Genomic DNA, 56148 nt, shown 5'->3' with positions numbered 1-56148 from the left:
TAGAAGAACGCGCCGATCACCGCGCCGGCGACGATCGTACTGACGGACAGGATCAGCATCGGCACGAAGAAGCTGTGGTCCAGGAGCTTCGTGCCGAGCTTGGTGGAGCCGGTGAGGTCGAAGTTCGCGGCCGCGATCTGCGGGCCGTTGGCTGGCAGCGTGTAGACACCGCCGAGCGCGCCCGCCCACATGCCGGTCACCACCCCGGCGGGCAGCCCCGCCGCGAGCCCGATCGGCACGATGGTCCGCGTCGCGGTCGACTGGCTGGTGGTCATCGCGGCGACCAGGAACACCGCCACCGCGAACAGGAACCGCCAGTCCGTGACCCACGCGCCCACCGTCGACACGATGTACTCCTCGTGCGCCGCGATGAACGTGGCGGTCAGCCACGCGATCCCGAACAGCGCGATCGCGGCGACCATGCCGGCCTTGAACACCGACTGGTCCGGTACCGACGCGACCTTCGGCCGCCCCACCAGGATGATCGCCGCGCTCACCACGAACATCACCAGCACGATCGTGTTGGTCATGTCGATCCGCACCGTCTCACCGTCGACCAAGTAGGACGGGCGCAGGTTCTCGAAGATGCCGAACAGCACGATCGCCGCGACCCCGATGAGGAACATGATCGCCGAGTTGCGGCCCCGTGCCGTGTAGGTGAGACGGGACGATGCGGTGCCCCCGGCATCGTCCCGCGGCGCCTCGAGCGCGCCGGCGGCGATGCGTGCCTGGATCTCCGGGTCGTCGTCCATGTCCTTCCACATGCGGTTGACCACGAGGGCGGTGACGACGATGCCGATCACGCACGCCGGGAACGTGATCGCGAGGATCTGCGCGAGCCCCAGGTTGTAGGGCGCGACGTCGGTGAGCGTGAGCATCGCCGCCATCGCGGCGGAGACGGGGGAGGCCGCGAGCGCGATGCCCGACTGCACGACGGTCACCGTGAGCGGCCGCGCCGGCCGGATCCCGTTCTTCACGGACAGGTCGTAGACCACCGGCAGCAGCGGGTACACGACGTTGCCGGTGCCGGCCCCCGCGCACAGCAGGAACGCCGTCAGCGGCGCGATGAGGGTGATCTGCCTGGGGCGTTTCTCGATCACCTTCGCCGCCATGGCGACCATCCAGTCGATGCCGCCGGCGGCCTGCATGAGCGCGGCCGCGGTCACGACGCCGAGGATGATCGCGATGGCCGCTGCCGGAGCCTCGCCGGGCGCCTCGCCGAACACGAAGATGAGGATGAACGTGCCGACGCCGCCCCACACGCCGACGCCCACGCCGCCGGCACGCGTGCCCAGCACGATGCACGCGAGCACCACGACGGCCTCGAGCACGAAGCTGACGGTCATGAAGCGGGCCCTCCTCGGTCGACCCGGGCCCTCGTCGGCCCCCCACTCGCTGACACTACGCGCGCGCTCCGACAGCCGCCTGGCGAGGGACGATGCGCCGCTCGCCGGCCTCGCCGCGGCACCCGGGCGCGTGCGTGCCTATCCTGACGTGAGCGGGGCGTCGACGGCGACGGCCCCCTGACGGGAGCATCACCATGAGCACCGTACCCACCACCGGCACGCCCCTTCCGGCGCTGACCGCGGAGCAGCTGTCCGAGGTCCTCGCGCTGCTGCCGGGCAGCGACTCCGTCGAGCTCAAGGCCACCGTGCCCGGCGTCGACAGGCGACGCGTGGTCGAGCGCCTCGGCATGGACCCGCTGGAGGCGGAGCTGCGGCAGGTCGCGTTCTTCGACACCGCGGACCTCGCACTCGACCGCGCCGGCGTGGTGGTGCGGGCGCGGCGCATCCAGAAGAAGCCGGGAGACTCGGTGGTGAAGCTGCGGCCGGTCGACCCGGCCGACCTCAGCGAGGAGCTGCGGGCCGCGCCCGGCTTCGGTGTCGAGATCGATGCGATGCCCGGCGGGTTCGTGTGCTCGGCGCGCATGAAGGCCGAGGCGGAGGACAAGGACCTGCGGCGCGTGTTCCTGGGCGACCGGCCTGTGCGGCGCCTCTTCACCAAGGAGCAGCGTGCGCTGTTCGAGGCCCACGCGCCCGAGGGCGTCGATTGGGACGACCTCCGCGTGCTGGGCCCCATCACGCTGCTCAAGCTCAAGTTCGCGCCCGAGGGCTTCGCGCATCGCATGGTCGCGGAGCTGTGGGCCTATCCGGACGGCTCCCAGATCCTCGAGCTGTCGACCAAGTGCACGCCCGACCGCGCGTTCGAGGTGGCCGCGGAGACCAAGGCGTACCTCGCGACGCGGGGTGTCGACCTGGGTGCGCCGCAGCAGACCAAGACGCGCACTGCGCTCGAGTACTTCGCGTCCATCGACGCGTAGGCGTCGTTCGCGCATAGCCGCCCTGCGCATCGTCCCGCGCAGAACGAAGCCCCCACGGCCCCGAACAGGAGGGGGACCGTGAGGGCTTCGCCACGGCGCGGCGGCCGCGGCCGCCGGGTGATGCGACCCGGCTAGGCCACGTATGCGGATGCCGCCGCGTCGTACGCGTCCCGGATGCCGGGGCGCGAGTCCAGGGCAGGTGCTGCCACCACCGCGAGCGGCCACGAGGGACGCGCGCCTGTGAGGGCCCACGCCGCCTGCACGGCCGCTCCCGCCGCAACGTACTCGCCTGGCTCGGGAATCTCCACCGGCACGTCGAACACCTGTGCCGCGATGGCCTGCACGGCCGGGTTCTGCGCCGCGCCTCCGACCAGCAGCAGGCGCTTGGCCGCGACGCCCTGCGCGAGGATCGCGTCGAGCCCCACGCCCTGCGCGCACAGCATCCCCTCGATGGCCGCGCGGGCGAGGTTCTCGCGCGTGGTCGAGGCGAGTGTCAGACCCGTGAGGGACGCTGTGGCCGTGGGGAGGTTGGGCGTGCGCTCGCCCTCGAAGTACGGGACGAGCGTGGCGCCGTCGGCGCCGGGGGAGGCGGCCAGGGCGAGCTCGCCGAGCTCGTCGTGGGTGACGCCGAGGACGCGCGCGAAGGAGTCGAGCACGCGTGCCGCGTTGAGCGTGCACACCAGGGGAAGGAACTCGCCCGATGCGGATGCGAAGCCCGCCACGGTGCCGGTCGGGTCCGGCACGGACGTCTCCGTCACCGCGAACACCGTGCCCGAGGTGCCCAGGGAGATCACCACATCGCCCACGGTGGCGCCGAGCCCCAGGCCGGCCGCGGCGTTGTCGCCGGCACCGGGGCCCACCACGCAGTCGTCGCGGTGCGCGATGTCGGCGTGAACGGTGCCCGCGCGATCGCCCGGACCGAGCACCCGTGGGACCACCGCATCGTGCCCGAGCGCGGCGGCGAGCAGCTCGCGGTCGTACTCGCCGGTGGCGGCGCTCCAGTAGCCGGTGCCCGACGCGTCCGAGCGGTCGGTGGTGAGCTCCTCGAGCACGGGACCCAGCGGGGACGATGCCGCGGGCCCGTAGCCGCGCAGGCGCCAGGTCAGCCAGTCGTGGGGGAGAGCGACGGCGGCGACGCGGGCGGCGAGGGCGGGTTCGGCGTCGCGGAGCCAGCGGAGCTTGGTCGAGGTGAAGGAGGCCACGGGCACCAGGCCGGTGCGCTCGGCGAGCGTCTCCGCACCGAGCTCCGCGATGAGGTCGGCGGCGGCACCGGCGGAGCGCGTGTCGTTCCACAGCAGCGCGTCGTGGACCGCCACGCCGTCGGAGTCGAGTGCGACCATGCCGTGCTGCTGCCCGCCCACGGAGATCGCGCCGACGTCGGCGAGCCCGCCGGCCTGCCCGATCGCGCTCAGCAGGGCGTCCCACCACCGCTCGGGGTCCACGGCGGTGCCGTCGGGGTGGGAGGCGCGTCCCTGCCGGACCACGGTGCCCGTCTCGAGGTCGCGGATCACCACCTTGCAGGACTGGGTGGAGGAGTCGACTCCGGCGACGAGCGTCATGGGCGGGGCCTTTCGGTGCGGTGGGTCCTGGGATGAGGGAGGCGGGGGAGAGGGGTGCGCCCCGGCCGCTCCAAGGAGGAAGGGCGGCCGGGGCGCGGGTACCGGGACGTGCCCGGAGGAGGGAGGGTCAGCGGGCGCCCATCAGGTGCTCGACGGCGAGCTGCTGCAGGCGGACGAACCCGAAGCCGTTGCCGTTGTAGTAGGCGTCCGCGTCGAAGTCCTCGAACGCGGAGCGGTCCGCGAGGAGGTCCGCGACGGATTCGCCCTCGGCCAACGTGGTCTGCGCGAGCTCGTGCTGCTTGGTGGCCGCGATGGCCTCCTGGACCTCGGGGTCGGCGCGGAAGGCCGCGGCGCGCTCCTTGAGGATGAGGTACATGCGCATGTTCGCCTTCGCGGACTCCCACACGCCTTCGTAGTCCTCGGTGCGCGAGGGCTTGTAGTCGAAGTGGCGCGGGCCGGTGTACGCGTTGCCGCCGTTGGGTCCGCCGTTCTCGAGCAGGTCGACCAGGGCGAACGCGTTCTGCAGGTCGCCGTGGCCGAACACGAGGTCCTGGTCGTACTTGATGCCGCGCTGGCCGTTGAGGTCGATGTGGAACAGCTTGCCGTGGTCCAACGCCTGCGCGATGCCGGCGGTGAAGTTGAGGCCGGCCATCTGCTCGTGGCCCACCTCGGGGTTGAGGCCCACCATGTCGGGGTCGTCAAGCGTGTTGATGAACGCCATCGCGTGGCCGACCGTGGGCAGCAGGATGTCGCCGCGGGGCTCGTTGGGCTTGGGCTCGATCGCGAAGCGGATGTCGTAGCCCTTCTCCTTGACGTACGCACCGAAGAGGTTCGCGGCCTCGCGGTAGCGCTCGAGCGCGACGCGGATGTCCTTGGAGAAGTCGTACTCCGCGCCCTCGCGGCCGCCCCACATGACGAACGTGGTGGCGCCCAGCTCCGCCGCGAGATCGATGTTGCGCAGGATCTTGCGGACGGTGAAGCGGCGGACATCGCGGTCGTTCGAGGTGACGCCGCCGTCCTTGAACACGGGGTGGCTGAACGTGTTGGTGGTGATCATCGGGATCTTCATCCCGGTCTCCTCGCACCCCTTCTTGAGCGCGTCGATCGCCGCGCGACGGTCCGCGTCGGAGGATCCGAACGGGAACAGGTCGTCGTCGTGGAAGGTCATACCGTAGGCGCCCAGCTCGGCGAGCTTGTGGATCGCCTCGACGGCATCGAGCGGCCCGCGGCTCGCGCCGCCGAACGGGTCAACGCCCTGCCAGCCGATGGTCCAGAGGCCGAACGTGAACTTGTCGGCCGGGGTGGGGGTGAAGGACATCGCGTCTCCAGTCATCGTCGAACGGGTTAAAATGTTCCCGCAGAGAACATATACCCGCGAGAGGGTCTCGTCAAAGCGGGCGCGGGACGATGCCGCGGCGGGCTTCCGCGCGGTGTGGCGGCGGGCGCCCGGGAGGGGCGTGGCCTGTCCATGCGAGGGGGAGCGGTGCGGAATACTGGCGAGCACTGGGGAGGTGCGATGACCGAGGACGCGACGGGCACGGACATGCCGGCACAGCCGGAGGTTCCCGCGCGCATGGCCGCCGCCCGCGGCAGCCGGAACGACCACACGCGTCGCCACAACCTCTCCTCGCTCGTCACCGCGGTCCACTACGGCGGACCCCTCACCCGTGCGCAGCTCACCCGCGACACGGGTCTCAACCGGTCGACCATCGGGGGCCTGGTCACCGAGCTCGCCGAGCTCGGCCTCGTGATCGAGGACGCCGCCGCGGAGACGGGCGCGGTGGGCCGCCCGAGCCTGATCGTGCGCCCGCGCGTCGACGTCGCGGCGCTCGCGCTCCACCCCGATGTCGACGCGCTCGAGCTGGGCGCCGTCGCGATCGACGGGACGGTGGTCGCGCGGCGCCGCACCTCGGTCGACGCGCCGCCCACGCCCGCCGACGCCGTCGCGTTCGCGCGCGAGGCCGCGCGCGACATCGCCGCCGAGATGCCGGGCCTGCGCGTGGTCGGCGCCGGTGCCGCCGTCCCCGGGCTGGTCGCGATCGACGGGTCGACCGTCGTCGCGGCACCCCACCTGGGCTGGCGCGACGTCGACCTGGGCGCCGCGCTCGCGGAGGTGTTCGACTTCCCGATCGCCGTGGGCAACGACGCGAACATGGGCCTGCGCGCGGAGTGGAGCTTCGGGTCGGCGCGCGGCGTCGACACGGTGGTCTACCTCAACGGATCGGCATCCGGCATCGGCGGTGCCGCATTGGTGGGCGGCCGCATGCTCCGCGGCGGCCGTGGTTACGGCGGCGAGTTCGGCCACATGATGATCCGTTCGGACGGCGACCGCTGCTCGTGCGGCCGGTCCGGCTGCCTCGAGACCGAGCTCAACGCTCACCGCCTGGATGCCGCCGCACACGACGCCCCGGCGTTCGACGCGCTCGCCTCGACGCTTGCGACCGCGATCGCGAACCTCGAGTGCGCGTTCGACCCCGACCTGGTCCTGCTGGGCGGGTACCTGGGCGCGCTCTTCGACGCGCGTCGCGACCTGGTCGCCGCGCGCGTGCGTGAGCTCGCGTTCCGCCCGGACGCCGAGGACGTCGCGATCGCGCGCGCACGGCTGGGTCGCAACCGCCTCCTCATCGGCGCTGCGGAGCGTGCCTTCGCGCCGCTGCTCGAGGACCCGGCGGGCGTCCCGCTCGTCGCGCTGTAGCCGGCGAGCCGCCTGGCACACTGGCGGCATGATCACCGTCTCCGTGCCCGATCAGGCCGTCGCGGACGCGCTCGGCGACCCCGGTCCCGACGCACGCGTCATCGTGTGGAACCCCGCCGAGACGGACCCGCCCGAGGACGAGCGCGACCGCATCGCGATCGCGTGCCTCGCGCACGCCACGGGCGGGCGCCGCGTGTACGGGCGGCTCGCGACCTGCGCGAAACTCGAGGTGATCCAGCTGCCGTCCGCGGGCTTCGAGCACGCCGTCCCGTTCGTCCCGCCGGGCGTCGCGCTCGCGAACGCGCGTGGCGTGCACGACACCCGCGTGGCGGAGATGACGCTCCTGCTCGCACTCGCGTCCCAGCGCCGTCTGCCGGCCTTCCTCGACGCGCAGCGCCGGGGAGTGTGGGAGCCCGACTTCCAGGCGCCGTCGCTCGCGGACTCGCGCGCGCTCGTCGTCGGCTACGGCAGCATCGGCGAGGCGATCGGCGCCCGGCTGCGTGCCAGCGAGGTCGAGGTGGAGGGCGTGGCCCGCACCGCGCGGATCGCCCCCGACGGCACGCGCGTCCATGCCGTCGGGGACCTGCCGGCCGTGCTCCCGCACCACGACATCGTCATCATCGTCACACCGCACAGCGAGGAGACGGACCGGATGGTCGACGCCGCCTTCCTCGCCGCGATGCCCGATGGCGCGCTGCTCATCAACGTGGGCCGCGGCAAGGTGGTCGATTCGGACGCCCTGCTCGCGGAGCTTCGGTCCGGCCGTCTGCGAGCCGCCCTCGACGTCACCGATCCCGAGCCGCTCCCCGACGGCCACCCGCTGTGGTCCGCACCGGGCTGCATCGTGGTCCCGCATGTCGCGGGTGTGGAGCACCTCACCAACCGGCGGTACACGGACGTGGTGCGCCGTCAGATCGCGGCGTGCAGGTCGGGCGACGAGCCCGTGAACCTGGTGCTGATGGGCGCCTTCCCCGCGTGAGCCCCCCTCGATCGCGGGGAAGGCACCGCCCCTCAGCTGTGGCGCTCCCGTGGCGGGAGGTGGGTCCCTTCGGGCGCCTCACCTGGCCAGGCTAGGACGGTTCCGCGCGGCCTGCACAGTGGTCGTGACCGTTTTGTGACCAAAGACGGAACCTTTTCGCGCCGTCGTACGTTTAGCCGCGCTCGTGGGCGAGCAGCCACCGTTTGCGCTCCACCCCGCCGGCGTAGCCGGTGAGCGAGCCGTCCGCCCCGACCACCCGATGGCACGGCACCGCGACGGTGAGCGGGTTGCGGCCGATCGCCCCGGCGACGGCCCGCACCGCGGACTGGCGCCCGATCGCGTCCGCCACCTCGGCATAGGTCCGGGTCTCACCCGCGGGGATGTCGCGCAGCGCCTCCCACACCTCGCGCTGGAACGGCGTGCCCGGCGCGACAGCGTCGACCGGGACGTCGGCCGCGTCGCCGGTGAAGTACGCCGCGAACGCGGCCGCCGCGCCGTCGAGCACCGCGTGGACCGCGGGGGAGGCGGCGTCGTCGAGCGCCGGTCGTCGCCGGTGGTCCGCGAAGAACGCGCCCACCAGCGCCGTGTCCGACGCGACCAGCGTGAGCGGGCCCAGCGGGGTGTCGACGTCGCGCCGCACCCACGTGCTCGAGGTCAGCGTGGTCATGAGATCCGTCCTTCCGTCACCGCGGTCCACAGGTGCATCGCCGCGTAGGCGCGCCACGGTCGCCACGCCTCGGCCGCCTCGGTCAGCGCCTTCACGTCGAGCCCGGCCGCCTTCTGCAGCACCAGGTCCCCCGCCGGGAAGGCGTCGGGGTCTCCCAGCGCCCGCAGCGCCACGTACTCCACGGTCCACGGCCCGATCCCGCGCACCGCCAACAGATTCGCCCGTGCCTCCGCCCGGTCCGCGCCCGGGCCCAGGTCCAGCGTGCCGTCGAGCAGCCCGCGCGCCACCGCGGAGATCGCGCGCCACCGCGCCTGCGGGATCAGCCCCGTCGCTGGGTCCACCTCGACCAGCGCCTCCGCGGTGGGGAACAGCCGCGCGCCTTCCGGGGCCTCCGGGTCGAGCGGCGCCCCGAACCGCGCCACGACCGACCCGAGGGTCCGCCTCGCCCCCGCGACGCTCACCTGCTGGCCCACGACGGCGCGGACCACCATCTCGAACGGGTCCACCGCGCCCGGCACCCTCAGTCCCGGCACCGCCGTGACCATGGGGGACAGCAGGGACGATGCGCGGAGCGCCTGATCGACGGCCGTCGGGTCCGCGTCGAGGTCCAGCAGTCGGCGGCATCGCGCGACCGCGGCGCCCAGGTCGCGCACGTCGGCGAGCGCGAGGCTCGCCGCGACGTGGCCGTCCTCCGCTCGTAGGCGCACCTGCGCGCCGCCGTGCGGGAGGAGCATCGTCCTCCCGTAGGTGGACCCGTCCCACGTCTCGACGCCGTCGAGCGCGCGGGCGCCCACGAAGGCGAGCGTCCTGCCCACGGACGCCGGGGCGCGGTGACGCAGCCTGAGCTCGAGCGTCGTCGCCCCCGCCGCACCCGGTCCGCCGCCCGACGACCGCCCGCGCACCTGCGTCGGCGTCAGCGCCCACGCCGCCTTGGCGGCGTCGTTGAACTGGCGCACCGAGCCGAACCCCGCCGCGAACGCGACCTCCGACACCGGCATCGCCGTGCCCTCGAGGAGCGTCCGCGCGTGGTGGAGGCGGTGCGCGATGGCGAGCGCCTGCGGGCTCGCGCCCAGCTCGTCCACGAGCACGCGCGCCACGTGCCGCTCGGTGTAGCCGAGGCGCCTCGCGAGCCCCGCGACGCCCTCGCGCTCGACCAGGCCGTCGTCGATCAGCCTCATCGCGCGGCTCGCCACGTCCTCCCCGACCCTCCAGCGGGGCGAGCCCGGCGCATCGTCCGGGAAGCACCGCCGGCAGGACCGGAACCCGGCGCGCTGCGCCGCCGCGGCGCTCGGGTAGAAGCTCACGTTCGCACGGGCCGGCGTGCGTGCGGGGCAGGACGGGCGGCAGTAGATGCCGGTGGTGTGGACGGCGGTGATGAACTGCCCGTCGTAGCGCGCGTCCTTGCCGCGGATCACCGCATAGCGCGTGTCGTCGTCCCACATGCCCACGAGTGTGACGCACTTCCTTGGGGTTGCGCTCGCGGTCATCGGACATCGCGGCGGGCCGGGATCGCCCCTCGGCGACGATCCCCTCCCAGCGCTCAGGATCTGCTCAGGCGGCGGTCGCACCTCCCGCCATCGCGTGCTGGGCCGCGAGCACCAGATACGCCACGTTGGCGGCAGCGGCAACCCCGTAGCCGAGCGCGAGGCCCAGGCGTGCGCGCCGCTCGGACCGGGCCTCGCCGGCGCGGACGGCTCGCAGCGCGAGGTGGCCCAGGACGATCGCGGCGGGGAACAGCAGCGCCACCCCCGCGGCCACGGAGGCGTCGGCGAGCCAGTCGCGGCGCTCGTCCGGACGCCTGCCCAGGTACGGGTGGTACCCGTGCGGGAGCTCCGGATGACCCACATAGCCGAGGTACTCGGAGGAGGCGGGTGTCATGGCGTGTCCTTCCCAGGACGCCGCTCGGGCGGGGCGGTACGGCCGGCCCCTGGGGGTCTGCGCCGTGCGCCCTGGCGGCGCCCTCGCTGGCGGGCTCCACGCTACGGCGGGCGTGTGTCGGCGGCGTGTCCGTCGGGAAATAACTCTGTTACGTCGATGACGGAGTCAGGACGATGCGCGGGTCGCCTTGCCCCGCTTGAGGTCGGCGAGCGCGACGGCCCGTTCGGTGGCGTGGTCGACCATGGGTGCCGGGTAGGTGGGCGTGTCGACCTCCGCGACCCAGCGCTCGACGTAGCGGCGGTCGGGGTCGTAGCGGTCGGCCTGCGCGGACGGGTTGAAGACCCGGAAGAATGGAGCGGCGTCCCTGCCCGTCCCGGCCACCCACTGCCAGTTGAGCTGGTTCTGCGCGTGGTCGTAGTCGAGCAGCGCGCGCCGGAAGTAGTCGGCGCCGCGTTGCCACGGCTGGTGGAGATCCTTGACCAGGAAGCTCGCGACCACCATCCGGACGCGGTTGTGCATGGTGCCCGTCGCGGCGAGCTGGCGCATCCCGGCATCCACCAAGGGGAAGCCGGTGCGGCCGTCGCGCCATGCCATGAACGCCTCGTCGGCGTCCCTGCCCGTGACCCAGGCGTCCTCGGGCATGACGGCGGTGAGCGACTCGTGCTGCGCGTGGGGGTGCCTGAAGAGCACGTCGGCGTGGAAGTCGCGCCAGGCGAGCTCGGACTCGAGCTTGCGCGCGGCATCGCCGCGGACCCGTGCGGTCGCGGCCAGGACGGTCCGCGGGTGGATCTGGCCGTACGCCAGCGGCGCCGACAGGTGCGACGTCGAGTCGAGGTCGGGGCGGTCGCGCTCCTCGGCGTAGCGGGCGAGGTCGCCGCCGACGTACTCGTCCCACGCGTCGAGCACGCGGCTCTCGCGGAACTCGTGCCGCTCCACGAGAAGGTCGTCCGCGTCGCCGTGCGCGGCCTCCTGGTCGAGGTCGATGTCGGAGTCGACGGGGGCGAGGCCCGCGGGATCCGCGCGCTCCGCGGGCGCGGGCCAGCCGTGCTCGCGCCACGCGTGCGAGAAGGGCGTGAACACCTTGTACTCCGTCCCGTCGCCCTTCACCACCCGCCCGGGCGCGACGGCGTACGGGGTGCCGACCAGGCGCAGCTCGCGACCGTCCGCCTCGAGCGCCGCGGCCACCGCCTCCTGCGCCCGGACGCCCGCGGGAGAGGCCTCGCGCGCCGCGAACACGACCCGCGCATCGTGCTCCCGCGCGACCGCGAGCACCACGTCCTCAGCCTCGCCCTGGCGCACGCCGATCGCGCCGCCGGTGTCCTCGCGCAGGCTCCACAGCACGCGCGCGAGGTGGGCGCGCCGGCGCCCGGACCACAGGTGCACGCCGCGGCTCCACGCGAACACCGCGGCTGCGGGGCCGTCCTCCTGGGCCGCGAGGAGCGCGGGGTTGTCGGCGAGGCGCGCGTCGCGCCGGATCCACCACACGGAGGTCATGCCCTCACCAACGCAAGAGGCCCGCCGGTGTGTTCCGACGGGCCTCTCGCGAGTGTGGCGGCGCGACTTAGGCGACGGCCACCAGCGAGTGCTTCTGGACGTGCGCGACGGCGGCGTTCACGAACGCGCCGAGCACCGCGGCCGAGGCCTCGTTCTGCAGCGAGCCGTCGGCGCCGAAGGCGTCCGCGCTGTACTGGAAGAAGGTCTCCGGCTGGCCCATGGTGGGGGCGTCGTAGTGGCCGAGGATCGCACGCAGGTGCTGCTGGGCCGCGGCGGTGCCGGCCGCGCCGATCGACGCGCCCATGATCGCGACGGGCTTGCCCGCGAAGGAGCCCTGGCCCCACGGGCGGGCCGACCAGTCGAGGGCGTTCTTGAGCACGCCGGGGATCGAGCGCGAGTACTCGGGGGTCACGATGATGACGCCGTCGACGTCCGCGATGGCCTGCTTCCAGTCGCGCGCGACCTGCGGGTAGTCCGCGTCGTGGGCGTAGTCGTAGAACGGCAGATCCGTGTACTCGAGGAAGGTGAACTCGACGTCCGAGTCCTGCGCGAGGCCGGGCAGCACGTTGGCGACCTGGCGGTTGATGGAGGCGCCGGCGATGGAACCGACGATGATGCCGATGCGGGTCATGGTGGTCTCCTGTTCAGGGGTGGGTTGGAGGCTCCGACAACGCCGTCGGACGGGCGTCACAACGATGGTGACGCATCAACTATTCCAGAAGATGACTTGTCATCCAAGTGGGCTCGCAGGGGGACGATGCGGCGGCGCGGGCGCCGTCAGGCCGCGGGGGCGCCGGTGGTCGAGTCGAGGTGGGCCATCGCGAAGGTGGGGTCTCCGGTGATCACCAGGGGGTCCGCGGTGGTGACCGAGCCGACGAACGCCGGGATCCCTAGGGCGGGGCTCGTGGGCGCGGGCGCACGCTCCGCGCGCACCGCCGCGACGGGATCGGTGGGGACCGTCGGGATCTGGCCGGAGTCGGCGATCCGCGTGAGGTGCGCGATGTAGCCCGCGGCCGCGCCGAGCAGGGAGTGGGCCTGCGCGTCGAGGTCCGCGCTGTGGCAGCGGCCGTGCGCGCTGAAGTCGCTGGCCTGGACCGCGAGCGTCCGCTCGGGCTGGCCCATGACCTCCGCGCCGGCATCGCTCAGGATGGTGCGCAGGTGGACGAGCGCCATGAAGCTTCCCGCGCGGGGGGCGGCGGCGCCCGCGATGGCGATGGGCTTCCCCGCCAGGGCGGACGGCGAGGCGTGCGCCCAGTCGAGCGTGTGCTTGAGGGCGCCCGGCACCGAGCGCTCGTGAGTCGGCGTGACGATGAGCAGCCCGTCGACCGCGTCGATGGCGCGCTTCCACTCGAACGCCGCGCGCGGCAGCGGCGCGTCGACGTACGGCGCGTGCAGCGGCAGGTCAGGGGGAGTGAGCTCGACCAGCCGGGTGCCGGCCGGCGCGGCCGCGTGCAGGAGCGACGCGAGCAGACGGGTGGTGCGCGCCTGGGGCAGCTGGCCCAGCAGGAGGCCGATGACCGGCATGGGCGGTCCTTCCTCGACATCAACAAAGCGGTGGCGAAGCTCCCGCCCGGATGGCGATTGGGGGCTGTAACGCTCCTGGTGCGCGCGTTGTTCCCGGCGCGCCTGCGTGCTACTCCGGCAGCCCCCGCGAGAACTCCTCGATCCCGTCGCGCAGCAGCTCCGCGGTGCCGTCGCCGTGCTTGTCGTAGGTGGTGCGGAACCGTGCATCGTCCACGTACATGCGGCCGAGGCCTGTATACGCCTCGCGGCCCGGCGTCCAGAACACCGACACCCAGGCGTGGTGGCGCGCGACCACGGCCTGGACCTCGGTGCTCGCCGGGTCCGCGTCCGCCGCCGCGAGAGCCGCCAGCGCCTCCGCGATCGCCTCGTGCTCGGCGAGGTGGGCGCGTTGACCCTCGGCGCTGAGGCCCTTCCATGCGGCGTTGGAGTCGGCCACCGCATCGTCCCCCCAGCGCTCGCGCGCCTCGGGCTCGTAGCGGGCGTGGTCGAAGCCCTCGAACATGTCGTCGGTGGTCATGGGCAGTCCCTTCTCCAGGCGGGTGACGGTGCGCTCGACGGTCTCCGCGAGCGATGCGAAGCGGTCGCGGCGCGCCAGCAGCGCGGTGTGGTGGTCGCGCATGAGCGCGGCGGTGAGCACGGGGTCGTCGGTGTCGACGATGCTCGCGACAGTCTCCAGCGGCACCTCGAGCTCGCGCAGCACCAAGATGTGCTGGAGGCGCAGCAGCTCGGCGTCCCCGTAGTGGCGGCGGCCGTCGTGGCCGGTCCACGCGGGGGAGAGCAGCCCGATCGCGTCGTAGTGACGCAGCGTGCGGCTCGTCACGCCGGTGAGGCGGGCGACGGCGGAGATGTCGAGGTCCATGACCACCACGGTAGAAGTTGACGTCGCGTCAACGTCAAGCGCCCGGCGACCATGAGGTCGCCGGGCGCTTCCTGCGCGGATCGTTACCGCTGCGGGGTGATCGAGAACACTGTCGTGGTGCCCGACACCTCGTTGCCCACGGCGAGCAGCGGGGCGCGCGTCGGCGAGTCCTCGGCCGGGATAAACGCCAGCCCCTCCGGGCCCAGGTCGCCCGCGGCGCCGGTCCCAGGGTCCGCCCCGAAGTCGCGGTTGTTGACGTAGGTGACGAACGCGGCCGCGGCGGGGTCGGTGATGTCGTAGACCATCACGCCGCCGACGCGCTCGAGGCCCACGAAAGCGTAGGTGCGGCCGTCCACCTCGCCCACGGTGACACCCTCGGGCTCGGGGCCCTTGTCGTCCGAGCGGTCATCGAATCCGCTCGCGTCGTTGCTCGCGTTGAAGAACGCGGGCACGGCCTCCGCGGTGATCCGCTCGAAGTCGTCGCCCGAGTCGAACACCTGCGCACCCGACGTGGTCCAGATCGAGAACGACCGGCCGCCGAACGCGTAGAGCTCGTCGTAGCAGCCGGTGCTCGCGTCGAAGCCGGACGCCGTCGACACCTTGAGGCGACCCAGGTCCTTCTTGTCCAGCTGCGCGTCGGTGAGCAGACCGTCGCACAGGAGCCCTTCGTCGGCCAGGTCGGCGACGCGGGTCGACTCCTCGTAGCCGCCCCAGTCGTCGCGGCTGTCGCCCTCGTTGGCGGTCACCAGGTAGGTGGCGCCGTCCACCTCGTACGAGGCGATCGAGTCGGGCATGTAGAGCCCCTTCACCGGGACGGTGCGGATCGCGATCGCCTTGTCCTTGTCGGACGGGTCGATCCCGTTGCCCGCCGCCGAGAAGTCCTTCGCGCCCAGCGAGAAGAGATCGGACACGGTCGCCGACCGCAGGTCGACCACGGCCACCGCGTTCGCCTCCTGGACGGTCACGTAGGCCGTGGCCGATGCGGGGTCCACGGCCACGTACTCCGGCTCGAGGTTCCGCGAGACCGGGTGCCCGTCGCCCACGGTCGGGCCGAACACGCGCACGCCGGCGGGGAGCGCCGCACCTTCGTATGCGTGGAAGGTCGCGGTGCGCACATCCGCCTGCGTCGGGGCCTTCTCGTTCTTGGGAAGCGCGACCACGCTCACCGAGCCCTCGGGGTCGACGTCGAACGCGTCGTTGGGCTCGCCCTCGTTCGCGCTCACCGCGTACGCGCCGTCGGGGGACACCGTGACCATGTCGGGCTGCGCGCCCACGCGGACCGCGCCGAGCGCCTTGCCCTTGCCGTTGGCCTTGAAGAAGGCCAGCCATCCGTCGTCCGTCTTGGGGTCGTTCTCCACTGCGACCACCACGAGCCCGTCCTCGCGCACGGCGACCGAGTTGGCCTCCGCGGTCGCGGGGATGGTCGAGCCGTCGGAGGCGACGATGCCGGCGGTGGTGAGCGCGAAGAGCTCCGTCGGGCGGGACGGGTTCTTCACGTCGAGGACGCGCACGTGGCCGGCCTCGGCGTCGACCGAGAAGAGTCGGCGCGTCTGCGCGTGGAACGCGACGATCTCGGCGGCGGACGCATCGAACACCCCGGTCTCGTAGGTCCCGATCGGCGCGACCGCGAGGGCGGCGCTCGGGGCGGACGCGGTGATCGGGTCGTCGACGATCGCGGCGTACGCGGGGGCGGCGGCGGCCGCGCCGAGCGCGACGATCGCACCGACGGTGATACCGCGGCGGGCGTGCGTGCGGGTGACGGGTGACATGGAGGCCTCCATGGGCTCGGGTAGGGACGATCGCGTTCAACGTAGCGACGCGAAGGTGACGAATCGGGCGCCGACCGGTGAACCCTCGGTGAACCTTCGCGGGCGCGTAGCGTCTGCTCATGGACTACTCGATGGACCCGCCGGCGGCGACAGAGTTCCGCACGCTGTACCTCGCGACGGGCTGGGGCTCGCCCACCGAGGAGCACTGCGCGCGGGCGCTCGCGGGCAGCTGGGCGGTGTGCTCGGCGCGCGACGCCGAGGGAGCGCTGGTGGGGGTCGGCCGGATGATCTCCGACGGGGCGATGCACGCGTATGTCAACGAGATGATCGTGCGCGAGGACGCGCGCGGTGCCGGGGTCGGCGCGGAGATCCTGCGCCGCCTGGTCGCCCTCGCCGCGTCGGCGGGCGTGACGCAGATCCAGCTGTTCGCGGCGCGCGGCCGCGCGCCGTTCTACGCGCGCCACGGGTTCGTCCCGCGCCCCGACGATGCCCCGGGCATGGAGATCCCGCAGACCCGGTAGCGCGCGGATCGGGCCGGGCCTGGCGAAGTCCGCGAACTCACCCGGGCGTGCTCTCGGCAGCGTTGTTCACGCCCCCTCGCCGTTTTCATGCACTTTCGCGGGGGTGGGGCTCGACGGCGCACGCGTCGCGGCGCTACCTCCCGGGCGGACGGGTCGTCGTGCGGACGATCCGTCCGGGTAGGCGCCCTTCGCCGCGGTGCTTCGGACGATGCGTCCGGCATCGTCGGTCTCTTGACCCCCTTGCGCCCCGTCCACGCCCACCCGCGTGCCCGCGAAAGTGCATGAAAACGGCGAGCGGCGCGGAAGGCGGGTCGGCATACCGGCCCGGCAGGGGCATCGTCCCTGCGTCCCTGTCCACGATGCGGCGACGGGGGACCCGCGCATCGTCCTACACTCGGCAACATGACGCAGACCCCCGACATCAAGCCCCGGTCGCGCCAGGTCACGGATGGCCTGGAGGCGACCGCGTCCCGCGGCATGCTCCGCGCGGTCGGTCTCGGTGATGACGACTTCGCGAAGCCGCAGATCGGCATCGCGTCCTCGTGGAACGAGATCACGCCCTGCAACCTCTCGCTCCAGCGCCTCGCGGCGGCGTCGAAGAACGGCGTTCACGCCGGCGGCGGCTACCCGCTCGAGTTCGGCACCATCTCCGTGTCCGACGGCATCTCGATGGGCCACGAGGGCATGCACTTCTCGCTGGTCTCGCGCGACCTCATCGCCGACTCGGTCGAGACCGTGATGATGGCCGAGCGGCTCGACGGCTCCGTGCTGCTCGCCGGCTGCGACAAGTCGCTGCCAGGCATGCTCATGGCCGCGGCGCGCCTCGACCTCGCGAGCGTGTTCCTCTACGCCGGCTCGATCATGCCCGGCCACGTCAAGCTCTCCGACGGCACCGAGAAGGACGTCACCATCATCGACGCCTTCGAGGCCGTGGGCGCGTGCGCCGCGGGTCTCATGTCCGAGGAGGACCGCCTCGCGATCGAGAAGGCGATCTGCCCCGGCGAGGGTGCCTGCGGCGGCATGTACACCGCCAACACCATGGCGTCCGTGGGCGAGGCCCTCGGCATGTCGATCCCCGGCTCGGCGGCGCCGCCGAGCGCCGACCGCCGCCGCGACTACTACGCCCACAAGTCGGGCGAGGCCGTGGTCAACATGCTGCGGCTCGGCATCACCGCGCGCGACATCATGACCAAGGAGGCGTTCGAGAACGCCATCGCCGTGGTCATGGCGTTCGGCGGTTCGACCAACGCCGTCCTCCACCTGCTCGCGATCGCCAACGAGGCCGAGGTCGACCTCACGCTCGACGACTTTGCGCGTGTCGCCGCCAAGGTCCCGCACCTGGGCGACCTCAAGCCGTTCGGCCAGTTCGTGATGAACGACGTCGACCGCGTGGGCGGCGTGCCCGCCGTGATGAAGACCCTGCTCGACGCGGGCCTCATGCACGGCGACGTCATGACCGTCACCGGCAAGACCCTCGCCGAGAACATGGACGAGCTCAAGCCCGCCAAGATCGACGGCCGCGTGGTCCGCGCGCTCAACAACCCGATCCACAAGTCGGGCGGCATCACCATCCTCAAGGGCTCGCTCGCCCCCGAAGGCGCCGTCGTGAAGTCCGCGGGCTTCGACGACGACGTCTTCCAGGCGACCGCACGGGTGTTCGACCGCGAGCGTGCCGCACTCGACGCCCTCGAGGCCGGCGAGATCCAGAAGGGCGACTGCGTCGTCATCCGCTACGAGGGCCCCAAGGGCGGCCCCGGCATGCGCGAGATGCTCGCCATCACGGCCGCCATCAAGGGCGCCGGCCTGGGCAAGGATGTCCTGCTCGTCACCGACGGCCGGTTCTCTGGCGGCACCACCGGCCTGTGCGTCGGCCACATCGCCCCCGAGGCGGTCGACGGCGGCCCCATCGCGTTCGTCCGCGACGGCGACAGGATCACCCTCGACGTCGCCCACGGCACGCTCGAGGTCCTGGTCTCCGCCGAGGAGCTCGAGGCCCGCAAGGAGGGTTGGGAGCCCATCCCCGCGCGCTTCACCAAGGGCGTCCTCGGCAAGTACCAGAAGCTCGTCGGCTCGGCGTCGAAGGGCGCCGTCCTCAGCTGACCCCCGGTCTCGTCTGCTCGCGAGCGCCCCGTCCGGTCCGTCCGGACGGGGCGCTCGTGCGTCAGGGAGGCGCACCCAACCGATACCTCGTCGGCATCGTTATCGACACGAGACCTGGAAGGCGAGGAACCGTCATCCGGTGTCGCTAGGGTGCCGGGCAGGACGACGGCGATCTATCGGGGGGTAGAGATGACGGACGGCAGGGCCGGCTGGCTCGAGGTGCTCAAGGCGCCCAAGGTGTGGATTCCCGCGGCGGCTGCCGTCGCCGTGATCGCGGTGTCGGTCGGCCTCATCATGACGACCGCCGCGCGACGGGACGATGCGGTGGCGGGCGTCGCGGCATCGTCCAGCCCGGCGGCGAGCGCCCCTGTGACGTCCGAGGCCGGCGACGCCGAGGTGGTGGTGGCGGCCGGGTCGTCCACGCCGTCCCCGTCCCCGAGCGCCGAACCGACCGTCGATGGCGCCACGTCCGAGCCGATCCCGGCGGGCGACGATGATCTGCCGTCGACCGCTCTCGCCGCCTGCGCGCCGTCCCCGGCGACGGTGACGCCGATCGCGCGCGAGGACGGGGTGCTCCAGAGCGACGTCGGCGCGACGACCACCGCGGTCACGCCGAAGCCCACGCAGGACTTCTCCGCCTTCGTGGAGCCGGCGTTCTCCGCCGACAGCACCCGTCTCGTGATCCGCGAGACCGGAGAGGGACGCGACACCGTGCGGGTGTTCGACGCGGCCACCATGGGGCAGGTGGCGGCGCTCGTGTCCGAGGACGCGGCGACGTTCGCGTGGGACGCGACGGGCACCCTCCTCGCTACCGCGCGCGTGGTCGACGACTGGCTCGTTGTCGAGCTCGTGGACCCCGCCTCCGGCGAGGCGATGACCCTCGTGCGCTTCTTCTCCATGGAGCCGCAGTCGCTGTCCTGGTCGACCGACGGTGCCTGCCTCGCGCTCTCCTCCCGCAGCATGTCGGTCCCCACCAGTGGCGAGGGCCGGGTCGGCGTGCACAAGATCACGATCATCCGGGTCGCCGACGGACTCTCCAGCCACCTCGGCGGCGGTGCGTTCCCGACGTTCGCTCCGGACGGTGGCCTCACCTTCCGCTCGGCCGAGGGGTCCGGTCCCGTCCGCCTCATGCGGGCGGCGCCGGCAACCTTCGAGGTCTCACCGCTCGGAGCGGGCGCGGGTCTGGGCAACCAGGAGCAGCTTTACGGCTCCGAGATCGTGCCGGCGCCCGACGGTACCGAGGTGGCGTATCTGGACCGAGCGTCCGAAGGACGCGCGCTCCGCATCGCCTCGACCTGGGGCTCGAGCGACCGCGAGGTCGCCGGGCTGCAGGTGTCGCGCGCGCGCATCGTGGGCTGGGCGCCGGACGCCTCGACGGTGATGGTGAAGCGTCATCACGGGAGCCAGCGCACGGATCTGGCGCTGGTCGATGTGGCGAGCGGTCGCATGACGGTGCTCGACGTGCCGTTGACGACCGGGGAGTGGGTGGCGGGCGGTGCCTTCACAGCGGACGGCTCGGGCGTCCTGGTCGCGGTGAACAAGTGGCGCGAGCCGAATGAGCACAACTCCTCCCGCCTGGTGCTCGTGACCGACGACGGCGCGAGCCAGGTCGGCGACAAGCAGCGGGGCTGGGCGCACTCCGCGCCGACGTGGTCACCCTCGGGCACGGTGCTCGTGACGTCCGCCGGCCAAGTCCTCACGAGAGAGGTCGAGCTCGACGGCAGCCTGGTGGTGACCCGCAGGTAGGGACGCCGCCATGCACGTTCGGTGTGGCGCGTCGATCCAGGTAGATGGTGACTGCTACGGTCACGTCGGGCGTCGCGCCCTGCGGTATCGCGCGGGCCTTGAACGAGGCGGTGGACGCCGCCCCGTGAACATCGTGAGGGGGAAGCATGACCACGTTCTATCCGGAGGGTTCCGACCCGGAGGCGGCCGGTCTCCAGGCAGCGCCGGCGGCCGTCGAGCCCGCCCCCGCGCCGGCCCCCGAGAGCGTGGACGTGACGGACCCCGCAGCGCCGCGGACGCGCCGGCGCGGACTCGTCATCGCCGGGGTGGCCTCGGGCGCGGTCGTCCTCGCGCTGGGCGCGGGCGCGGCCTACCTCTACCTGAACCTCGGACGCGGCGCGACCAGCCCTCAGGGCGCGGTTGAGCGGCTCGTGAACGGTGCCGTGGACGGCAACCTCATCGCGCTCGGGGCCGCGATCTCGCCGGCCGAGCGGGACCTGTTCCTCGACATCAGCGACCGCGCGCGCGAGACGCTCGAGGCGACCCTCCCCGAGCCGGAGGCGACAGCTCCCACGGACGTCGACTTCGAGGCGATCCTCGACGCCGTCGAGGTCTCGGTCGCCGACGTCGAGTACGCCACCGAGGAGATCGCCGAGGGCGTGGCCGTCGTGCGCGTCGAGGCGGGCACGGTCACCGCCGACGTGGACAAGGCGCCCTTCGTGGACGCCGTGATGGAGCAGGCCGCGCTGAGCGCCGCCGCCGGTTTCGAGCAGCTGGGCTACGACCAGGCGATGATCGACGAGGAGCTCGCCGCCTCACGCGAAGGCGTCGAGACCTGGGTCGACGAGACCTTCCCGTGGACGTTCGACATCGCGGAGGAGGTCGACGGCTGGCAGGAATCGGACGCCGTCCCGACCGACGCGTCGCCTATCGCCTTCATGACGGTCGAGGAGGGCGGCTGGTACGTGAGCCCCATGCTCACGGTCGCGGAGATGGCGGCTGCGGCCGGGCTCGAGCCGGGCGACCGTGGCGCCGAGATCGCAGACGCCGTGGCCTTCGCGACGCCGGAAGAAGCGGTCACCGGCACCGCCGCGGCGGTCGAGGACTTCTTCGCGACCGGCGACGCCGTCACGCTCGCCTCGGTGCTCCCGCTGCCCGAGCGGCGCATCGTCTCGCTCTACGGCGAGGCGGTCCTGCGCGACGCAATGCCCCTGCCCGTGGTCGCCCTCGACGTCACGGAGGTCGCGGCGACGGTCGACGGTGACGTCGCGTCCGCCGAGCTGGTGGCGTTCGACTTCAGCTTCGACCCCCAGGACGGGCTGTCCGCACCCACATCCGGCACCTACCGCCAGGGCTGTGTCACGGCGGACGGCGCCGGCGAGATCTGCGTCGCGGACATCCCGATGGTCGGTCAGACCGGCATCGACGACATCAGCGTGACGCTGGTGCACGAGGGCGACGGCTGGCTGATGAGCCCGACCATGACGCTGATGGACTACTCGGTCCGCGTCGCCGCGGCCTACAGCGAGATGATCGAGGACGGGGGCCTCGACGGCCTGCTCATGGGGGAGTGAGGGGACGATGCGCGGGGACAGGCCCGCGCACCCGTCGCCCGACGTCTCACTATTCAAGATGGTGAACCACGATATGAGATTAGGTGTCCGTATGGTGACACCCGCCCCGACCCGGGCGTAGAGTCGCATCCATGCAGACGATCCTTGTACGAGTTATCAGGCGCGCGGACCGCGACCGGTAGCCCCGAACTCGTCCGCGCGCTGACCCCGACGCCACCCGGCTGAGGGGTTTCTTCATGCGAGGCGGACGCAGGGACCGCCTTCCCCCACCGATCAGGAGAGAAGATGGCTCAGATCCAGGCCAAGCCGGGCATCCCGGCCGCCCGCATCGCCCGCCAGGCCCCGAGCGCCCCGTCGCTCGCGCGGCCCACGCCGCAGTCGAACCCCGATCCGTCGCTCAACGGCGTCGAGATGACGGGCGCGCAGGCGATCATCCGCGCGCTCGAGTGCGCGGGTGCGACGGAGGTCTTCGGCCTTCCGGGCGGCGCCATCCTCCCCACCTACGACCCGCTGATGGACTCGCAGAAGCTGCGCCACATCCTGGTGCGCCACGAGCAGGGAGCCGGCCACGCCGCCCAGGGGTACGCGCACGCCACCGGCAAGGTGGGCGTCTGCATCGCCACCTCCGGCCCGGGCGCCACCAACCTGGTCACCCCGATCGCCGACGCCAACATGGACTCGATCCCCATGGTCGCGATCACCGGCCAGGTGGGCGCCGCCATGATCGGCACGGACGCGTTCCAGGAGGCGGACATCGTGGGCATCACGGCCCCGATCACCAAGCACAACGTGCTGGTGACGGACCCGGCTGAGATCCCCCGCGCCATCGCGGAGGCGTTCTACATCGCGAGCCACGGCCGCCCCGGCCCGGTGCTCGTCGACATCGCGAAGTCCGCGCAGCAGGCCAAGACCACGTTCCAGTGGCCCGGCCGCATCGAGCTGCCCGGCTTCAACGCCGGCGTGCGCCCCCACCAGAAGACGGTGCAGGAGGCCGCACGCCTGCTCGCGACCGCCCGTCGTCCCGTGCTGTACGTCGGCGGCGGCGTGATCCGCTCCGGCGCCGCAGCCGGGCTGCGCAAGCTCACCGACCTGTCCGGTGCGGCCGTGGTGACCACGCTGATGGCGCGCGGCGCGCTGCCCGACAGCCACCCGCAGCACCTGGGCATGCCCGGCATGCACGGCACCGTGCCCGCGGTGGCGGCGCTCCAGAAGGCCGACCTCATCGTCGCCCTGGGCGCCCGCTTCGACGACCGCGTCACCGGCAACCTCGACAGCTTCGCGCCGCACGCGACCATCGTGCACGCCGACGTCGACCCCGCGGAGATCGGCAAGAACCGTGCCGTGGACGTGCCGATCGTCGGCGACCTCAAGGAGGTCTTCGAGGCGCTGGTCCCCGCCCTCGCCGAGGAGCACGCCCAGCACGGGAAGCCCGACCTCGAGGCCTGGTGGGCGCAGCTCGACGACTGGCGCACCACCTACGCGCTGGGCTACACGCCCACCAAGGACGGCCTGTCGAGCCCCCAGCACGTGATCCAGCGCCTGGGCGAGCTCAACGACCCCGAGACCACCATCTACACGGCCGGCGTGGGCCAGCACCAGATGTGGGCGAGCCAGTTCATCAAGTACGAGCGCCCCAACACGTGGATCAACTCCGGCGGCCTCGGCACCATGGGCTTCTCCGTGCCGGCCGCGATGGGCGCCCAGGTGGGCGTGCCCGACCAGACGGTGTGGGCGATCGACGGCGACGGCTGCTTCCAGATGACCAACCAGGAGCTGGTCACCTGCGCGATCAACGAGATCCCCATCAAGGTCGCGCTGATCAACAACTCGTCCCTGGGCATGGTCCGCCAGTGGCAGACCCTGTTCTACGAGGGGCGCTACTCCAACACGGACCTCCACACCGGCCACGGCACGCGCCGCGTCCCCGACTTCGTCAAGCTCGCGGAGGCCATGGGCTGCGTGGGCCTGCGCTGCGAGTCCGACGCGGACGTGGACGCGACCATCAAGCGCGCCAACGAGATCGATGATCAGCCCGTGGTCGTGGACTTCACGGTGTCGCGCGACGCGATGGTGTGGCCCATGGTCGCCGCCGGCACCAGCAACGACGAGATCCAGTACGCCCAGGGCATCGCCCCCAAGTGGGACCGGGAGGACTGACCCCCATGACCAAGCACACGCTCTCCGTGCTCGTCGAGAACAAGCCCGGCGTGCTCGCGCGCGTCGCCGGCCTGTTCTCGCGCCGCGCATTCAACATCCACTCGCTCGCGGTGGGTCAGACCGAGCACCCGGAGATCTCCCGCATCACCGTGGTCGTCGACGTCGACGAGCTCCCGCTCGAGCAGGTCACCAAGCAGCTCAACAAGCTGGTGCACGTCCTCAAGATCGTCGAGCTCGAGCAGGGCCGCTCCGTGCAGCGCGACCTGCTGCTCGTCAAGGTGCGCGCCGACGCGCGCCAGCGCACCGACGTCCTCCAGATCGTGGACCTGTTCCGCGCCCACGTGGTCGACGTCTCCACCGACTCCGTGGTCATCGAGGCCGTCGGCACGCCCGACAAGCTCGAGGCCCTCCTCGCGGCGCTCGCGCCGCACGACGTCCGCGAGATCGTCCAGTCCGGCACCGTCGCCATCGGCCGCGGCGCCCGCTCCATCACGGAGCGCGCGCTCGACCGCGTCGCCACCGCCTAGGGGAGGGACGATGCGCGGGTGACCCCCGCATCGTCCCTCACCGAAGTCTTCAGATACGTAGTACAAGAAACCGAAGGGATCCCCAGCATGGCTGAGCTGTTCTACGAGAAGGACGCCGACCTCTCGATCATCCAGGGCAAGAAGGTCGCGATCGTCGGCTACGGCTCGCAGGGCCACGCCCACGCGCAGAACCTGCGCGACTCGGGCGTCGAGGTCCACGTCGCGCTGCGCGACGGCTCCAAGTCGATCGCCAAGGCGGAGGAGGACGGCTTCACCGTCCAGAACGTCGCCGACGCGACCGCGTGGGCGGACGTCATCATGATCCTCGCGCCGGACCAGCACCAGCGCGGCATCTACGCGGACGAGATCGCCCCCAACCTGGCCCCCGGCAAGGCGCTCGCCTTCGCGCACGGCTTCAACATCCGCTTCGGCTACATCGACGCCCCCGAGGGCGTCGACGTCATCCTCATCGCCCCGAAGGCCCCCGGCCACACGGTGCGCCGCGAGTACGTCGCGGGCCGCGGCATCCCGGACATCATCGCGGTCGAGCGCGACGAGTCGGGCGCGGCGTGGGCGCTCGCGCTGTCCTACGCCTCCGCGATCGGCGGCACGCGTGCCGGCGTCATCAAGACCACGTTCACCGAGGAGACCGAGACCGACCTGTTCGGCGAGCAGGCCGTGCTCTGCGGCGGCATGTCGCACCTGGTCCAGGCGGGCTTCGAGGTCCTCACCGAGGCCGGCTACCAGCCCGAGATCGCGTACTTCGAGGTGCTGCACGAGCTCAAGCTGATCGTGGACCTCATGTGGGAGGGCGGCATCGCCAAGCAGCGCTGGTCGATCTCCGACACCGCCGAGTACGGCGACTACGTCTCCGGCCCGCGCGTGGTGACCCCCGAGGTCAAGGCGTCGATGCAGGCGATCCTCGCGGACATCCAGTCGGGTGCGTTCGCGACCCGCTTCATCGGCGACCAGGACGCCGGCGCGCCGGAGTTCAAGGAGCTCCGCGCGAAGGAGGAGTCGCACCCGATCGAGAAGACGGGCAAGGAGCTCCGCGCCCTGTTCTCCTGGTCGGCCGCGACGCAGGACAAGGACTACGTGGACGGCTCCGCAGCTCGCTGATCCGTTCCGCTCGACCGCAGGGGAGGCTCCGTCAGGGGCCTCCCCTGCGGCGCTTCTACCAGTCGGAGAGCGTGGGGTATCCCGGGCATGTCGCGTGCCACTCTCCGATCTCGCCGAGGTATCTCGTCCATTCGCTCTTGGTGAGGTTGCGTCCCGCGGCCGCGCAGGCGGCGTCCTTCATGGCCTCGGGGTCGAGGTTCCAGACCGCGATGCCCTGCTCGACGTTGAGGGCGATGGCGAGGCCGTCGGGTCGGAGCAGGCCCGCGACGGTGCCGGGCGCGTTCGCGGAGAGCGGTGCGCCGATCCGTTCGCCGGTCTTGGCGTCGTGGAGCGAGACCTTGCCGTCGAGGGTCGAGATGAGGAGTCGCGTGCCGTCGGCGTTGAGCTCGACGGCGTCGATCGGGCTGGCAGCGGAAAGCGCCCGCCAGATCTGCGGGTTCGACTGGTCGAAGCGCCGCACGTACTGATTGTCGGAGTGGATGCCGATCCCGCTGCCGTCTGGCGCGAGGACGGTGTCGCGCACCTCTGTGGCGGGGTTCCCGATGGTGGCGCCGGTGTCGCCGTCGAGGAACTGCGTGATCCATGCGTACTCGAGATCCTCGGAGACGGCGATCAGCGCTCCCCCGGCGGAGGCGGAGACGTGGGACGGCACGCCGAGCGTGTGCACCGTGGGCCCGATCTGGCGGAACGTCCTGGTGTCGTACGTCCGGAGGGTGTGGTCGTCGAACATCGCGTACGCGCGGGACCAGTCCGGGCTCACCGCGAGGGACGATGCTCGCCGCGGCACCGCGTCGGCGGCCAGCAGTCGTCCGGAGGCGGCGTCATAGACGTCGAACTCGCCGGTGGTGGGGGACCGTCCGATGACCTGGCCGTCGCCGAACCAGGTCATGTCCGTGAGCGCGGCCGGCGCGGCTCGGGTGGGAGAGGCCGACGCGACGTCCCAGACTCGGTAGGCCCGGAAGTCGCCGGCGGCGTTGGCGACGGGGTCGCGGCTCACGGTGATGAGCTGCGTGCCCTGCGCGCCCCATCGGTCCACCGCTTGGCGACCCGGCGCGACCACCTCGGTGATGGGTCCCGTGCCGTCGAGGCTCCAACGGGAGAGCACGGCGTGGTCCGCGGCGAACGCGGTGAGCGTCGTGTCGTCGTCGCTGAGCGCGAGTGCGCTGACCGCGCCGTGCTGGGTGGTGCGGACGGTGTCGGTGGGGTCGCCCGTGCTCAAGGAGTAGCCACGGATGGTGCCCGAGGCGCTGCCGCAGTAGAGGACGCCGCGCTCCTCCGCCACCGCGACGGCCTGGCAGGCGCCCGGATCCATGACCTCGTGCAGGCGTGTCCACCGCACGCGCCCGGACCGGAGGTCGATCGCGACCAGGCCCTCGTCGCCCGCAGCGATCACCGTGTCATCGTCGACGAGCGCGATGGCGGTGTTCGAGCGGAGTGCGGGTGACGCGTAGGTGCGCCGAACCTTGCCGCTGGCAGCCTCGACCATCAGCACGTCGCCCTTCGCGCTCGTGATCAGCGCCGTGGCGTCGTCGAGGAACGCCGCACGCCCGGGCGAGCGGGTCGCCGGGGACTGCGGCCTCGCGACATTCACGGCCGCCGTCACGCGGCCGGTGGCCACCTCTCTCAAGGTGATCGTGCCCGAGCGATCGTCGGTCACGGCAACGTAGGTGCCGCGTGTGCTGACCGCGACCCCCGACGACGAATCGTCGTTTCCCCCGATCACGCGCACGGTGAGCTCTGCTCCGCGACCGAGGTCGTAGGTGGCGAGCACCAGCTTCCAGGGCGCCGACGACTGCGCCAGCTGCGACCACCCCACCAGGACCGCGCGGGTGCCGTCGGAGCTGACGGCCACCTCAGGTGCCGCTCCCGGCGGCCACTCGACGGTGGTCGGGATCCTGTGCTCGACCTCGTGGGAATCGAGGTCGGTCACCAACAGCCAGTCCGAGGTGGCGAGGATCGCGTGGCGGTCGTCGCCGACGAGCGCCACGTTCGGGGCCTGGTCGACATCGAGGCTCTTGGCGTAGTTGAGGTCACCGAGGAAGCTCGGCTCTGCGGCGAACGCGGTCAGGAGCGCGCCTTGCGTGGCGGGATCCTTGGGCCACCGTTGGTACGCCTCGACGGCGAGCAGCAGCCCGATGGTGCGGGAGTGGTCCATCGCGGACGCGAAGTCCTTGGTGAGCGCCTCGAGCTGCGCCTTCTCCGTCTGCTGATCCGCCGTGTGGCCGCTGCTCTCCGCGAACTTGTAGGCGATCGTCGCGGCCGCCAGGCCCACGAGCGCGGTGACCGCGGCCGCGGCCGCCCACCAGCGCATCGTCCTCACGCGTCTCCGCGCTCTCGACTCCCGCCGCTCGGCCTCGTCGGCGGCGGCCCGCGCGGCCGCCTCTGCCTCACGTGAGGCCGCGAGGAAGTCGCTCTCCAGCGGCGTCAGGGAGCCTTCGGCACCTGCCGCCCAGTCCCAGGCGAGCGCGAGGCGTGGACCTCGATACAGGTCCGAGTCCAGCCTGCCGAGCGCATCCCAGGTGGCCGCCGCGGTCGACAGGTGCCCGAGCACCCGCTGCCCTTCCATGTCCGACTCGAGCCATCCCTGCAGGCGCGGCCATGCGTGGACCAGGGACTCGTGGGCGAGCTCGAGATGGTGCTCGCGCGATCCGAGGAGCCGCGCCTGCACCAGGCGGCTCACCACGCGTTCAAGGTCGGGATCCGTGAGCGTGCGCACGTCGACCGGGTGCGCGACCACGGCGCCCGTCTCCGTGAGGGTGACCAGCCGCCGGAGGATCATCGCGCATCGGCGGCGATCCTCGACCGTGAGATTGGTGAACAGCAGCTCGGCGGAGCGTGCGACCGCCCCCCGCAGGCCGCCGGACGCGGTGTAACCGTCGATGGTGAGGGTGGAGCCCTCGCGGCGATGCCACGTCTCGGCGAGGGCGTGCGACAGGAGCGGGAGCGCACCGGCGGCGGCCTCCGCGTCGGCGAGCACCACGTCGGCGAAGCCATGCTCGAGGGTCAGGTGGGCGTGGCGTGCCGGCTCCTCGATCGCCGCCCGCAGCCCGGCGCCGCGCAGCGGCGTGACCAGGTGCAGGCTCGACAGGACCAGCGGCCCGATCGCGGGATCCGCCGCGCACGCGTCGAGGTGGTCGGACCGCAGCGCGATGGCGATGCCGCCGCCGCGCCGATGGTGTGCGGCGAGCGCCTCGCACACGGCGCGGGCGTTGTCTTCGCGCAGCGCTGGGGAGAAGACGGTCTCGAACTGGTCGATCGCGATGGTCGCGTGGGCGGGGGAACGCTCGATGGTCTCCGCGGACACGCTCGCGGCGGACGCCTCCACGATGACGGTGCCGCGGGCCGCGAGCGCCGGCTGCACACCGGCGCGCAGCAGCGACGACTTCCCGGTCCCTGACGCGCCCGCAAGGACCAGGAACCGCATGCGATCGAGTGTCGAGATCGCGCGCGCGATGTCGGCGTCACGCCCGAAGTACACCTCCGCGTCCCCGGGTTCGTACGCGCTGAGCCCCTTGTACGGGCAGCTGTCGTCCGGCGCCACGACGGGCGGTGCGACCGACAGCTCCGGGTCGTGGCGGAGGATCGCCCCCTCCAGGCGGACGAGTGCCGGCGACGGGTCGAGGCCCAGCTCGTCCATGAGAACTGCGCGGGCACGTCGCAGCGCCGCCAGCGCATCGGCCTGGCGCTCGCACCGGTACAGCGCGGTCGCGAGCGAGAGCCACCGCGACTCCCGCAACGGCTCGGCGGAGGCGAGCGCGGCCGCCGCCGACGCTACGCCGCGGTGGTCGCCCGCGGCGAGGCGCTCCGCGAGCAGATCGTCCTCGGCCTGCAGCCTCATCGCGCAGAGCCGCTCGATCTCGACCGTCGCGGGCGGCCAGTCAGCGACCGTCGCGTAGGGCTCGACGCAGTTCCACAGCCCGAGCGCGCGCTCGAGCGCGATCGCGGCGCGTGCGTGCTCACCATCATGGGAGAGCGCCGCGGCACGGGCGACCTCGTCCTCGAACACGTCCACGTCGACCGCGCCGCGGGGGAGCTCGAGCCGGTAGGCACGGCCGACGGTCTGGATCGCGGCGTTGCCGAGAGCGCTACGGAGCCGCCAGATCGCCGCCTGGATCTGCTTGGCCCACGTCGCAGGCGGGCCGCTTCCCCAGACCGCTTCGGCGATCACGTCGGGGCTCACGGCGGCGGGCCGTTGGACCAGCAGGGCGGCAAGGACTGCGCGCTCCCGCCGATTGTGGTGGGGTGCCTCCGTGCCGGCGGTCTCGCCGAGGACCTCCACGGTCACGCCCTCAGTTTTCGCGCGTCGCGACCGAGGGTCAAGCGGTGTGGACGGCCCGGACACCGCCGGAATACCGCGCGATACCGCCCGGATGGTGCGTGGTGGTGCCGTGGAGGCGTCCTCGGAAGGAGGCGCACCATGTCACACCGCATCCACATCTCGCACCCCGGCCACGTCGCGCTCGCCGTGACGGCCGCTATCCTCGCGCTCATCGTGGGAGCCGCGATCGGCGCCACCATGCGCTCCGGGATGGAACCGAAGCCCGGAACGGGTCCCCACCTGCCCGACATCATCACGCGCGTCCAGGCGGTCTCGTACGTGCCCGAGCGGTCCTCCCAGTTCGTCGTGCCCGAGAGGCACTCCCAGTTCGGAGTTGCGGACAACCTGTCTCCCCTGCACCCGGAGCCGCTCACACTCAACGGTGTCGTCCCGATGGTGGCGACGGACCCCATGACCGGCGGCCTGCCCGACTACGCGGTCGAGGGGTGGCACGCGCTGCCCGCTGCGAACCCGCTCGGCTACCAGCCCATCTCGGGTGGCGTTCCCACGTACGCGATCGACACCTACGAGCCGATCAGCGGCGGCCTGCCGGACTACGCCAAGCGCACATACGAGCCCATCGGTGGAGGGCTGCCCGTCTACGCGGAGTAGTCGATTCGATCGGAGTTCGCCGCACGTGGGTGCTCTCACGCAACCCTGCGGCGGGCCTCGACCGTCTTATCCATGGGCGTCGGTGCTCGCCGCAGGGAGTGCCGGTAGGGGAGGGCATCATGCGAGTCGGGCACGGTTCGGACAACCCGAACGTCACGTGGCTCCTTGGTGAGGTCGACGATGACCCGGCGGAGTCACACCGGGAGCGGCGCCTGCCCGCGGGGACCCGGGCGAGGGTCCTGTGGGCGGTCGCGTGGCTAGCCGCCGGGGGCATCCTCGGAATGGTGACCGCCGATCTCACGCGACCGGCCGCGGCCGATTCGGGCGCCGCGGAGTGTGCGAGTCCGTCCGGGACCGGGACCGGGACCGGGTGCGTCGCGGACCTCGCGCCGGGCGAGCGTGCCTCGAGCGCGTTCGTGCCCGGCGTCGAGCTCGACGTGCCCGGGGGATGGACCATCGACACGGACACGCTCGACTCGTTCGTGGTGAGGTTCACGGACGGCACCGCCATGGTCGACAGCGCAAGGCCGGCGGTCGGGGTTCACCGGGACGCGCGCGCCGTGGTGGACGGCTGTGTCGAGACCGTCGAGGCGCGTGCTGGGGGAGCGGACGAGCTTCGCGCGGCCATCCACCACAACTCTGGCGTGCGGGTGGTGCGCGAGCGTCGCGTCGCCCTCGGCGGGCTCGCCGGATGGCTCGTGGATGTCGCGCCCGCCGAGGAGTGGCCGGGGGCCTGCGCGTGGTCGTCGGCTGCACCCGCGGTGGCCGTGCTCGCGTTCGGGGCGGGGGCGCAGCCCACCCGGTACGCGGCGCCGGGGCGGGGCCTGCGCCTCTATCTCCTGGACTGGGGCGGCGGAAACGTGGTCGTCGAGCTGCTTGGTGCGGCAGGTGGTGAGAGTTCTGGCGATCTCGCGCGCGCCACGCAGCGCATGGTCGACGCCCTTCGCTTCGAGGACCCGAGGTAGCGCTGCCGCACCACCGGGAGCGCGGATCCATCGCCGCCACGCCAGCGTCTCGCGATGCGAGACGCTGGCTTCAATATGTGGACATGTGCCCTAGGATGAGCAGCAACACCGCCACTCGATCGAGGGAGAGCCCATGACCACGTATCGTCTCGCAGTCGTCGCCGGTGACGGCATCGGACCCGAGGTCGTGGCCGAGGGGCTCAAGGCCCTCGCCGCCGCCACCGAGGGCACGGACATCACGTTCGAGACCACCGAGTTCGACCTGGGCGCCAAGCGCTGGCACGCGACGGGGGAGACCCTGACCGACGCCGACCTCGCCGCGATCAAGGGCCACGACGTGATCCTCCTCGGCGCCATCGGCGACCCGACCGTCCCGTCCGGCGTCCTCGAGCGCGGCCTGCTCCTTAAGCTCCGCTTCGAGCTCGACCAGTACGTCAACCTCCGCCCGTCGCGCCTGTACCCCGGCGAGGTCTCGCCGCTGAGCGACCCGGGCGACATCGACTTCGTGGTGGTCCGCGAGGGCACCGAGGGCCCGTACGTGGGCAACGGCGGCGCGCTGCGCGTCGACACCCCCCACGAGATCGCCACCGAGGTCTCCGTCAACACCCGCCACGGCGTCGAGCGCGTGGTCCGCTACGCCTTCGACGTGGCCGCCAAGCGCGAGCGCAAGCACGTCACGCTGGTCCACAAGCACAACGTGCTCGTCCACGCCGGTCACCTGTGGCGCCGCACCGTCGAGGCCGTCGCGCCCGAGTTCCCCGACGTCACCTGGGACTACCTGCACGTCGACGCGGCGACCATCAAGCTCGTCACGGCCCCCGCATCGTTCGACGTGATCGTCGCCGACAACCTCTTCGGCGACATCCTCACGGACGAGGCGGCCGCGATCTCCGGCGGCATCGGCCTCGCGGCGTCCGGCAACGTCAACCCCGACAAGACCGGCCCGTCGATGTTCGAGCCCGTCCACGGCTCCGCCCCCGACATCGCCGGCCAGCAGAAGGCGGACCCCTCCGCCACCGTCCTGTCCGTCGCGATGATGCTCGACTTCCTCGGCTACCAGGACCTGGCGGCCAAGGTCGAGCAGGCCGTCGCGGACGATGCCGCGGCCAAGACCGCCGAGGGCTGGGGCCCGCGCTCCACCTCCGAGGTAGGCGACGCCCTCGCGGCCCGCATCCGCGGCTAACCTCGCCCGCACGCCGTCGCCTTGGGGGCTCGCACACGCGTTGTGCGAGCCCTCAGGCGTCACCGGGGAGCAACGCTCCCAGTACTCTCAACTGAACCCGCACTCACAGGAAGGCCAAGACAGTGACCGACACGACCGCATCGTCCACCGCGGAGGCCTTCCGGGTCGTCCGCAACCCCAACCCCGCGACGGATGCCGAGCGCGCCGAGCGTCTCAAGGACCTCGCCTTCGGTACCCGCTTCACGGACCACATGGCACGCATCACGTGGACGTCGGACGAGGGCTGGGCCGATCGCCGCGTCGAGCCCTACGGCCCGCTGCTGCTCGACCCCGCCGCGTCCGTGCTGCACTACGCGCAGGAGGTATTCGAGGGCCTCAAGGCGTACCGCTGGGCCGACGGCTCCGTGCGCACCTTCCGCCCCGAGAAGAACGCCCAGCGCCTCCAGCGCTCCGCGTGGCGCCTCGCGCTCCCCGAGCTCCCCACCGAGGACTTCATGGCCTCGCTGCACGCGCTCGTCGAGCTCGACCACGAGTGGACCCCCACCGCGCCCGAGACCTCGCTCTACCTGCGCCCGTTCCTCATCGCGACGGACGTGTTCCTGGGCCTGCGCCCCTCGAAGCGCGTCGAGTACCTGCTCATCGCCTCTCCGTCCGGCCCGTACTTCAAGGGCGGCGTGAAGCCCGTGAGCATCTGGGTCGAGCGCGACTTCCACCGCGCGGGCCCCGGCGGCACCGGCGCTGCCAAGTGCGGCGGCAACTACGCGGCGGCGCTGCGCCCGCAGATCGGCGCCTCGGAGCGCGGCTACGACCAGGTGCTCTTCCTCGACGCGCGCACCAACGCCGTGCTCGAGGAGCTCGGCGGCATGAACGTGTTCGTGGTCCAGAAGGACGGCACCGTCCTCACCCCGATCATCAACGGCAACATCCTCGAGGGCGTGACGCGCTCGTCGATCATCCAGCTGCTCGAGGACCAGAACCTCAAGGTGGTCGAGCGCGACGTCACGCTCGCGGAGCTGCGCGACGGCATCGAGTCGGGCGAGGTCGCGGAGATCTTCGCGTGCGGCACGGCCGCCGTGGTGACGCCGGTGGGCCGGATCGGCGGCGAGGGCTTCGAGGTGACCGTCGGCTCCGGCGACGCCGGCCCCGTCACGCTGGCCACGCGCCAGCGCCTCACCGACATCCAGTACGGCCGCGCCGAGGACGTCTACGGCTGGATGTACCGCATCCTCTGACGGGACGATGCACGCGCCGGGCGCGCGCCATGCTCGCGTCCGGCGCGTCGCGCCTGCAAGATGGGTGGCGGAGCCGCATTCAAGGAGGAGCCTGTGCCCGTCAAGGATCTTGTCCTCACCAGCCCCGACATCGCTGGCGGGGGGCGCATCGAGGACCGGTTCGCCGGCCAGTTCGGCGCGGAGACCCCGCGCATGACGGTCGACGGCATCCCGCCGGAGGCGGTTGAGCTCGCACTGGTGTGCCACGACCCCGACGCGCCGATGGCGCACGGCTTCACCCACTGGACGCTGTACGGCCTCGCGCCCGTCGCGGGCCCAATCGACACCGCCGCTGGCCGCCCCGGCCCGAATGATGACGGCGGGCTCGGCTACGTGGGTCCGTTCCCGCCGCACGGGCACGGCGACCACCGCTACTACTTCTGGGTCTACGCACTGACGCGACCCGTGATCGGCGAGCCGTCCCGCGACGAGTTCCTCCACGAGTACGCCGACGCGATCGTCGAGCAGGCGCGCCTGGTCGCGACCTACTCGCGCTGACCCGACGCCGCCCTCCGCGCGCGGTCGCGCGGGTCCGTGCACCCCCCTCGCCGTTTTCATGCACTTTGGCGGGGGACGATGCGGCGGTCACCGCCTGTGGCGACGCCTGGTGAGCTTGTGGTCGCCCCGAGCACCCTTCTGAACGGCAGCGGAGGCCCTCGCGCGCTCGCGGGAGTGCATGAAAACGGCGAGCGTGGGGGCGCGCACCCCGACGGTCGGGTTCGGGTGGCCACCGGCGCGCATCGGACGCATCCTGAGGGATAGCCCCCGCGTGCTCCCGAGGAGGAGAGATGACTGCCGTGGCTCCGCGCGTCTCGCGACGCGACGACGCTCGCTACCGCGAGGCGGAGGCGGCCGTCTGGGCCCACCACGGGATGCAGCCCACCGAGCGGTGGATCGAGGTCCCCGGGTACGGGATCCGCGTCCGCGCGCTCGAGCACGGCGAGGGACGCGCGGTGGTGTTCGTGCACGGCAACCCGACGGCGGGCAACGTGTTCGTGCCGCTGGTCGCGGCGATGGAGGGCGTGCGCGCCATCGTGGTCGACCGGCCGGGCTGCGGACTGAGCGAGCCGCTCGACTACTCGGAGATGACGCCGGAGGGCCTGCGAGTCGCGATCACCGCGTACCTCGCCGCGGTGATCGAGGCGCGTGCTGACGGCCGGGCGGACCTGCTCGGCAACTCCGCGGGAGGGGGCGCCGCGGTGGTCGCGGCCGCGCGCCGGCCGGACCTGGTCCGCAGCGTGATCCTCGAAGGGGTTCCGGCGATCCGGGGCATGCGGCTGCCGCGACCGCTCCGCCTCACCGCGCTCACGCCGGTCGCGCGCGTGGTGTCCAGGCATCGGATCAACGAGGGCGACCTGCGCAGATCCTTCCGCGCGATGGGCCACGGCGACCTCCTCGACGCAGGGGGACCGCCCGCGGAGGAGTTTGCATGGCGTGTGGCCCTGTCCCGGTACACGGACACGTATTGGCACGAGCTCGCACTCATCCGCCGCACCGCCACGTGGCGGGGGCTGCGGCCGGAGTGGATCGCGGGCCGGGCCGAACTCGAGGCCCTGTCCATGCCGAGCCTGTGGGTGGTCGGCGACCGCGACCCGTTCGCGACCCCGGAGCGCGTGCGCGCGTGGGCGGCGCACGCGCCGCGATCCACCGTGCATGTGATGGAGGGATCGGGCCACCAGCCCTGGCTCGATGACCCGGTGCGCCACGCCCGACTGGCGGCCGAATGGTGGGGGTGACGGCCGCATCGTCCCCCTGACCTCCACCGTGTCGGAGGTTCGACGTAGCCTGACGGGGTCATGCGACGTCGGGGAGGGCCACCATGACCGATCTCGCGATCGAGACCGCAGGGCTGACCAAGGTCTACGGGGATACGCGCGCCGTGGACGGGATCGATCTCGCCATCGCCCGGGGCGGCGTGCACGGATTCCTGGGGCCGAACGGCGCGGGCAAGACCACCGCGATCCGCATGCTCGCCACCCTGATCCGGCCGGACGCGGGCAGCGCGAAGGTGCTCGGCCGCGACGTGGTCCGCGAGGCGGACGCCGTCCGCGGCCTGGTGAGCCTCACCGGCCAGTTCGCGTCGGTGGACGAGGACCTCACGGGCCGCGAGAACCTGCGGCTCATCGCCAAGCTCTACGGCTTCCGCGGCGGTGCGGCGACGAGGCGCGCGGACGAGCTCCTCGAGGCATTCGGCCTCGCGGACGCGGCGGACCGCCAGGTCAAGAAGTACAGCGGCGGCATGCGAAGGCGCATCGACATCGCGGCCTCGCTCGTGGTGAGCCCCGAGCTGCTGTTCCTGGACGAGCCGACCACGGGCCTCGACCCACGCGCGCGCAACGAGGTGTGGGACATCATCCGGGCCCTGGTCGCGCACGGCACCACCGTCATGCTCACCACGCAGTACCTGGACGAGGCCGATCAGCTTGCGGACAGGATCTCCGTGATCGACCGCGGGAGGATCATCGCGGAGGGCACGTCGAGCGAGCTCAAGGCGTCGGTCGGGTCGGGGACGCTCCACGTGCGCGTCATGCACCGCGATGATCGGGACGCGGCCCGCGCGATCCTCGTGCGGGAGCTCGGCGTCGACTTCGAGACCACCCACGATCCGCAGGCGCTGGTCGCGGGGCTCGAAGACCGGTCCGGCGTCACGCGGGCGCTCACCGCGCTCGAGGACGCCGACATCGGGCTCGCACAGTTCTCGCTGGGTCAGCCCACGCTCGACGAGGTGTTCCTCGCGCTCACCGGACACGCCGCGGAGGAGCCCACGCAGGACGCGGAGGAGGCGGCATGAGCGCACAGTCGACGGCGGAGGAGGCGCCGCGAGCCCCGCAGGTCGACGCGATCGCCTCGGCGCTCACCAGCGTCGAGCGTCCGCCCCGGCCCTCAGCGCTCAGCGCGTCGATGTCCTTCGGCTGGCGGGCGCTGCTCAAGATCAAGCACGTACCCGAGCAGCTGGCTGACGTCACGCTGTTCCCCGTCATCATGACCCTGCTGTTCACCTACCTGTTCGGCGGCGCGATCTCGGGCTCGGTCGAGTCGTACATCGCGTACATCGCACCGGGCGTCATGGTGCAGTCCGTGCTGTTCATCACCATGTACAGCGCGTCGACGCTGCGCACCGACATCGATCGCGGCGTTTTCGACCGGTTCCGGTCGCTCCCGATCTGGCGCGCGTCCGCCTTGATCGGGATGCTGCTGGGCGATGCCGTGCGCTACACGCTCGGCGCGGCTGTCACTGCGGCAGTCTGCCTGGCGATCGGCTGGCGACCCGAGGGAGGATTCCTCGGCGTCCTCGCCGGAGTGGCCGTTCTGCTCATCTTCGCGTTCGGGCTCGGATGGGTCTGGCTGTTCTTCGGGCTGATCCTCCGCACGCCCGGATCGGTCACCGCGGTGTCGACCATCGTGCTCATGCCGGTCCTGTTCGGCTCCAACATCTTCGTCGACCCGTCGACCATGCCCGGCTGGCTGCAGGCATGGGTCGACGTGAACCCCGTGTCCGGTCTGGTGACCGCCGTCCGTGCGTTCATGAACGGCACCCCGGTCGGGCCGGAGCTCGGGATGTCGCTGGCGTGGTCTGCGGGCCTCGTGGCCGTCTTCGGCTCGCTCACCATGTGGAAGTACCGCGACCCGCGATGAACCGGACCGCGCATCGTCCCTGGTGGCAATGTCATTGACACCTGTCAGGGACCAAAGGTGTCACGAAGTAGTTCGTGGATGGGGAATGATTCTCCGGTGACTTTGACGCAGGACATCGAGCCCCGGACGTACTTCCGCACCTTCGAGGCCGCGCTGGCGGACTTCAAGCCGCCGGCCGAGAACATCGACCAGATCGTCGAGACCGTGCGCGGTCTCCGCTACGAGCACGTGTACATCCCCGAGTCGCGCGCGTTCATCGCGCTCGAGCCCGCGGGTGCCGCCAGCCCCGTCGCGTTCATCTCGCACGGCTACATCGCTGTGCACCCCGAGGAGGGCGACAACTACTGGGTCGAGCTTCCCGCGCACCAGGCCGCGGCCAAGGGCTTCGCTGCCGTCGCGGAGAAGGTCCAGGAGGCGGTCATCCCCACCTGCGCGACCTGCTTCACCAACCTGCCCTCGACCGGGATGTGCGACTACTGCGACTGAACTCGCGGTGAACTCGGCCGTTTCGGTATCCAAGCCTCGGCAGCGTCGCCGATAATTGACTCGACTCCGAGGTCGGGTGCCCTTTCCTTCCAGTTCCGGGTTCCCGACCTCGGAGTCGTCTGCTGTCCGGGCCCGGCACGAATGTGACGAACTGGGACCAAGGTCACCTTGCCTTCAACGTTGGAGGGTTCTTACGGTGGACCCCATCGTCACATGGGCGGCCATCGGGGGCAGCCACGCGGGCGACGCGCAGCTCAGAGAGGAGCCGCCATGCCGGAGGTGCTTGCTCGGGTCGAGGTGGGGGAGATGGCGCTCGACGCGCCGTTCGCGTGTGAGGCGAGGGGTCACCGCTTCATCGACGAGGTCCGTCTCGATGCGAAGCTGGCACGGGCCGACAAGCGGTTCCGTGAGGGCGTGCGCTGGATCCGCCAGTGGAGCGGCTACTGCGCCTGCTGCGGTCGCCGCGTCAGGGTGACGCCGCTCGCCGTCTGAGCCGCGGGCGTCAGAGGACGTCGTACACGAGCGTCACGTGCCCGCTCGGCAGGGCGTCGATCTCGACTGGCCGCAGGGTGCGCGGGTGGCGCAGCCCGGGCGTCGCGGTGCGTCCCTCGCCGATGAGCACCGGGACCACGCGGAGCCGCACCACGTCGACCAGCTCCGCCTGGAAGAGCGCGCCGGCGAGCATCAGGCTGCCCCACAGGATGATGTCCCCGCTGTAGCGGTTCTTGAGCCGGCGCACCGTGTCGCGCGGCTCACCCACTTCGACGTGCGCGGACGAGTAGTCGCCCCACGGTGCGCGCCGCAACGTGTTGGAGACCACGTGCTTGGGTGTGCCGTTGATGAAGTCGGCCACGGCTTCCTCGTCGACGGTCTTGCCGGGCCAGTACTCCTCGAACATCGCGTAGGTGTTGCGGCCCAGCAGGATCGCGTCGACCCGCGCGAGCATCGCGAGCTGACCCGCGTCCGTGGTGTCGAAGCCACCGGCCATCCGCATGAAGTCGAGCTCGCCGTCGGGACCCGCGGCGAAGCCGTCGACGCTGACGATCTGTTCCACGATGAGGCGGCCCATATCGCCAGGATAGGCACCGGATCGCGAGCGCGTGCAGGGTTCGCTCGGTGGGGGACGATGCTCGGGTCGCGCGGGCTCAGCCGCGTGCCGTGACGCTCGGGTCGCGCCGCTCGAGCACCGCGGCGACGATGGTCCTCGCGACGGTGGCCGGATCCTCGTGCTCCCAGAACCGCAGCACCAGCCAGCCGGCATCGGTGAGCAACGCGGTCGTCTCCGCGTCGCGTTCACGGTTCCTCTGGAGCTTGGGTAGCCAGTAGTCGCTGTTGGCGCGGGGGAACGTGCCGTGGATCGGGCAGGAATGCCAGAAGCAGCCGTCGATGAACACGGCGACCTTCGTCGGTCGGAACAGCAGGTCGGCGGTGCGCCGGACACCCTTGATGGGCGTCGCGGCCACGCGGTAGCGGAGGCCCGACGCGTGGACCAGGCGGCGCACGGCGAGCTCCGGCTGGGTGTCGCGCTTCTTGTTGGCCTGCATCGAGCGCGCGACGCCAGGGTTCGAGGCCCACGACTCGCGACTGGGCATCCTCCAAGGCTATGACGTGAGCTGTGAACTCTTGCCGGCAGCTTCACGGAACCCGCCGCGAGAAGCTAGCCCCCGCATCGTCCCTCGGAATACCCGCCGCCAGCTTCCGGTTGCGCCCACCATGACCACCATCGGCTTCATCGGTTCTGGGCGCATCGGCGCCAACGTCGCTCGCGCCGCCGTCGCGGCGGGCTACGACGTTGTCCTCTCCAACTCGCGCGGCCCCGCTACGCTCGGAGACCTGGTCGCGGAGCTCGGCCCCCACGCGAGCGCCGCCACCGCCGCCGAGGCCGCGGCCGCCGGCGACCTCGTCCTCGTCGCCGTCCCGCTGGGCAAGCTGGAGGACGCGATACCGGTCCAAGCGCTCCGGGGCAAGGTGGTGATGGACGCGAACAACTACTACCCGCAGCGCGACGGTCGCATCCCGGCGCTCGACGACAACAGCAGGACCACCTCGCAGCTGCTGCAGGACCTGGTCCCCGGTGCGCGCGTGGTGAAGGCCTTCAACAACATCTACGCAGCCGAGATCCCCACCCATGGCAGCCCGGCGCTCACGCCCGACCGCCGTGCCCTCCCGATCGCGGGTGACGATGCCGCCGCCAAGAGCCTGGTCGCGTCGTTCCTCGACGCCATCGGCTACGACTCGGTCGACGTCGGCCCGCTCGCCGAGTCATGGCGGGTCGAGCGCGACACCCCCGCCTACGGCAAGCGCACCACCCGCGGCGAGCTCGCCGCGATCCTGCCGGGCGTGGAGCGCGTGAACCAGGTGTAGCCGCGCATCGTGCCTGGACGCTAGGCTCCGGACCATACCGAGGGGGGTAGCCGTGGATCCGTCTGCTGGGGTCAATCGGTTCGTGCTGGGGCCGGCCAGCCATCACACGAGCAAGGCGCGCGATCCGCGCATCGCGGGCGTGAACCCCGGCGGCGACGGCGCGGAGCCGCCCGAGGCGCGTGAACGCGTGTGGATCATCCCCGTCGCGATGGTGCTCGTGATCGCGGCGGCCGTCGGCGTGGGCATGTGGATCTTCTCCGGTGGCTCGAACGATGCCACGGACAGCCTCGCGGAGCGTGGGCTCGCGATCACGGACGACTACGCGGGCGTGGTAGACGTATCCTTCCGCGACGACGGTCGATTCGCGCTCGACGTCGCGGAGGACGCCGAGCTCGGCACAGTGGCCACGCAGTACGCGCTGCGGCCTATCACGGCGATGCCTGCGGCCGACGACTGGATCACCTATGCCTGGCCCGGCGCGGACGCCGCCACCAACGACGGGGACTTCGCGCTCGCGCTCGACGCTGGCACGGGCATGTGGAACGTCACCAACCTCACCGTCCCGCTCAGCGGCGCCGTCGACCCGGCCGCGCTCGACGCCGGATGGGCGCAGCTCGAGAAGATCCTGGTGCCAGCGGGACAGTAGCGCGACGGGCCGGGCGCGATTGCGACGCACCGAGCCGCGCGAGAAGATGAACAGCAGGTGAACACGCCTCCGCAACGGCGCGGAAGGGAGACCGCCATGACCATCACCCCGGCGAACCAGTTCGACCGCGAGCACGCCCACGAGCACGTCGACCGCGCGCTCGACGACGCTGTCACCCATCTCTCCCAGCACTTCATGGAGTTCGACCGCGCGCTGATCCAGCGCCTGGTGCGCGAGTCCTACGACAAGCTCAAGGAGGGCGCGCTGGTGCACCAGCACCTGGTCACCCTCGCCGAGCATCGTGCCTGGCTCCGCCTCGACGACCTCCGCACCACCCGCATGTAGCACGCGTATGCGCCCAGGGTCCTGGTCCGGCGCTCGCGCCTGCCCTAGATTCGAGACATGTCGATCGACTGGTCGTTCCTGGTCCCCGGCCTGATCATCGCCCTGTTCGCGGGCGCGTCGGTGGGGGGCTTCATGGACCTGTCGCGCCGCGTCGAGGAGCGCCGTACCCGACGCCGCGCCTTCGCGCAGGAGGCGCCGATCGCCCTGTCCAGCGCGCACGACCTGCTCACCCCGCCGCTGCCCAAGGACCCCACCTCGCTGGTCCCCGCCGAGGAGATCACCCGCGGCCTGCGCGAGCAGGTGGCGCGCCTCGAGCGCGGCACCACCCGCCAGCGCGAGGCCGTCCCCGCCATCGACATGCTGCTCGAGATCAGCCGCGCGCTCGAGGACATGACCGTGCGCGGACGCGCGCTCGACCTGCGCATCGAGACGGTCATGGCGGCCGCCCCGCAGACCCTCGAGCACAAGCTGGTGACCAAGCTCGCGCGGCAGGCGATCCTCAAGGACCCGACGCCCGCCGACGTCATCCCGCGCATCGACAACCCCGAGGCCCACGCGGCCATGACGGGGGACGATGCTCTGGTCGCCGAGATCGTCCGGTACCGGCGGGCGCAGCAGCTGCTGCACGACGCGCGCGACGCGTTCGTCGACCACTGGTGGACGGTCCGTGACCTCCGACTCGCGGCCGCGACGCGGCTTGCGACCGCCAAGCACGAGGGCGGCGACAGCGGGAAGAGCGCGGCGCGGGCCGTCGAGCGCGACGTCGAGGCGGCGATCGCCGCCGACTTCAAGCGCAACTGGGCCCGGATCGACCACGCGATCCCGCTCGCGGACCTCGCCGACGCGACCGCCGCGAACGTGGTCTCCTCGAAGGCGGCTGAGCCGACCGAGCCCGAGCCCAAGGGCCCTGCTGCCCGTCCCGGACGGATCCAACTGTAGGGGAGCGCGGCATGCGATGGTTCGGCGCGACTCTCGTCTTCCTCGCGGAGCTGTCCCTGCTGTTCTCGCTCGCCTGGTGGCCGCTCGCACGGTTCGACGGCCCGTTCAGCTGGGCGCTCGCGGTCGCGTTGCCCGTCGCCGTCGCGGCCTTCTGGGGCACGTACCTCTCGCCGAAGGCGCGCCGTCCCCTGGGCCGGACCCCCACCATCGTGGCCCGCACGCTGATCCTTCTCGCGGCGCTGCCGCTCTACGCCGTGCTCGGCGCCCCGATCCTGCTCGGGGTGCACGCGGTCGCCGTGGTGGCGGGCACGGTCATCAGCGTGGCGAGGCCGTTGCCGGAGTGATACCAGAGTGATACCGTCGAATCATGGCGATGACTCTGCGGACAGACTCTGTGCTCGAGGACGCGCTTGAGCTCCTCGCTCGAGAAGAGGGGCTCTCGCGTCAGGAGATCGTGCGTCGCGCGGTCCTGGAACGAGCCGAGAAGCTGAGCCGGAGCAAGAGGCTCGCGTCGCTCACGGATGAGGCGCTGCAGGAGTGGAGCGAGACTCTCGCGCGACTCGGCTCCGAGTAGCGCATGCCGGAGTACATCGAGCTCGACGAGCTCCTCGCCATGGTCCGAGTGGCGGGACTCGGTCCGGTGCGCGACGTCGGCCTGCTCGAATCGGCCCTCGCGCGGCCAGGCACCACCCTCATGGGTGCAGACGCGTATCCAACGCTCTCCCTCAAGGCGGCGGCGCTGCTGCATTCCCTGGTCAACAACCACGCGCTCGCGGATGGGAACAAGCGGCTCGGATGGCTGGCGACGGTTGTGTTCGTCGGATTCAACGGCTTCAGGGTGACCGGGACTCAGGCGGAGGCCTTCGACCTGGTCTGGGCGATCGCGGACGGCACGCTCGACGATGTGGCGTCGATCGCTGCTCGGCTCAGGATCGAGCCGCGCTCGTGATGTCGCGACGGGTCTAGGCTCGCCCCATGGAGACGCAGGCGCCCACCGCACAGTTCACCGTCATCCCCAACCGTCGTCCCGCGACGGACGAGGAGCGCTGGATCGCGATGGAGGACCCGGTCTTCGGCAAGGTCTTCACCGACCACATGGCGCGTGCCACCTGGCGCGAGGAGGACGGCTGGGCCGACCGCCGCATCGTCCCGCTGGCCCCCATCCCGATGCACCCCGGCGCCGCCGTGCTCCACTACGCCCAGCAGGCCTTCGAAGGCCTCAAGGCGTACCGCTGGGAGGACGGATCGATCCGCCTGTTCCGTCCGGAGGCCAACGCCGCGCGCCTCGCGTCGAGCTGCCGCCGCATGGCGCTGCCCGAGGTGTCGGAGGAGGACTTCCTCGCGGCCGTCGAGGCGCTGGTCGAGGCCGACCAGAACTGGGTGGCGGGCGCCGAGGGAGCGAGCCTGTACCTGCGCCCCCTGGTCATCGCGACCGAAGCCAGCCTGCTGGTGCAGCCCGCCGCGGAGGTCGACTTCATCGTGACCGCGTCGCCTGTGGGCGACTACCTGTCGAACGGCGACGTGGGCGTCTCGATCTGGGTCTCGCGCGGCTACCACCGCGCCAATGCGGGCGGCACGGGCGACACCAAGACCGCCGGCAACTACGCCGCCAGCATGCTGCCGCAGAAGGAGGCGAAGGAGCATGGCTGCGGGCAGGTGCTGTTCCTCGACGCGCGTGAGGACACCTACGTCGAGGAGCTCGGCGGCATGAACCTGGTCGCGGTGCGCGCGGACGGGTCCATCCTCACGCCCCGCCTGTCCGGCACCATCCTTCCTGGCGTCACCCGCGACTCGATCCTCACGCTTCTCCGTGACGAGGGCCGCACGGTCGAGGAGCGCGACATCGCGCTGACGGAGCTGGTCGAGGGCATCGAGTCCGGCGACATCGCCGAGCTGTTCGCCGTGGGCACCGCCGCCGTGGTGACCCCGATCGCGCGCCTGGTCTCCGACGACCTCGACGTCTCGCTGCCCGAGCGCTCGGAGGAGGACGGCCCGTCCGTCGCGACCGCGATGCGCGCGCTGCTCACCGACATCCAGTACGGCCGCGCCGAGGACCGCCACGGGTGGACCCGCGAGGTGGTCCCCGCGCCCGAGGGCTGAGCGACCCGCTCACTCGTCGAGGAGACCCACCTCGATGAGATTCTGGCGGTGCTCCTCGAATGTCTCCGCGAGCAGCACCGCGCCGGACTTCGGGTCGCGCACAAAGTACAGCTGAGAGCCCGCGGAGGGGTGCGCGGCGGAGTCGATCGCCCCGAGGTCTGAGGCGCCGATGGGCGCCGGCGGGAGCCCCTCGTACATGAAGGTGTTGTACGGCGAGTCGACCGCGAAGCCGTCGTCGGACACCGTGCGCTCATCGGCACGGGTGATGTAGATCAGCGGCGACTCGAGCTCGAGCATCATCCCGGCGTCGAGGCGGTTCCAGATCACGCTCGACACCGCAGGCTGGTCGTACGGATCCGGTGCCTCTTTCACCAGGATCGACGCGAGGGTGACCGTGCGCAGCCAGTCCTCGCGGGCGACGCCCATGGACTCCAAGTTCTGAAGCTGGCTCGCGACCAGCATCCCCGCCGCCTCCTGGGCGGTCGCCGGGGCGGGGAAGTCGCCCGGTGCGACCCAGCCTTCAGGCTCGCCGTTCGCCTCCGGCGGCAGCGCGAGCACCATCGCCTCGCGGACGCTGTTCTCGGAGGCACCGTAGTGCGCCGCGAGCCGTGCGATGGTGTCGTCGACGCGCTCGCCAGGGATCACCAGGTCTGCGGCGGTCAGCTCTGGTGCGGCCACGGACGGCGAAGGCGACGGGCCGTGTGCCCCCGACGTGCTCGGCGTCGGTGCGGGCGAGGTGACGGCGGGCGCAACGGTGCGGTCGGTGCCCCACCGCAGCACCCCGTAAGCTCCCGCGCCCAGCACCGCCAGCCCGGCCACGGACCCCGCGCCGGCACGCACGGCACGATGCCGACGCACCCGCCGGGTGACGGGGGAGAGGTCGCCCGCGAGGCGGGTGGCGTCGAAGGTGGCGGCCCCGGAACGCTCGAGGTCGCGAAGTGCCTGGTGCGCGGTGCTCATGATGTGCCTCCATGCGGATGGATCGGGACGGTCTCGGCGGGGGTGAAGTCGACTCCGGGCGCCGCCTCGCGCAGGCGGGCCACGCCGTCGGACAGGTAGCGCTTGACGGTGCCCTCGGCCAGCCCGAGCGCCTGCGCGACGCCGGCGACCGTCATGTCCTCGAGGTAGCGCAGCACCACGCACGCCCGCTCGCGCGGCGACAAGGTGAGAAGGGCGGCCTGCAGGTCCAGCGCATCGTCCACCGTGCCGGACGCGTCGGGAGCGCTCGCGACGTCGGGCCGCTCGTGCACGTCGACGCCTGCGGGCTGCGGCCGTGCCGCCGCGCGCCGCCCCGAGTCGATGAACGCCGTGGTGATGGACCGCTTGACATACGCATGCGCCGAGTCGAGCGACCCGAGCGCCCGCCCCGTGCGGAAGGTGCGCACCAGCGCATCCTGCAGCAGGTCCTCCGCGCGCTCTCGGTCGCCGGTCAGCACGTACGCATAGCCGAACAGCGCGGGCCCGCGCTCGCGGACCAGGCGGTCGAGCATGCTCGCCCAGGTGCTCATGCGGTCGGGTTCCCTCTCATGCCGGGTAGTACGCACCCACGGTCCCCAAGGTTGGGGACGATGCGCGGGTGGCGTCGGACGCCGCGCCTACAGTGGTCGCATGCCCGGCCCGGTTCCCGCCTACACGCTCACGCGCAAGCGGATGAAGAACGTGCGCATGGTGGTGCGCCACGGCACGGGCGAGGTGCGCGTGAGCGCCCCGATGCGCATGCCGCAGCGCGACATCGATGCGTGGGTGCGCTCGAAGTCGGCGTGGATCACCGCCAAGCAGGCCGAGGCGCTCGATCACCCGGCGCCGCTCGCGCCCGGGCCGGAGGCGGACTCGCTGCGACGGTCGCTCGCGCCGGTGCTCGAGTCGCTGCTCGACGAATGGGTACCCCGCATGGGTGTCCCGCACCCCACGTGGCGGATGCGGATCATGCATTCGCGGTGGGGCAGCTGCAACAAGACCACGCGCACCGTGACGTTCAGCGTCGAGCTCGCGCGCAAGGACTACCACCTGGTCGAGTACGTGGTGGTGCACGAGCTCGCCCACCTCATCGAGGCCAACCACGGTCCTGGCTTCTACGCCGTGATGGACCGCCACCTGCCCGGCTGGCGCGAGCACCGGGCGGAGCTCAATGGGCGGCAGGTGGACTGATCAGCCCTCGGTCTCGAACGTCGACTTGCGGATCTCGGGCTTGCCCAGGGGTGCCTCGAGCACCAGGACGCGCGACGAGTCCCGGGCGAACGGCACCGCGACCAGCGCGGTCGATGGCGCGCCCTTGACGATCGCGCGCCGGATCTCCTTGGGCGTGAGCTCCGCGTTGTCCCCGAGCGTGTAGGGGTCCACGTAGGCGCCGCCCCAGACGCCGTTGTCGCCCTGGAGGTGTCCCACGAAGATCCCGTCGAGCATGCTCGCGACGGGAAGCAGCCGGGTGCCCGCGGCGGTCCATGCGCTCGTGGTGAAGCCGAGCGTCTCGACCCGCGTCATGTCGGCCTCCGAGCCGGCGGTCGACGGCGCCGTCTCGACCAGGAGCGTCGACTGCGCCACCTGAAGGGCGGAACCCAGGTTGAGGTCCAGCTGCCAGTCCATGTACAGGGAGCCGGGCCCGCCGTTCTGCTCGCTCGAGTACTCGATCGAGTAGCGGGGCGCTCCGAGCAGCCGCTCATCCAGCCAGATCGGATCGCACTCCAGTGTCTCGAAGGGCATCACCCAGTCCATGGTGATGAACATGCGAGGTGCCTCTGCGGACTCGGGCACCTCGCACAGGCTGGCCGCCTGCCGGGACGGGTCCCGGTCGTCCTCGCGGCGGCGCGGCTCCCAGCCGGTCAGAAGATTCTCCGCCGTGACGCCGATCTGGTCGACCTCGACGTTGACGGGGACCTCGAGGATCAGCTCCTGGCCGCCGGCCGCGCCGTCGGGCGGGACCCGGACCTGGAGGACCACCTCGGGGTCCACGTCGCCGTGCGCGATGGCCCAGACCTCGTCGGAGTGGAGCACGGATCCCTGGGGCTGGGTGTCGACCTCGGCGCTGCCCAGGGCGGTCGCGCCATCGGCGAGCGACCGCGGATCGGACGCGTTGCCCAGCACCGCGAGCCGCTGGGTGGGCGACACCCACAGGGACTCGCCCACGTAGGAGCCGCGGGTGCGGAACCCGGGCGGTGAGACGGTGTCGGGCGCGGTCGCGAACGTCGCGGCGATCGCGGCGGTGTCGATCGTGAGGTCCGTCTCCATCGGCGAGTACATGACCCAGTCGAGGAGCATGCGGCCGCCGGTCGCGTCGGCGCCCACGTGAAGCATCGCGTACACGGAATCGTCGGTGAGCAGCGGCTCATCGCCCACCCATACGGCCTCGCACTCCTTGGTCTCCGTGAGCGTGGACTCGGTCGCGTAGGCGTCGCGCCAGGGGTTGATCGCGGGGTCCATCTCGCACAGCAGCGCCGCCTGACGTGGCTTCTCGAGGTCCTGCCCGAGCACGCGCGGCGTCGAGCTCGCGATGAGCGCCTCCGCGGACACGTTGCCACCCGTGGGCACCCACGACTCGTCGATCGCGGGCGAGACAGACGGCGACGGGGTGGTCGCCGGCGCGGCCGTGGTGGAGGGGTCGGTGCCCCACGCGAGCCCGACCGCGACCACGCCCACCACCGCCGCGGAGCCGCCCGCGACCAGCGCCCGCGTCACGGTGCGGCCGCGGCGCAGCCGCGCGAGCGAGCGCTCCTCGAGCGCCGCGAGCTCGACCCGGCTGGCGGCGATCCCGCGCTGCTCCTCGCGTGCGAGCGCCGCCGTCAGCGCAGTGCTCATCGGCGCGCCCCGAACGCCACGGTGAGCTCCTCCTCGACCCCGCCCTCGACCGCGTCCTCGACGTCGATCCGGAGGTCGGGCCGGGTGGCCGCGAGGCGCTCGGCGCCCGAGCGCAGGTCCGCCACCACGGCCTTGACGGACACGTCGAGCTCGGCGGCGATCGCCGTCGCCGCCATCTCGTCCAGATAGCGCAGCACCAACGCCACCCGCTCGCGGCGCGTGAGCAGCCGGAGCGCCTCGCGGATGTCGGCCTCAGGGGTCGGGTCCGGATCCGTGACGGGAGTAAGGGGCGGTTCAGCGTCCTTGTCACGGCGGAAGGCACGATGCAGCGCGCGCCGCACCTCGGTGGCCGCCTCGTCGGGGGAGTCGGCCAGGTGGCCGCGGCCCGTCCCGTGCGCGAGGGCGCGCTCGACCAGCGACCCGGCCGCAGCATCGTCCCCCGTGAGAAGGAGCGCGCGGGCCAGCAGGTCCGCGCCGTGGCCGCGCATCACCGCGCGGAGCGTCTCCGATCGACCGCTCAACTCGACCCCCCTGGTATGCGTGCGAGTCTCGCACGTGCGCGGCGCGCGCGGAAGGCGACGCGGCCGGTCACGGGGACGCGGACGCCCGCGGCGCCACGGCGAGCGGCGTCTCCAGCAGTATGACCCGGGACGGGTCGTCGAGGAACGGGACCGTGGCGACCGCGGTGGCGCGACCACCGCCGTAGAGGGCCTCGATGATCACGTCCTCGCCCACGATCTCGCCCGAGGAGAGCATCCCGGGGAACAGCTGGTCCCGCCCGCCGACCACCGCGTCGGGGATCAACGGATAGTCGTAGAACGCGTTGCTCAGCCACCCGAGGCGGCGGCCGTCCGCGAGCCACGCGCTGCTGGGTGTGACCGCGGCGGTGCCCAGCAGCGTCAGGCCGTCGCCGCCTGCGCGCACCGTGTCCGCACGCCCCTCAAGCAGCAGCTGGAGCCGCGAGACCTGGAGCGTCGCGCCGGACGCGTTGGCGACGTCCCACACCACCACGGAGGCCGGCGTGCCGGGTCGCACCTCCGCCGTGCCCGCGTCGACGAGCACGGGGCCGTCGACCCACCCGGGCTCGCAGGCGACCTGCCGGGCCAGGTACGGGATGTTGTAGTTCTCGAACGTCGAGGACCGCATGCTGCGGGGGACGTCGCACAGGAGCGCCGCCTGCGCGTCGGCGGGGGTGGCCCCTCCGCGTGCGCGCGGCCGGAATGTCTCGAGCAGGTGGTCCGCCGCGATCGCGGGATTGATGTCCGTGAGTGGCATCGACGACTCCACGATCACGTCCGCCGCGGTCGGGTCGGCGGTGCGCGTGTGAGGAATGCCCACCTGCAGCGTGAGGGTGGTCGCCGCGACGCCGTCCGCGACGTCCCACAGGGGGTCGCGCGCGGCGCCGTTCCGGGGCGCGGCGGCGGTGAACGTGGCCCACCCGCGCATCGCCGAGCCCGGCTCGATGCGCTCGAGCGATTGGGCCTCGCGGTTGAGCGCGAGACGTGAGCGGTCGTCGGCCCACCACGACGAGGTGAGCGCATCGGTTGCCTGGTCCGCGACCGGGTCGGCGACCCCGTCGGGATCGGTGAGGACCGCCACGGCGAGGTCCGCACGATCGAGCAGCAGGGGCCGCACGCCGGTGTTTCGCACGGTCCAGCGCACGTCGAGCCGCACCAGCCGGTCGGTGACGTGGAGCGTCGCGAGGGTCATCTCGGGGTCGAGCTCGAGGAAGGGCGTGTCCCCGACCCACACCGCGCGGCACGGCACCGGCGTCGAGGCGTCGGTGCGCTCGCGGCAGGCGAGCGCCTCCTGGCGGAGCGCCGAGCCGTCCGCCGTGCGGAGGCGCGACGCCGCGCCGCGGAGCAGCTCCTCCGCGTAGACCACGCCGCTGCCCGGTTGCGAGGCCATGACGTCGGGCTCCGCCGGCTCCGTCGAGGGTGGGAGCTCGCGAGGCGCGGTCAGCGCCACCGCGCCCGCCACGGCGAGCAGGATGGCTGCCGCCGCGCCGAACCCGGCCAGGCGGAGCCGTCGGCGTCGCGTGATCCTGTGCGCGGCGCTCGTCGCGATCGCCGTGCACGCCCGGTCCTCGCCGTCGAGGTCCGCGGCGGGCTCGAGCGCGTCGAGCAGCTCGGCGGTCACGGCGCGTCACCCACCGCCACGGTGGTGGTGTCGACCACGCCGCCCTCGACCGTGTCCGACACATCCAGGCCCAGAGCCGCCGCGGCGTTCGCGAGGGCGTCGCGCACCTGGTGCTCGCGGAGCGCGGTCGAGGACGCGATCGCGGGGACGGCGAGGCCGTCGCCGTAGCGGATGGCGAGCAGCGCCCGCTCTCGCGGGCTCAGGCCGGCGAGCGCCTCGCGGAGGGACGATGCGTCGGTCACCTCTGGCGCCTCCGTCGCCTCGGGCGGCGGGGTCGCGGGTGCCGGCCGCTCCCGCCGCACCGCCACGAACCGGACCGCGTCGCGCACGGCGACCCGCGCATCGTCCCCCGACTCCGGCGGCCTGCCCCGCGCGAACGTGCGCACCAGCGCGTCCTCGAGGACGGCCGCGCCCGCGGACGGACCCCCGGTGAGCCGCGTCGCGTAGGCGAGGAGCGCGGGGCCGTGCGTGCGCATGGTCGCCTCGAGCATCGCCGCCCATGGCCTCATCCTTCGATGGTGCCACCGGCGGCGGTGGGTTCCTAGGGGTCAGCCCTTCAGGCTCCACGGGAGCTCGAGCAGGAGCTCGCGGGTGCCGTCCTGGTCGTCCTCGCGGACCACGCGGATGAGGATCGAGCCGGGCGCGTCGAGCGTCTTGGGGTCGGTCTCGAACATCTTCTCGTCGGAGAGCTCGGCGCCCGGGGCGAGGGCGATCGGGTCGCTCTCGGACGAGAGCAGCGCGTGGCGCGTCCCGTCGCTGTTCCAGGGGTTCCACCCGACGCTCGTGCCGCCGGAGTTCATGATGTAGCCCACGTCGCCGAGGTTGATGCTCACGCCCATCGAAGCGTTGTCGAGATCGAGCGTCCGCCCGGACACGTTGGTCGCGCTCCAATCGATGACGCTGCTGAACTTGTCGATCTCAGAGATGCTCACGTCGGAGAGCTCGAGCTGCTTGCCGCCCGGGATCCACACCGCCTCGCAGGTGGGCGTGCTCCAGTTCGCGACCCCGTCGCCGTCATCGGGCTGGAAGCGTGGGTTGTCGGCTTCGCCGACGTGGCACACGACCGCCTCCTGGGCGTCGTCACGGGTCTCGCCCTCGACGCGCGGCTCGAGTCCCTCGAACGATGCGGAGGCGGGATCCATGGTGCCGGTGGTGGTGGCCACTGCGCTCGCCTCGAGGAACAGCTCGCGCGTGCCTGCATCGCCGGCGGGGGGCACTCGGACCTGGAGGGTCACGGTCGGCTCGATGGTGCCGTCGGACATCCCGTCGAGGAGCCCGCCGGTGCCCAGGCCGGAGAACATCTGCGGGTCGAGAGTCGCCGCGCCCTCGATCGTGTCCCCAGAGCGGAGCGTCACGCGCGAGCTGTCGCCCTCCATCTGGACTACGCGATCCTCTTCGCTGGACCACAGCGACGTGGCGATCAGCTGGCGGTCGCCCGAGGTGTAGCCCTCGGCGGTCATCGCAGCGTCGGGGTCGGACAGGAGCGCGATGCTCAAGGTGCCCTCATCGACAGTGATCGCCGAGTCGGAGGTGTTCGCGAGCACCCACGCGATGTGCACGGTGCCGTCGCCGTCGAGCGTGACATCGGCCCGGGTGACCTCGAGCAGCGGTAGGTCCGCGACCCAGACCGCCGGGCACGAGTCGGCGCGGCTGAAGTCCGCGCCCGCGTACGGATTGTCCTTCACCGGCATGGAGCACAGGATCCCGGTCTGGCCGGTGCGGCCGTCGTCGAGGGTCCGGGCCGTGGAGTCGGGACGGAGGTCGTCAGCCGTCAGCGCATCCGGGTCCACCTTCGGCACGTCGGTGACGGCCGGCGCCACCGTGCCGCGGTCGCCCTGCCACTCGAGCACGGCCGTGAGGCCGCCGGCGAGCACCAGCGCCGTCACGCCGAGCGTGCCGGCCGCGCGCAGGGTGTGCGCCCGCCTCACGCGACGGCGTGCGGGGGCGACCACCGCATCGTCCACCCCGCCGCGCGCGTCGTAGAGCGTGCCGCCGGCCTCCGCCTGCCGCGCGAGGGAATCCATCAGCTCGTTGCTCATCGCGCGCCTCCCTTCGAGGTGATCACCACGTGCTCGTCTCCGCCCTCCAGGGCGTCGGTCGGGTCCAATCCGAAGTCGCCGTGCGTGCGGCGCAGCGTCTCCACCGCGCTCGCGAGGTAGCCGCGCACCGTGCCGGCGGAGATGCCCAGCTCCTCCGCGATGGCGGGGGAGGCGAGGCCGTCGAAGTACCGCATCACCACGCAGGTGCGCTCGCGCGGCGGGAGCGACAGGACCGCCTCGTGAACGGCGTCCCGCGTGGCGGACGCGCCGCTCGGGTCGTCGATCACGCGGTCCGCGTCGCGGTGGTCGCGGCGGGGCCGGACGGACGCGCGCCGGTGGGTGTCGATGAACGTGGTCTGGATCGCGCGCTTCACATAGGCGTGCGCGGCGTCGACGTTCTCGGGGCCGCGACCCCGCTTGAAGGCGCGGACCAGGGCGTCCTGGAGCAGGTCGTCGGCGTCGGCGGGATTGCCGGTCAGCACGAACGCGTATCCATACAGCGCCCTGCCGCGCTCACGCATCAACGCGTCGAGCGTCTCGGACCACCTGCTCACGGTTCCTCCCCCTGCCTGCGGTGCATCTTCTCAGTGGAGAGGACGCACGGTGGGCAGGAAGTGCAGGGTCGCGTGTCTCAGTTGTTCCAGGACGCCTCGAGGATCAGCTCGCGGTCGCCGGCGAAGTCGTCCGCGCCGGCCACACGTACCTGCACCGTGGCGAGCGCGGCGGCGAAGTCGGGGACCTCGCGCACGTCGAACGTGCCGGTGCCCGCGAACAGCTGCCACGGCTCGAGCGTCTCGACCGAGGTCGCGCGTCGCAGCAGTCCGTGGCGCGTGGTCTCGGTCTCCCAGAGCGTCTGGGCGAGCAGTGTGCCGGCGCGCCCCGCGCCGAGGAACTCGCTTGCACCCGGTTCCGTCGACTCGTACTCCGTCTCGAGAGCGACGGCGGCGGCGCCCGTGTCCAAGTTCAGGCGCTGGCCCGACACGTTCTGCGCCGTCCAGCGCACCGTGAGCGTGTGCGCGACGTCATCGACGTCGAAACGCATCTCGGTGACCGCGATCAGCGGCGCCTCCGTGGTGAGCACCACGGCGTCGCACGCGGGTGCGCTCACGTCCTCGACACTCGTGGATGTGCGGGGGTTGAGCGACGCGTCGAGCCTGCAGTCGAGGGCGGTCTGCGCGTGGGTGCCCAGGTCGTAGTCCTCTCGGTGACGTGTGAAGGCCTCCGTGCGCAGCTCGTCGGCGGTGACGGTCCCGGCGGCCGCGTCGCCGTCGGAAGCGGTCACGGGGTGGTTCCCGCCGTCGACCAGGATCCAGAGCTCTCGCGTCGCGTCCGGATCGGCGAAGGCGACGGGGACCAGCAGGTCGACGATCACCGCCGTGCCCACCGCGAAGCTCGGCGCCGACCCGAGGCTCACGACGGTGCTGCTTGCGACGGTGGTGCCCGCTCCGACGTCGCGGAGATCCTGCGGGAGCTGGATGCTGAGACCCTCGAGAGTGTCGGCCGGTCCGACGTAGTCGTCGGTCGCGCGGGCGACCGGCAGGATCCATCCGGTGGCGACCCGCGCGGGCTCGTCGCCCGTGTACGTCAGCTCCCACGTGACCTCGGCGGACGACTCCAGCGCGGAGACCTCCACTCGCGTGGACCCCGGTGCCATCGAGAACAGGCCGCGGGCCGGTACGAACAGCTCCTCACAGCTCCGGGGGAGCGTGCTGGTGCAGAGGTACGCGGGCAGCGAGTCCGCATCGGGAACGGTGCCGCCTGCGCCGGTCAGATCCTCGGCCGTGAGCACGCCGGGGGTGGCGTCCGCGCCGGACGATGCGCTGGGCGAGGGCGTCGGGGATGTCACCGCCGGCGCCACCGCACCGCGGTGACCGTCGAGCGCCACCGCGCCCCATGCCCCGGCGACCACGACGGCCGCCGCGACGCCGGCGATGCCGAGCCCGCGCATCGTCCTCGCGCGCCGGACCCGGGAATGGGCGGCGGCCTCCAGGGACCCCGGCGCATACAGAGCCAGGCCGGCCGTCGCGCGGCGGGCCATGGCCTCCTCGAGCACGCTGGTCATCGGCGGCCTCCCTTCGTGGACACGATCACGTGAGACTCCCCGCCGCCCTCGGACGCGTCCGAGGGATCGAGCCCGAAGTCGCCGTGGGTGCGCTGCAACGTCGCGATCCCGTCATGCAGGTAGCGGCGTACGGACCCTGCCGCGATGCCGAGCTGCTCCGCGATCGCGACGGCGCTCAGCCCGTCGAAGTACCGCATCACGAGGCACGTGCGCTCGCGGGGCGGGAGCGAGAGGACCGCCTCCATGAGGGCCGCGTGGAGGTCCGCCGCGTCGGTCGGGTCGGGCGCGACGCGCTCGGCGGTGCGGTCGTCCGGCCGTGGACGCGCCTGCGCGCGGCGGTGCGTGTCGATGAAGCTCGTCTGGATCGCGCGCTTGACGTACGCGTGCGCCGCGTCGACGCTCTGGGGCGCGCGGCCCTTCCGGAACACGCGGACGAGCGCCTCCTGGACCAGGTCCTCCGCCGCGTGGGGATCCCCGGTGAGCACGAACGCGTAGGCGAACAGCGCACCGCCCCTCTGATGCAGCACCGCGTCGAGCGCGGCCCCCCAACTGCTCACGCGACCCCCATCGCCGACTGTCCGGATGCTTCTCCGGCCCCGAGAACGCATCCTGGCGCGGAAACGTTGGGTGCGCTCACGAGGCGCGCCGGGCGCCCGGGCTAGGGTCGGTCCATGGCGAGCAAGGGAGAGATCGACCGGCCCGACGGCCGGACCGTGCGTTGGTACACGGACGGTCCCGATGACGCGTCGCTGGTGATCTTCTGGCACCACGGCACCCCCAACATCGGCCAGCCGCCGGGGCCGCTGATGAAGCCCGCGACGGATCGCGGCATCCGGTGGGTGTCGCTCGACCGGCCCGGCTACGGCGGGTCGACCCGCCGGGAAGGAAGATGCGTCGCGGACGTCGTCGAGGACGTCGCCGCCGTCGCGGACGAGCTGGGGATCGACAGGTTCGCCGCCGTCGGGCATTCCGGCGGCGGACCTCACGCCCTCGCGTGCGCGGCGCTCCTGCCCGAGCGCGTGCAGGCGTGCGTCTCCATCGCGGGCCTGGCGCCATTCGAGGCCGGCGGGCTCGACTGGTACGGCGGCATGGCGCACGGAGGACGGCTCGAGCTCGAGGCCGCTGCGCTCGGTCCGGCGGCGCTGCGCGCCCAGCTGGAGGCCGAGTGGGACCCGGAGACGTTCATGGCCGCGGATCACGCCGCGCTCGCGGGGGAGTGGGGATGGTTCAACGGGATCGTGAACGCCGCGCTCGAGCTCGGGCCGGACGGCATGGTCGACGACGACCTCGCGTATGTGAGCGACTGGGGCTTCACGGTGGCGGACGCCGGTGCCGTCCCGACGCTCATCGCGCACGGCGGCAAGGACCGGGTGGTGCCCTTCACCCACGGCGAGTGGTTGTCACGGCAGATCGAGGGCGCGGGGACCCGGGTGTTCCCCGACGACGGCCACATCTCCGTTCTGACGTACGCGGAGACGCTGCTCGATTGGCTCGTCGAGACGGTCTGAGGCGTCGGCTCGCGGATCTGCATGCCGTCTACCTGGGGTAACCAAGTCATCGCCGTCTCGGTTGGACATCGCCGAAACAAGTGTGTAACTTATTCCGAGTCGCCAGGACGGGGCCCGCAAGGGAAAACGCCTGGTGACGAGGCTCCCGAAGCCCCGTCAGACCGGTCAACAAACCGGACGAAACGGTGTAGAGTAGAGAGCCGCTCGAGAGAACGAACTCACCAAGAAGCCGGCAGGCCGATTTGGAGGGATGCGATCGATCGGGTAGATTGAACA

At 72.1% G+C, this 56148-nt stretch carries 54 protein-coding genes (1 of these 54 only partly in view); 30 read left to right on the top strand and 24 right to left on the bottom strand.

The window, feature by feature from the left end; genetic code table 11:
* Positions 1-1346, bottom strand: the 5' portion of a protein-coding gene (locus AOM01_RS07215; protein WP_062291170.1) for an anaerobic C4-dicarboxylate transporter family protein. It extends 1 nt beyond the left edge of the window; 1346 of the gene's 1347 nt are visible here — the first part of the coding sequence; it begins with the start codon at positions 1344-1346; its stop codon straddles the left edge of the window (only 2 of its three bases are visible, at positions 1-2).
* Positions 1347-1540: 194 nt separating this feature from the next.
* On the opposite strand from AOM01_RS07215, the gene AOM01_RS07210 reads away from it, so the two are divergent.
* The gene (locus AOM01_RS07210; RefSeq protein WP_062291167.1) at positions 1541-2320 is read left to right on the top strand and encodes a hypothetical protein; all 780 of its coding nucleotides are present in this window, start codon (positions 1541-1543) and stop codon (positions 2318-2320) included.
* A gap of 131 nt (positions 2321-2451) precedes the next feature.
* On the opposite strand, the gene xylB is transcribed toward AOM01_RS07210, so the two are convergent.
* Positions 2452-3879, bottom strand: coding sequence for a xylulokinase (xylB, locus tag AOM01_RS07205; protein WP_062291164.1), 1428 nt, complete (start codon positions 3877-3879; stop codon positions 2452-2454).
* A 127-nt stretch (positions 3880-4006) separates the two neighbouring features.
* Positions 4007-5197, bottom strand: a complete 1191-nt coding sequence (gene xylA, locus AOM01_RS07200; RefSeq protein WP_062291161.1) for a xylose isomerase — start codon at positions 5195-5197, stop codon at positions 4007-4009.
* Between the two features lie 198 nt (positions 5198-5395).
* Between xylA and AOM01_RS07195 the strand changes: the two genes are divergently transcribed.
* Positions 5396-6574: an ROK family protein gene (locus AOM01_RS07195; protein ID WP_062291157.1), complete on the top strand. Its 1179-nt coding sequence runs from the start codon at positions 5396-5398 to the stop codon at positions 6572-6574.
* 28 nt (positions 6575-6602) lie between these two features.
* Positions 6603-7553, top strand: coding sequence for a 2-hydroxyacid dehydrogenase (locus AOM01_RS07190; protein WP_062291154.1), 951 nt, complete (start codon positions 6603-6605; stop codon positions 7551-7553).
* A gap of 172 nt (positions 7554-7725) precedes the next feature.
* On the opposite strand, the gene AOM01_RS07185 is transcribed toward AOM01_RS07190, so the two are convergent.
* From AOM01_RS07185 to AOM01_RS07150, 8 genes are all read right to left on the bottom strand, one after another.
* On the bottom strand, positions 7726-8220 hold the full coding sequence (locus AOM01_RS07185; RefSeq protein ID WP_062291151.1) for a methylated-DNA--[protein]-cysteine S-methyltransferase: 495 nt from the start codon (positions 8218-8220) through the stop codon (positions 7726-7728).
* Positions 8217-9662 carry an AlkA N-terminal domain-containing protein gene (locus tag AOM01_RS07180; protein ID WP_174441887.1) on the bottom strand — a complete coding sequence of 482 codons (1446 nt, stop codon included), beginning with the start codon at positions 9660-9662 and terminating at the stop codon, positions 8217-8219. The genes AOM01_RS07185 and AOM01_RS07180 overlap by 4 nt, the downstream gene beginning before the upstream one ends.
* A gap of 109 nt (positions 9663-9771) precedes the next feature.
* A complete protein-coding gene (locus tag AOM01_RS07175; protein ID WP_062291144.1) occupies positions 9772-10098 on the bottom strand; it encodes a hypothetical protein in 327 nt (108 codons plus the stop codon).
* Between the two features lie 165 nt (positions 10099-10263).
* Entirely contained in the window at positions 10264-11592 is a 1329-nt protein-coding gene (locus AOM01_RS07170; RefSeq protein ID WP_062291142.1) for a cryptochrome/photolyase family protein, read from the bottom strand.
* A 67-nt stretch (positions 11593-11659) separates the two neighbouring features.
* A complete protein-coding gene (locus AOM01_RS07165) occupies positions 11660-12223 on the bottom strand; it encodes an NADPH-dependent FMN reductase (protein ID WP_062291139.1) in 564 nt (187 codons plus the stop codon).
* A gap of 146 nt (positions 12224-12369) precedes the next feature.
* On the bottom strand, positions 12370-13116 hold the full coding sequence (locus tag AOM01_RS07160) for an NADPH-dependent FMN reductase (RefSeq protein WP_062291136.1): 747 nt from the start codon (positions 13114-13116) through the stop codon (positions 12370-12372).
* 109 nt (positions 13117-13225) lie between these two features.
* Entirely contained in the window at positions 13226-13975 is a 750-nt protein-coding gene (locus tag AOM01_RS07155; protein WP_062291134.1) for a MerR family transcriptional regulator, read from the bottom strand.
* An 83-nt stretch (positions 13976-14058) separates the two neighbouring features.
* Positions 14059-15744 carry a choice-of-anchor I family protein gene (locus tag AOM01_RS07150; protein ID WP_187330981.1) on the bottom strand — a complete coding sequence of 562 codons (1686 nt, stop codon included), beginning with the start codon at positions 15742-15744 and terminating at the stop codon, positions 14059-14061.
* 119 nt (positions 15745-15863) lie between these two features.
* Between AOM01_RS07150 and AOM01_RS07145 the strand changes: the two genes are divergently transcribed.
* The 7 genes from AOM01_RS07145 to ilvC all read left to right on the top strand — a co-directional run bounded on the left by AOM01_RS07145 (position 15864) and on the right by ilvC (position 25467).
* Positions 15864-16265 (top strand): GNAT family N-acetyltransferase, encoded by a 402-nt coding sequence (locus AOM01_RS07145; protein ID WP_062291132.1) that lies wholly within the window; start codon positions 15864-15866, stop codon positions 16263-16265.
* A 402-nt stretch (positions 16266-16667) separates the two neighbouring features.
* Positions 16668-18365 (top strand): dihydroxy-acid dehydratase, encoded by a 1698-nt coding sequence (ilvD, locus tag AOM01_RS07140; RefSeq protein WP_062291130.1) that lies wholly within the window; start codon positions 16668-16670, stop codon positions 18363-18365.
* A 189-nt stretch (positions 18366-18554) separates the two neighbouring features.
* Complete coding sequence (locus AOM01_RS07135; protein ID WP_062291128.1) at positions 18555-20111, top strand: TolB-like translocation protein; 1557 nt, start codon at positions 18555-18557, stop codon at positions 20109-20111.
* A gap of 146 nt (positions 20112-20257) precedes the next feature.
* Positions 20258-21664 carry a hypothetical protein gene (locus AOM01_RS14360; RefSeq protein WP_062291125.1) on the top strand — a complete coding sequence of 469 codons (1407 nt, stop codon included), beginning with the start codon at positions 20258-20260 and terminating at the stop codon, positions 21662-21664.
* A 285-nt stretch (positions 21665-21949) separates the two neighbouring features.
* On the top strand, positions 21950-23821 hold the full coding sequence (locus AOM01_RS07125) for an acetolactate synthase large subunit (RefSeq protein ID WP_062291123.1): 1872 nt from the start codon (positions 21950-21952) through the stop codon (positions 23819-23821).
* A gap of 5 nt (positions 23822-23826) precedes the next feature.
* Positions 23827-24348, top strand: coding sequence for an acetolactate synthase small subunit (ilvN, locus tag AOM01_RS07120; RefSeq protein WP_062291120.1), 522 nt, complete (start codon positions 23827-23829; stop codon positions 24346-24348).
* An 87-nt stretch (positions 24349-24435) separates the two neighbouring features.
* Complete coding sequence (gene ilvC, locus AOM01_RS07115; RefSeq protein ID WP_062291117.1) at positions 24436-25467, top strand: ketol-acid reductoisomerase; 1032 nt, start codon at positions 24436-24438, stop codon at positions 25465-25467.
* A 55-nt stretch (positions 25468-25522) separates the two neighbouring features.
* On the opposite strand, the gene AOM01_RS07110 is transcribed toward ilvC, so the two are convergent.
* Positions 25523-29752: an nSTAND1 domain-containing NTPase gene (locus tag AOM01_RS07110; RefSeq protein ID WP_062291114.1), complete on the bottom strand. Its 4230-nt coding sequence runs from the start codon at positions 29750-29752 to the stop codon at positions 25523-25525.
* A 132-nt stretch (positions 29753-29884) separates the two neighbouring features.
* Here AOM01_RS07110 and AOM01_RS07105 point away from each other — a divergent pair, with 132 nt between their 5' ends.
* From AOM01_RS07105 to AOM01_RS07060, 10 genes are all read left to right on the top strand, one after another.
* Positions 29885-30397 (top strand): hypothetical protein, encoded by a 513-nt coding sequence (locus AOM01_RS07105; RefSeq protein ID WP_062291111.1) that lies wholly within the window; start codon positions 29885-29887, stop codon positions 30395-30397.
* 284 nt (positions 30398-30681) lie between these two features.
* Complete coding sequence (locus AOM01_RS07100; protein WP_156155882.1) at positions 30682-31362, top strand: hypothetical protein; 681 nt, start codon at positions 30682-30684, stop codon at positions 31360-31362.
* A 133-nt stretch (positions 31363-31495) separates the two neighbouring features.
* Positions 31496-32545: a 3-isopropylmalate dehydrogenase gene (locus tag AOM01_RS07095; protein ID WP_062291105.1), complete on the top strand. Its 1050-nt coding sequence runs from the start codon at positions 31496-31498 to the stop codon at positions 32543-32545.
* A gap of 122 nt (positions 32546-32667) precedes the next feature.
* Positions 32668-33777, top strand: coding sequence for a branched-chain amino acid aminotransferase (locus AOM01_RS07090; protein WP_062291101.1), 1110 nt, complete (start codon positions 32668-32670; stop codon positions 33775-33777).
* 93 nt (positions 33778-33870) lie between these two features.
* Entirely contained in the window at positions 33871-34314 is a 444-nt protein-coding gene (locus AOM01_RS07085; protein ID WP_228374242.1) for a YbhB/YbcL family Raf kinase inhibitor-like protein, read from the top strand.
* 290 nt (positions 34315-34604) lie between these two features.
* Entirely contained in the window at positions 34605-35552 is a 948-nt protein-coding gene (locus AOM01_RS07080; protein ID WP_062291094.1) for an alpha/beta fold hydrolase, read from the top strand.
* 83 nt (positions 35553-35635) lie between these two features.
* Positions 35636-36607: an ATP-binding cassette domain-containing protein gene (locus AOM01_RS07075; RefSeq protein WP_062291091.1), complete on the top strand. Its 972-nt coding sequence runs from the start codon at positions 35636-35638 to the stop codon at positions 36605-36607.
* Positions 36604-37452, top strand: coding sequence for an ABC transporter permease (locus AOM01_RS07070; protein ID WP_062291089.1), 849 nt, complete (start codon positions 36604-36606; stop codon positions 37450-37452). Before AOM01_RS07075 ends, AOM01_RS07070 begins: the two co-directional genes overlap by 4 nt.
* A gap of 96 nt (positions 37453-37548) precedes the next feature.
* Positions 37549-37938: a hypothetical protein gene (locus AOM01_RS07065; protein ID WP_156155881.1), complete on the top strand. Its 390-nt coding sequence runs from the start codon at positions 37549-37551 to the stop codon at positions 37936-37938.
* Positions 37939-38208: 270 nt separating this feature from the next.
* On the top strand, positions 38209-38430 hold the full coding sequence (locus tag AOM01_RS07060) for a hypothetical protein (protein ID WP_062291083.1): 222 nt from the start codon (positions 38209-38211) through the stop codon (positions 38428-38430).
* 10 nt (positions 38431-38440) lie between these two features.
* Here AOM01_RS07060 and AOM01_RS07055 read toward each other — a convergent pair whose 3' ends face one another.
* Together AOM01_RS07055 and AOM01_RS07050 are read right to left on the bottom strand one after the other, a co-directional pair.
* Positions 38441-39007 (bottom strand): dihydrofolate reductase family protein, encoded by a 567-nt coding sequence (locus AOM01_RS07055; RefSeq protein WP_062291081.1) that lies wholly within the window; start codon positions 39005-39007, stop codon positions 38441-38443.
* Positions 39008-39083: 76 nt separating this feature from the next.
* A complete protein-coding gene (locus tag AOM01_RS07050) occupies positions 39084-39530 on the bottom strand; it encodes a very short patch repair endonuclease (protein ID WP_228374241.1) in 447 nt (148 codons plus the stop codon).
* 121 nt (positions 39531-39651) lie between these two features.
* On the opposite strand from AOM01_RS07050, the gene AOM01_RS07045 reads away from it, so the two are divergent.
* The 8 genes from AOM01_RS07045 to AOM01_RS07010 all read left to right on the top strand — a co-directional run bounded on the left by AOM01_RS07045 (position 39652) and on the right by AOM01_RS07010 (position 44332).
* Entirely contained in the window at positions 39652-40302 is a 651-nt protein-coding gene (locus tag AOM01_RS07045) for an NADPH-dependent F420 reductase (RefSeq protein WP_062291075.1), read from the top strand.
* A gap of 52 nt (positions 40303-40354) precedes the next feature.
* Positions 40355-40948, top strand: coding sequence for a hypothetical protein (locus AOM01_RS07040; RefSeq protein WP_156155879.1), 594 nt, complete (start codon positions 40355-40357; stop codon positions 40946-40948).
* A 96-nt stretch (positions 40949-41044) separates the two neighbouring features.
* Entirely contained in the window at positions 41045-41293 is a 249-nt protein-coding gene (locus AOM01_RS07035) for a three-helix bundle dimerization domain-containing protein (RefSeq protein ID WP_062291069.1), read from the top strand.
* Positions 41294-41350: 57 nt separating this feature from the next.
* Positions 41351-42232, top strand: coding sequence for a hypothetical protein (locus AOM01_RS07030; protein ID WP_062291066.1), 882 nt, complete (start codon positions 41351-41353; stop codon positions 42230-42232).
* 11 nt (positions 42233-42243) lie between these two features.
* The gene (locus tag AOM01_RS07025; protein ID WP_062291063.1) at positions 42244-42576 is read left to right on the top strand and encodes a DUF2568 domain-containing protein; all 333 of its coding nucleotides are present in this window, start codon (positions 42244-42246) and stop codon (positions 42574-42576) included.
* 23 nt (positions 42577-42599) lie between these two features.
* Entirely contained in the window at positions 42600-42806 is a 207-nt protein-coding gene (locus tag AOM01_RS07020; protein ID WP_062291061.1) for a ribbon-helix-helix protein, CopG family, read from the top strand.
* Positions 42807-42809: 3 nt separating this feature from the next.
* Positions 42810-43181: a type II toxin-antitoxin system death-on-curing family toxin gene (locus tag AOM01_RS07015; protein ID WP_062291059.1), complete on the top strand. Its 372-nt coding sequence runs from the start codon at positions 42810-42812 to the stop codon at positions 43179-43181.
* Positions 43182-43207: 26 nt separating this feature from the next.
* On the top strand, positions 43208-44332 hold the full coding sequence (locus AOM01_RS07010; RefSeq protein WP_062291056.1) for a branched-chain amino acid aminotransferase: 1125 nt from the start codon (positions 43208-43210) through the stop codon (positions 44330-44332).
* 9 nt (positions 44333-44341) lie between these two features.
* Here AOM01_RS07010 and AOM01_RS07005 read toward each other — a convergent pair whose 3' ends face one another.
* Complete coding sequence (locus tag AOM01_RS07005) at positions 44342-45292, bottom strand: endolytic transglycosylase MltG (RefSeq protein WP_062291052.1); 951 nt, start codon at positions 45290-45292, stop codon at positions 44342-44344.
* Positions 45289-45840, bottom strand: coding sequence for an RNA polymerase sigma factor (locus AOM01_RS07000; RefSeq protein ID WP_082110071.1), 552 nt, complete (start codon positions 45838-45840; stop codon positions 45289-45291). The genes AOM01_RS07005 and AOM01_RS07000 overlap by 4 nt, the downstream gene beginning before the upstream one ends.
* A 100-nt stretch (positions 45841-45940) precedes the next feature.
* On the opposite strand from AOM01_RS07000, the gene AOM01_RS06995 reads away from it, so the two are divergent.
* Positions 45941-46480 (top strand): M48 family metallopeptidase, encoded by a 540-nt coding sequence (locus AOM01_RS06995; RefSeq protein WP_062291049.1) that lies wholly within the window; start codon positions 45941-45943, stop codon positions 46478-46480.
* Here AOM01_RS06995 and AOM01_RS06990 read toward each other — a convergent pair whose 3' ends face one another.
* From AOM01_RS06990 to AOM01_RS06955, 8 genes are all read right to left on the bottom strand, one after another.
* Positions 46481-48124, bottom strand: a complete 1644-nt coding sequence (locus AOM01_RS06990) for a hypothetical protein (RefSeq protein ID WP_062291046.1) — start codon at positions 48122-48124, stop codon at positions 46481-46483.
* Positions 48121-48645 (bottom strand): sigma factor-like helix-turn-helix DNA-binding protein, encoded by a 525-nt coding sequence (locus tag AOM01_RS06985; protein WP_156155878.1) that lies wholly within the window; start codon positions 48643-48645, stop codon positions 48121-48123. Before AOM01_RS06985 ends, AOM01_RS06990 begins: the two co-directional genes overlap by 4 nt.
* Positions 48646-48712: 67 nt before the next feature.
* On the bottom strand, positions 48713-50263 hold the full coding sequence (locus tag AOM01_RS06980) for a hypothetical protein (protein ID WP_062291042.1): 1551 nt from the start codon (positions 50261-50263) through the stop codon (positions 48713-48715).
* Positions 50260-50772 (bottom strand): RNA polymerase sigma factor, encoded by a 513-nt coding sequence (locus tag AOM01_RS06975; RefSeq protein ID WP_156155877.1) that lies wholly within the window; start codon positions 50770-50772, stop codon positions 50260-50262. The genes AOM01_RS06980 and AOM01_RS06975 overlap by 4 nt, the downstream gene beginning before the upstream one ends.
* A 39-nt stretch (positions 50773-50811) precedes the next feature.
* Entirely contained in the window at positions 50812-52302 is a 1491-nt protein-coding gene (locus AOM01_RS06970; RefSeq protein ID WP_062291036.1) for a hypothetical protein, read from the bottom strand.
* A complete protein-coding gene (locus AOM01_RS06965; RefSeq protein WP_062291033.1) occupies positions 52299-52856 on the bottom strand; it encodes an RNA polymerase sigma factor in 558 nt (185 codons plus the stop codon). The genes AOM01_RS06970 and AOM01_RS06965 overlap by 4 nt, the downstream gene beginning before the upstream one ends.
* A 77-nt stretch (positions 52857-52933) precedes the next feature.
* The gene (locus AOM01_RS06960) at positions 52934-54364 is read right to left on the bottom strand and encodes a hypothetical protein (RefSeq protein ID WP_062291031.1); all 1431 of its coding nucleotides are present in this window, start codon (positions 54362-54364) and stop codon (positions 52934-52936) included.
* A complete protein-coding gene (locus AOM01_RS06955) occupies positions 54361-54921 on the bottom strand; it encodes an RNA polymerase sigma factor (protein ID WP_169746531.1) in 561 nt (186 codons plus the stop codon). Before AOM01_RS06955 ends, AOM01_RS06960 begins: the two co-directional genes overlap by 4 nt.
* A 114-nt stretch (positions 54922-55035) precedes the next feature.
* Between AOM01_RS06955 and AOM01_RS06950 the strand changes: the two genes are divergently transcribed.
* A complete protein-coding gene (locus tag AOM01_RS06950) occupies positions 55036-55872 on the top strand; it encodes an alpha/beta fold hydrolase (RefSeq protein ID WP_062291024.1) in 837 nt (278 codons plus the stop codon).
* Positions 55873-56148 lie beyond the last annotated feature (276 nt).

Source organism: Demequina phytophila (assembly GCF_000971135.1).
GTDB lineage: Bacteria > Actinomycetota > Actinomycetes > Actinomycetales > Demequinaceae > Demequina > Demequina phytophila.
This window is presented reverse-complemented; position numbering and strand designations above follow the sequence as displayed.

Excerpts from the sequence above, each read along its gene's own strand:
- AOM01_RS07210 (WP_062291167.1), top strand. The coding sequence starts at position 1,541 with ATGAGCACCGTACCCACCACCGGCACGCCCCTTCCGGCGCTGACCGCG.
- AOM01_RS07080 (WP_062291094.1), top strand. The coding sequence starts at position 34,605 with ATGACTGCCGTGGCTCCGCGCGTCTCGCGACGCGACGACGCTCGCTAC.
- AOM01_RS07175 (WP_062291144.1), bottom strand. The coding sequence starts at position 10,098 with ATGACACCCGCCTCCTCCGAGTACCTCGGCTATGTGGGTCATCCGGAG.
- AOM01_RS07095 (WP_062291105.1), top strand. The coding sequence starts at position 31,496 with ATGACCACGTATCGTCTCGCAGTCGTCGCCGGTGACGGCATCGGACCC.
- AOM01_RS06970 (WP_062291036.1), bottom strand. The coding sequence starts at position 52,302 with ATGAGCAACGAGCTGATGGATTCCCTCGCGCGGCAGGCGGAGGCCGGC.
- AOM01_RS14360 (WP_062291125.1), top strand. The coding sequence starts at position 20,258 with ATGACCACGTTCTATCCGGAGGGTTCCGACCCGGAGGCGGCCGGTCTC.
- ilvN (WP_062291120.1), top strand. The coding sequence starts at position 23,827 with ATGACCAAGCACACGCTCTCCGTGCTCGTCGAGAACAAGCCCGGCGTG.
- AOM01_RS06960 (WP_062291031.1), bottom strand. The coding sequence starts at position 54,364 with ATGACCAGCGTGCTCGAGGAGGCCATGGCCCGCCGCGCGACGGCCGGC.
- ilvD (WP_062291130.1), top strand. The coding sequence starts at position 16,668 with ATGACGCAGACCCCCGACATCAAGCCCCGGTCGCGCCAGGTCACGGAT.
- xylB (WP_062291164.1), bottom strand. The coding sequence starts at position 3,879 with ATGACGCTCGTCGCCGGAGTCGACTCCTCCACCCAGTCCTGCAAGGTG.
- AOM01_RS06950 (WP_062291024.1), top strand. The coding sequence starts at position 55,036 with ATGGCGAGCAAGGGAGAGATCGACCGGCCCGACGGCCGGACCGTGCGT.
- AOM01_RS07125 (WP_062291123.1), top strand. The coding sequence starts at position 21,950 with ATGGCTCAGATCCAGGCCAAGCCGGGCATCCCGGCCGCCCGCATCGCC.
- AOM01_RS07055 (WP_062291081.1), bottom strand. The coding sequence starts at position 39,007 with ATGGGCCGCCTCATCGTGGAACAGATCGTCAGCGTCGACGGCTTCGCC.
- AOM01_RS07165 (WP_062291139.1), bottom strand. The coding sequence starts at position 12,223 with ATGACCCGCATCGGCATCATCGTCGGTTCCATCGCCGGCGCCTCCATC.
- AOM01_RS07045 (WP_062291075.1), top strand. The coding sequence starts at position 39,652 with ATGACCACCATCGGCTTCATCGGTTCTGGGCGCATCGGCGCCAACGTC.
- AOM01_RS07135 (WP_062291128.1), top strand. The coding sequence starts at position 18,555 with ATGACGGACGGCAGGGCCGGCTGGCTCGAGGTGCTCAAGGCGCCCAAG.
- AOM01_RS07020 (WP_062291061.1), top strand. The coding sequence starts at position 42,600 with ATGGCGATGACTCTGCGGACAGACTCTGTGCTCGAGGACGCGCTTGAG.
- AOM01_RS07025 (WP_062291063.1), top strand. The coding sequence starts at position 42,244 with ATGCGATGGTTCGGCGCGACTCTCGTCTTCCTCGCGGAGCTGTCCCTG.
- AOM01_RS07160 (WP_062291136.1), bottom strand. The coding sequence starts at position 13,116 with ATGCCGGTCATCGGCCTCCTGCTGGGCCAGCTGCCCCAGGCGCGCACC.
- AOM01_RS06975 (WP_156155877.1), bottom strand. The coding sequence starts at position 50,772 with ATGAGGCCATGGGCGGCGATGCTCGAGGCGACCATGCGCACGCACGGC.
- AOM01_RS07015 (WP_062291059.1), top strand. The coding sequence starts at position 42,810 with ATGCCGGAGTACATCGAGCTCGACGAGCTCCTCGCCATGGTCCGAGTG.
- AOM01_RS07155 (WP_062291134.1), bottom strand. The coding sequence starts at position 13,975 with ATGGACCTCGACATCTCCGCCGTCGCCCGCCTCACCGGCGTGACGAGC.
- AOM01_RS07185 (WP_062291151.1), bottom strand. The coding sequence starts at position 8,220 with ATGACCACGCTGACCTCGAGCACGTGGGTGCGGCGCGACGTCGACACC.
- AOM01_RS07005 (WP_062291052.1), bottom strand. The coding sequence starts at position 45,292 with ATGAGCACCGCGCACCAGGCACTTCGCGACCTCGAGCGTTCCGGGGCC.
- AOM01_RS07195 (WP_062291157.1), top strand. The coding sequence starts at position 5,396 with ATGACCGAGGACGCGACGGGCACGGACATGCCGGCACAGCCGGAGGTT.
- xylA (WP_062291161.1), bottom strand. The coding sequence starts at position 5,197 with ATGTCCTTCACCCCCACCCCGGCCGACAAGTTCACGTTCGGCCTCTGG.
- AOM01_RS07170 (WP_062291142.1), bottom strand. The coding sequence starts at position 11,592 with ATGACCTCCGTGTGGTGGATCCGGCGCGACGCGCGCCTCGCCGACAAC.
- AOM01_RS07190 (WP_062291154.1), top strand. The coding sequence starts at position 6,603 with ATGATCACCGTCTCCGTGCCCGATCAGGCCGTCGCGGACGCGCTCGGC.
- AOM01_RS07070 (WP_062291089.1), top strand. The coding sequence starts at position 36,604 with ATGAGCGCACAGTCGACGGCGGAGGAGGCGCCGCGAGCCCCGCAGGTC.
- AOM01_RS07030 (WP_062291066.1), top strand. The coding sequence starts at position 41,351 with ATGTCGATCGACTGGTCGTTCCTGGTCCCCGGCCTGATCATCGCCCTG.
- AOM01_RS07050 (WP_228374241.1), bottom strand. The coding sequence starts at position 39,530 with ATGCCCAGTCGCGAGTCGTGGGCCTCGAACCCTGGCGTCGCGCGCTCG.
- AOM01_RS07010 (WP_062291056.1), top strand. The coding sequence starts at position 43,208 with ATGGAGACGCAGGCGCCCACCGCACAGTTCACCGTCATCCCCAACCGT.
- AOM01_RS07180 (WP_174441887.1), bottom strand. The coding sequence starts at position 9,662 with ATGTGGGACGACGACACGCGCTATGCGGTGATCCGCGGCAAGGACGCG.
- AOM01_RS07150 (WP_187330981.1), bottom strand. The coding sequence starts at position 15,744 with ATGTCACCCGTCACCCGCACGCACGCCCGCCGCGGTATCACCGTCGGT.
- AOM01_RS06990 (WP_062291046.1), bottom strand. The coding sequence starts at position 48,124 with ATGAGCACTGCGCTGACGGCGGCGCTCGCACGCGAGGAGCAGCGCGGG.
- AOM01_RS07060 (WP_062291083.1), top strand. The coding sequence starts at position 38,209 with ATGCCGGAGGTGCTTGCTCGGGTCGAGGTGGGGGAGATGGCGCTCGAC.
- AOM01_RS06995 (WP_062291049.1), top strand. The coding sequence starts at position 45,941 with ATGCCCGGCCCGGTTCCCGCCTACACGCTCACGCGCAAGCGGATGAAG.
- AOM01_RS07105 (WP_062291111.1), top strand. The coding sequence starts at position 29,885 with ATGTCACACCGCATCCACATCTCGCACCCCGGCCACGTCGCGCTCGCC.
- ilvC (WP_062291117.1), top strand. The coding sequence starts at position 24,436 with ATGGCTGAGCTGTTCTACGAGAAGGACGCCGACCTCTCGATCATCCAG.
- AOM01_RS07075 (WP_062291091.1), top strand. The coding sequence starts at position 35,636 with ATGACCGATCTCGCGATCGAGACCGCAGGGCTGACCAAGGTCTACGGG.
- AOM01_RS07035 (WP_062291069.1), top strand. The coding sequence starts at position 41,045 with ATGACCATCACCCCGGCGAACCAGTTCGACCGCGAGCACGCCCACGAG.
- AOM01_RS07145 (WP_062291132.1), top strand. The coding sequence starts at position 15,864 with ATGGACTACTCGATGGACCCGCCGGCGGCGACAGAGTTCCGCACGCTG.
- AOM01_RS07000 (WP_082110071.1), bottom strand. The coding sequence starts at position 45,840 with ATGAGCACCTGGGCGAGCATGCTCGACCGCCTGGTCCGCGAGCGCGGG.